The sequence below is a fragment of the Robertmurraya korlensis NBRC 107688 genome (genome assembly GCF_001591645.1).
Lineage (GTDB): Bacteria > Bacillota > Bacilli > Bacillales > Cytobacillaceae > Robertmurraya_A.
Map to the genome: position 1 here is coordinate 1 of NZ_BCVH01000030.1, position 46,433 is coordinate 46,433.

Sequence of the window (46,433 nt, forward strand, 5' to 3'; positions counted from 1 at the left end):
AGGCACCTAAAAAAAGAGTAGTCGTTTGACTACTCTTTTTTATGAAGAAAAATTAGTTAGTTCTCCTGTTAGAAAAAACCACCTAGAGTGGTTTTTTAACCCTGCATGGAGCCTGCCTCTCGGGAAGTCATTGCACCTTTTCCCTGATTTACATCTTTTTGTATTTCATCTTTGACTTTTTGTGGGTTGGTACCAGCATACTCTGGTTTCATAATCGAATCAAAATTCTTTTTCGATTGTGGATTCTGTTGCATCTAACTCCTCCTTAATGTGTTTCTTTCCCACTTATAGTGTATACAAATAGAGGTTTAGTAAGTCATTACAAAAGAAGAGCCCTTTTAAAACAGGGCTCCTCTATCTTTGTTTTCTATTTCTGCTGACATCCTTGCTACCTAAACTTCACTAATTCCTCATTATAATATAGGTCATATATACGATATAAGAAACAGCAAGAAAGATACCCTCAAATTTCCCGATACGGGAATTAGTCCTAGAAAAAATAAGGAGTACAATTGTTAGGATCATCATGAGTACGACATCAATAAAGATTTTTGGATCAACAGCTAATGGGGAAATCACTGATGCAGCTCCAAGAACAAATAGGATATTAAAAATGTTACTACCGACTATGTTTCCAAGCGCAATTTCACTTTGTTTCTTGATGGCCGCTGTAATGGATGTAATAAGCTCCGGTAATGATGTTCCAATGGCCACAATGGTTAATCCGACTAATGTCTCACTCATGCCAAAGGAATAGGCAATATCAATTGCATTGTTTACCGTTAAATCACCACCAAAAATTATGGCTGCCAGTCCTCCAATCGTAAATAGAATGTTCTTTCCCCAAGAAGGTTTCTCAGCTGTGACAGATTCTTTCATTAGTTGATCGCGACTATGTCTAGCCACTTCAAATATATAATACAAGAAGACTGCAAAGAAGAGTAAGAATATTAATCCATCACTTCTAGTGATAAAATTCGCACTTAACGATTGAAGATGTATATCACTTATTAAAATTAACAAGGCAGTACTTGCTAATAAGGTAAATGGAATTTCTTTTCGAATGGTTTCATTTGCAACTTTTAGTGGATTCAGTATTGCGGTTAAGCCGACTACGAAAGTGATATTGAAAATATTACTTCCTACTACATTCCCAATTGCGACTCCAGCGTTTTCCTCAAGGGCAGCAACAATACTTACCGTAGCTTCTGGAGAACTTGTTCCGAAAGCGACTATAGTTAAACCAATTAATAAGGGAGAAACATGGAGTGCCTGTGCGATTTTAGATGCACCTTCGACAAAGAAGTCTGCCCCTTTAATCAATAATGCAAAGCCTACAATTAATAATAAGTAAGCGATCTTGTTCACCCCTTTATATAAAATCTGATAAGAATAGTCTATAACATAAATTAGGAAATACTCAATAAAAGTGCATAAACCTGTATCTGTAAGACATGAGAAACGTGTCGAATATTTCCAAGGAAATTACGACTTATTTCCTCAAATACCTACAAGATGCCGGGAAAAGGAACAAAATAAATGGGAGAGGTAAGTTAAATTACCTCTCCCATTGTATAAATAAAGGATATTTTAGGGTTACTATATTAGCGGAAGTTACCGCCCATTGATTGTTCAGCCATTTGCACCAGGCGCTTTGTGATCTCTCCACCTACAGACCCGTTTGCACGAGAAGTAGTTTCAGCTCCAAGGTTTACACCAAATTCACTAGCGATTTCATACTTCATTTGTTCAAGAGCTTGCTCTGCCCCAGGTACTAATAATTGATTAGAGTTATTTCCACGGTTGTTTCTGTCCATTTCAATCTCTCCTTTTCGTTAGTGTAGCTTTATATTTTGCACCTTTTTAAAAAATATGCATTCATTGATCATTTTTTTTTCGAAAAGGAAAAACACCCACAAAGGGTGTTTTACGATACTGATACTGAACTTTTACTACTGTTCTGCTTAGTTGCGGCTGAAACCGCCTTAGCAACAAGCTTTGAGACTCTCTCATCAAGTGCTCTTGGTATTACATAATTAGGTTTTAATTCTTTCTCTGAAACAGCCTCTGCAATCGCGTAAGCGGCAGCAAGTTTCATCTCTGTTGTAATATCCGTTGCTTTCGCATCCATGGCGCCTCGGAAAATTCCAGGGAATGCGAGTAAATTGTTTACTTGGTTTGGATAATCTGATCGTCCCGTACCTACTACAGCTGCACCAGCAGCAAGGGCTTCTTCAGGGTAAATTTCTGGGATTGGATTTGCCATCGCAAACACAATGGGATCCTTCGCCATTGATTGGATATGTGTTGACTTCATCGCACCGGGGCCGGATACTCCAATAAACACATCGGCTCCATGAATCGCGTCTGCTAATGTTCCGCAAACTCTTTTCAGATTGGTTACTTCCGCCATCTCTTTTTGGGCGGAATTCATCCATTTTTCGCCTTTGCAAACGACACCTTCAAGGCTCACAAGTGTGATGTCTTTAAAGCCGGCTTGCATTAGCAGCTTTGCAATGGCAATTCCAGCTGCGCCTGCCCCGTTAATAACAATTTTAATACTTCGATGCTGCTTATTAACTACTTTAACAGCATTAATTAAGGCAGCTAGAACGACAATGGCGGTGCCATGCTGATCATCGTGAAAAATTGGAATATCCATTTCCTGTTTTAATCGTTCTTCAATTTCAAAGCAACGGGGAGCAGAAATATCCTCAAGATTCACTCCTCCAAAGCTTGGAGCGAGTGCCTTAATGATTCCGACGATCTCATCTACATTTTTCGTATCTAGGCAAAGTGGAAAGGCATCCACATTGGCAAACTTTTTAAAAAGAAGAGCTTTTCCTTCCATGACAGGGAGGGCAGCCTTTGGTCCGATATCACCCAAACCTAAAACAGCTGTTCCATCTGACACGATGGCAACCATATTTCCTCTGGATGTTAACACGTCAACCTGTTCTGGGTTCTCTACAATCGCTTTACATACGTCTGCTACTCCAGGTGTATATACGAGACTAAGTTGTTCCTCTGTTGTTACATCTATCTTGCTGACAATCTCAATTTTCCCCACATGTTCTTTATGAAGTTTAATTGCTTCCTCTTTTAGATTGCTTTTTATCAATTCAATCTACCCCTTTGGAAATCGCTTTCAATCACTATTACATCGTAAAGAAAATAGTTGGGGTTTAATAGATTTTGTAATTATACAACTTTATTAAATTAAAAAAAGTGGATATGTACTTTTTAAAGGTACATGTCCACTTGGTTTAGTTTTTCTAATCGAAGAGTATATAAATATACCGGTCTACCAATTCCATAAGTCAATGATTCTTTGAGAACACCAAGTTGGGTTAAAAACTTTAAATACTTCCGTACGGATACTCGTGATATATACGTACTTTCCGAAATGTCATCGGTAGAGAATGGGTTATTTCCTTTTGCTTTTATTACATCTATTACGACTTGAAGAGTACTGCTTGTTAACCCTTTAGGTAAATCAATAATCGGATCTTCTATTTGATTTTGTTCGGTACTCAGAACTCTATCATCAAGATCTTGTTGCTTAAGTACGGGGTTATCCGCAAAGAACATGTACTTATTTTGAAACGTTAGCAATGCGTGTTTAAATCGTTCAAACTCAAACGGTTTAATTAAATAGTCAACTGCACCAAGCCTGAGAGCCGTTTGGACTTTATCCTTTTCTCCGGCAGCTGTAATGAGGATCACATCAATTTCTAGGTGATGGTCTCTTATATATTTTAACAGTACAAGTCCGCTTTCTCCTGGCATATAGACATCCAGTAAAATAAGCTCAATCGCTTCCTTTTCAAGGAATGTAATGGCGTCTTTTACATTATGAACAAGACCAGAGAGGTGAAATCCTTTCATATCTTGGAGATAACGTTTATTAATTTCAGCCACCATCGGGTCATCTTCGACAATTAAAACCTTAATCACAATTCCACCTCTTTGCTTTTATAAGGGATGTTTATATAAAAATTGGTTCCTAACATCCATTTTGAGTCCATTTGGAGTTCGCCGCCTAGTGTCTGAATGCTTTTTTCTACTAAGGCAAGTCCATAGCCACGGTTGTCTCCTTTTGTGGAGTAGCCTTTTTCGAAAACTCTATTCTGTATTTCTTCAGGCATTCCTGGTCCGGAATCGAACACTTCCATGTCTAGCCATTCCCCGTCATAACTGAAGCTTACTTCAAGTGTTTTCTCTTCACTATGAGCCATTGCCTCAATGGCATTATCGATGACATTACCAAGAATGGTAATCAGCTCATGTGTCGTTTTTTGATCGGCTGGTTCAGGAATAACGGTCTTGGTATCAATGGTTAGATCCACGTTTTGCTCCCTAGCATAACTCAATTTCCCCATAATAAATCCTCCGAGGGCGGGGTCTTTGAAATGTTCGGTGATGTTTCCGAATTCTTGATTACGATATTTGACTAAGGTGCGAATATAGTCTGTGAGTTGCCGGTAAGACTTTAACTCTATCATTCCTCTAATGACATGAAGTCTGTTCATAAATTCATGTGACTGGGCACGAAGAGCATCCGTATACGCTCTGACACCTGTTAATTGTTCTGCGAGCTGATTGACTTCGGTTTTATCACGGAAGGTGGAAATGGCTCCGACTACTTCTCCATTAACCACAAGTGGGACTCGATTGACGAGAATTGAGACACCGTTAATGTTCTGCTCTTCATCTAGCTCAGGCACACCTGTCTGTAGCACGCGATCCAATCCAGTGGAGGGCATATACTCATGAATGTTCATACCGACTGGATGGGAGTCTAGGCCGGCTTTTTGAAAAATCAGAAGGGCTGATTTATTAACGAGAGTGATGATTGAGTGATGATCAACCGCTATAATTCCTTCATGTACCGATTGAAGCATCGTGCTTCTTTCCTCTAATATCTTTGCAATGGCAAAGGGCTCAAGCCCAAGCAGTGTTCTTTTAATATATCTTGCTAGTAAAATAGCTCCCATTATGCCGACTAGTAAGCCGAAAAACGTTACAAGCAGGATGTTCCGATGGCTTCGTCCGAGTGCGGTTTCTACACTTTTTAGTGAAATTCCTACTGCTACTACTCCGATTTGTTCCTTATTTTTATTGTAAATAGGCGTAAATGCTCGTACTGATTCACCTAATGTCCCCTTTGAAATGGAAACATACTCTTTTCCTTTTAGAGCCTGCTTTTCATCTCCACCGACAAAAGGCTTCCCAATCTCCTCAGGGTTTGGATGTGTTCTCCGTACCCCATTCATATCCATCACGACAACGAACAGCATCTCTGTGGCGGTTTGTATATCATTTGTATAGTCTTGAATCGAATTGGAGTATGTTCTGTTTTCTAATGCGTCTATCACTATATGAGACTTTGAAACGGTTCTCGCGACGATCCTTGCTTTTTCCTCTGAATTGGCTTGTATGCTTTTACTAACTGAATGGCTTATTAAAAGGTCAGTGATCATCAATGAAATAAGAACCACAAGACAGACAAGGAATATGATCACTGTACTAAGCTTAAAACGAAAATTCTGTATACGCACCTGACTACCTCCAGACCCAAGGACAAGTTGTTTATGTTTCACTATAGAATGAAATCGCTTTAAAATAAAGCATTAGTTTTTAGGTGAGTGGATTTCATTATCTCATTTTCATGTTACTTACATTAATTACAAAAAGGTTTTATAAGTTTTATTAACTATTCTTAGTTTTCACAAAATTGTAACATGTGATTATTCAAGTCGATGAAATCGTTTACAATAACTTTTTACAGGGGGAGACCACATGAGAATTAATTTTAAGAGTCTTACTACTCAAGTAATATTAGGTATTATCTTGGGGATAACTGTCGGTTTTGTGTTTCCGGAAATTGGGTCACAGTTAAAGGTCATTGCTGATATATTTATTAAACTAGTTAAAATGGTCATTGCACCAATTATTTTCTTAACAATTGTCATCGGTATTGCGGGAATGGGAGATTTAAAGAAGGTTGGTAAAATTGGTGGGAAAGCTCTCTTATATTTTGAAATTGTTTCGACGATTGCCTTAGCGATTGGAATTATTGTGGCAAATGTCATTAAAGCTGGTAAAGGAATTGATGCGGAGGCAGGGAAGGGAGACATCTCCCAGTATACCAAGGCAGCGGAGGAAACGAGTCACGGATTCATGGACTTTGTTGTTTCCATTATTCCTGATAGCTTTATCGGTGCGTTTGCGAATGGGGAGCTGCTGCCGGTTCTTTTATTAGCTTGTATGTTTGGGATTTCGCTAGCTCACCTAGGGAAGAAAGGGAAGCCAGTTATTGAGTTTTTTGAAAAGATTACAGAGGTGTTCTTCGGCATTGTTAATATCATTATGCGTGTTTCACCATTCGCCGCTTTTGGCGCGATGGCGTATACGATTGGTGAATTCGGTATCGGCTCACTTGTTTACCTTGGAAAGCTGATGGGATCGGTTTATATCACAATGGCTCTGTTTATTGTTCTTGTTCTTGGCGGAATTGCCAAAATGTACGGTTTCAGTATCTTTAAGTTTATAGCTTACATTAAAGAAGAAATTCTTCTCGTTATTGGAACGTCATCTTCTGAAGCAGCTCTTCCTAAAATGATGGAAAAGCTTGAGAAGTATGGTTGTTCAAAGCCAGTAGTAGGACTCGTACTTCCAACTGGGTATTCCTTTAACTTAGATGGAACATCGATATATCTATCAATGGCAGCGTTATTTATCGCTCAGGCCTATGGGATAGACTTAAGCATTTGGCAGCAGTTGACCCTTTTAGGAGTATTGATGCTCACGTCCAAAGGAGCAGCAGGTGTTACCGGTTCAGGATTTGTGACGTTAGCAGCGACACTTGCTGTTTTCCCTTCCATCCCGGTAGAAGGTATGGCGCTCATTCTTGGTGTTGACCGGTTTATGTCAGAAGCACGTGCTATCACGAATCTTATTGGTAACGGTGTGGCAACGGTTGTGATTTCCAAGACTGAAGGGGAATTCAAACCAGTACAAGAGGTGGGAGCCAAGGTAGACAAAAAAGAAATAACTGCTTGATAATAGGAAGCTGACTCCATTCGAGTCAGCTTTTCTGTTGTAGGGGAACAAAATCTTCGTGGTAAAGGCGTTCACCCATACCGAGTAGGCTAGCGTCGCATATCCTTTTATTGTATTAAATACAATAGAGGAGGAATTACCTTGAATAATGAGTATCAAATGGTAACACCTGTCCAGGCATACGGAAATGATCTAAGAATTTTCCCTGGCTATGGTTATGGAAGAAGACCATGGGGTAGACCAGGTTTCGGTCGACCTGGCTTTGGCGGCTTTGGCCTTGGTTTATTAGGTGGTCTGGCTGCAGGTGCATTACTGGCTCCAGGCTTTGGCTATGGGTATGCTTACCCTGCTCCTTATTATCCGCCTTATCCACCGTATCCGTATCCATATCCTTATTATTAATAAAGTAAATCGTCAACGTAGGAACGGCTGTTTTTAAACAGCCGTTTTTAGTTAATAAATTCCCTCTGAGCGGAACCTTCCTTTATTTACTCTTTCTTTCTACCTAAAATCCCCTCATTCTAAATAGATACATATTCTGGTATGATATGGATATCTGAAACTATAAATAGAGGAGGAATAGGGAATGGGAAGCAATCCTTCTTTAAAAAGTGGTTCGCAATCCTGGTTGCAGCCATACATCGACTCAAAAGAAAAACAACAAGCATTATATAAACGAACACTTCTAATCGTTGTGTTATCTCAAATTTTTGGAGGCGCAGGGCTTGCTTCGGGAATAACGGTTGGGGCACTTTTGGCTAAGGATATGCTTGGGACGGATAGTTTTTCAGGACTTCCGGTAGCTTTGCTGACGTTAGGATCAGCAGGTTCTGCTTTACTAGTTGGTCATTTTTCTGATCGGTATGGCCGGCGATTTGGTCTAGCCGGCGGGTTTTTAGCGGGAGGGCTTGGAGCAGTAGGTGTGGTCCTGTCTGCAATTACTAGCAATATCCTCCTCCTTTTTGCTTCTCTATTAATCTATGGGGCTGGAACGGCAACGAATTTACAGGCACGCTATGCAGGTACTGATTTGGCCAGTAAGAAACAACGAGCGACGGCCATTAGTATTGCGCTAGTGTCGACGACCTTCGGGGCAGTTGCAGGACCAAACTTGGTTGGACCAATGGGAGAGTTTGCTGAGTCTATCGGGGTGCCAACACTAGCTGGTCCCTTCCTGTTAGGTGCCGCTGCATTCATCCTTGCAGGGTTCATGATTCTTATTTTTCTACGACCGGATCCTCTACTTGTAGCAAAGGCGATTGCTAACATAGAGAATCATAACCAAAGTCTTAATCTTGAAAACTCAGCAACAGCGATTAATAAAAAAGGGGTCATCGCTGCGGCGACGATCATGGTGTTAACTCAGCTAGTTATGGTAGCAATTATGACCATGACTCCAATCCATATGGGACATCATGGTCATGGATTACAGGAAGTGGGATTGATTATCGGCTTTCATATTGGTGCAATGTATCTGCCATCGCTTCTAACGGGTATTCTCGTTGATAAGGTTGGACGAACGACGATGGCGATTGCAGCCGGTAGCATTTTACTTGCAGCTGGGATTTTGGCCGCTTTCGCTCCGACTGACAGCATGCTTTTACTAACAATGGCTCTCATTCTCCTGGGGCTCGGTTGGAATATAGGATTAATTAGTGGGACCACGATTTTAGTTGATGCAACCAATCTATCCAACCGTGCAAAGACGCAAGGAAGAATCGATGTTCTTGTCGCGTTGTCCGGTGCAACAGGTGGAGCGCTTTCAGGGGTAGTGGTTGCCTATTCTAGCTACGCCGTTCTTTCTATTGCAGGAGGGATGCTTTCGTTACTACTAATTCCAGTGGTAATGTGGTCACTTAAGAAGCCAGTAGCGCAGGAACAGCTTAACCAAAAGGTAGGAATTTAGTAAACTATGAAAAATATACCGGTTGAGCTTAGAGGAGACTACCAGATTTATAGTTGGCATTTGAGAGAAATTTATTATTCTTAGAAAAATATTTCGAAGGTCAAAGTAAAGCAGTGGATTCAGGATGAATCTACTGTTTTTTCTATGTTTTCTCCTGCAGTTCGCTGTCAAAAGTATGAATGATGAACAAAATTTAAAATTATCTAAAATATAGTATTGACGATGAGAATCATTCTCTATTATAATCACAATTGTGAATGAAAATCATTATCAATTAATAATATAAGAATCCACAGGAGGTTAATTTATGAAAAAGAGAGAATTAAAGAAGATTTTTGCAGGTTTTTTACTAGCTAGTTCGGTATTAACAGCATGTAGTTCAACCACTTCTTCGGATAAGACGGAAGAAAAGAAGCAAGAAGAAGTAAAAGAGGAAGATGTACAAACTAAAGAGGTTAGCTTTGGACAGGCGTTCCAAGAAGCGGTGGCTGAATTGGAAAAAGCGAAAGAAGGAAAAGATGTAGACTTTGATAAGGTAAATGAACTTTATACTACTCATCTTCAAGGCTTAGTTAAAGAAAGAGATACAGAATTTGAAGATACAATTGACCAGCATATTACAACAGCATTAGCTGCTGGAAAAGATGGCTCTATGGACAAAGTAGTTGTAAAGCAGCTTTTTGATAAGTTAATGCAAAAGGTATTTTATACAACGATTAAGCATGAGTTCACTGAAGTAACGGAAAACTGGACTAATAAAGATGTAGTGAAAGAAGAAGTTGAGGAAGCTAAGGAATATTACGCGATTATTCAAACGACAGTTGAAAAGCGTGACGCTGCATACGGTACAAACATGGTAGATGCCATCGCGGGCGGTTTTGATGAAATCGAAAAGGCTGTGGAAGCTGATGATCAATTGGGCTTCAACCTAGGAAAGCAAGTAGTTGACAAAACATTAATGAAAACTTTCTATTTTGCAACCGGTGCAATTCCAAACGGATATGCAACAAAAGCAGCTGCAGCAGCAAAAGAAAATGCGGAAGAGGCAAAAATTGGACAAGCAGAAGGCTGGGCATTCTACCAATCTATCTTCGCTTATTTAAATAAGCATGCAGAAGAGGATGCGACGTATATCCTTGGCCAGTTTGATCTGCAAACAGACGTAACAACCCTTGATCCAGCAGCAGTGAACAAAGCATTTGTACGTGGTTTTTCTAAAATTGCCTTACATGAGTATGAAGAAAGTGTAGAAGCTTGGGGTGAAGACAAGTCTGTCATTACTGCTCTAGAGGGTGCATTATTCATCGATGTGATTGGTGAAGATATTAAGGCAATCATCGGTGAAGCAGAGTATACTGCACTAACTGAAAAGGCACAAAAATATTTAGAAGCAGCTAAAGCAAAGGATAAAGCAACTGCAGATTCTACTTTAGTAGAAATTCAAGAGACTCTAAATACGGTAATTAGTAGTGCAAAATAATTGAGCAGATAGTGGAGAAAACCTTGGAATAATCAAGGTTTTCTTCTTTTCATAATGTCCTATCCTAGTAAAACTTTTTTTAATTCTTCCTTAATATATAATGGGTGAAAAACTAGAGGTGTTGTTTGTTGAAGATTATTGTAACGGGTGGAGCAGGATTTATCGGAAGTCATCTTGCTAGGAGATTATTAGAGAACCATGAAGTATATATCATCGATTGTCTTCACCCCTATTATTCTCCCCATAGAAAAAGAATCCACTTGGATTGGATAAAAACAATAGGGGACTTTCACTTTTACAATCAGGACCTGCGGGATAGAGAGGGAACCATTCAACTCATAAAGGAAATTTCTCCTGAGGTGGTTATACACTTAGCAGCCCTTCCTGGTGTGGCTTACTCCATTAATCAACCACTGGAATACGTGGACTATGATATTAAAGCTACGATCAATGTATTAGAGGGGGCAGGACAATCGGGGGCGAGACAAGTGATTTTTGCATCTTCCTCCTCCGTATATGGAAATCAAAAAGGACCATTTCATGAAGATATGGCCTGCGGAAAAGTCATTTCCCCGTATGCCGCTGCAAAGTATGCAGCTGAATCTTATTGCCACGTATATGAACAGTTATATGGATTTCAAATGAATATAGTAAGGTTTTTTACGGTATATGGCCCTTGGGGCAGACCGGATATGGCGATTGGCCTTTTTATTAAAAGTCTTTTAAACGGTGAAGAAATTCACATTTTTGGGTCTGGGAGTACGCGTGATTATACCTATATAGATGATATCGTTGAAGGGATATACTTGACGATGATCAAAAGTACAGGGAGTGACACATTCAATATTGGATCTGGCAGACCTATCAAAATGGAGCAACTGCTGTCCGAGTTGAAGATTCATTTTCCGGCCATGGTCGTGAAGAGGGAAGGACCTAGGCTAGGGGATGTTGACCAAACGTGGGCAGATATCTCAAAAGCTGTTCATCAATTGGGTTTTAAGCCCAAGATTGCCTTTTCATTGGGATTAAAGGAAACAGTGAAATGGGCGAGAGAGTATGAAAAGTTTCTCTAAATCAATGGTTAAAAATAGTATTTCAATTATGATTCTTATTATTTTTGTTGGGTTGACGATCAGTTTCTTTGAGGCAAGCCATGTATGGAACGCAGCTAAGCTAATTATTCAAAATCCCTTTTGGCTTTTCCTTATGCTTAGTCTATATTTTCTTTCCTTTTGCCTAAAAGCTGTAGCTTGGAATCGGTACTTATTGGGTAAAACGGGCTTTTTTTCCTGTTTATTAGGTGTCCTTTATAGCTTATTTATTAACCACATCGTCCCTATTAAGCTGGGCGATTTAGTTAGAGCGGAGGTTTTGCGAAAAAGAGAAAAGCTTGTGACAAGAGAAGAAGCCTACCATTCCGTTATTGTTCTAAGAGCAATGGATATGTTCTGTCTAATCACCATCACTTTTGTTGGATTGCTAGCATTAGATATCACTTATCGAATCCCAATGTGGCTTGTTCTAGGGGGAATAGTGGTCATTTTAATAGCCTTTTTGATTTCTAAAAATCTATTTAGCAAGTTTTTACAAAGACAAGTTGATTTGATGAAACATGCATTACAAGGATGGAACGGATTCGTAATATTAATAGCCACTTTGCTCAGTTGGGTACTAGAGGCGGGTGTACTATACGGGACGGTCCATATCTTAAAGGAGGACGGGAGCTTACTAGAGCTGGCTTTTGTAAACAGCTTAACGATTGCGGGTCAAGTCTTTCAGGTCACGCCTGGTGGAATTGCTAACTATGAAAGTGTGATGACCTTTGGACTAAGTATGATTGGAATATTGCTGAAGGAAGGATACACGATTGCGGTCTTAAATCATGCAGTTAAGTTTCTTTTTTCATATATAGTTGGAGCTTTTTGTTTTTTTACCCACCCGATCAATCAAGACACCATTAAGAAAATTGGCAGAATGGAGAGGAGTTAACAGAAAGTGAAAAGTGCTTCGAAATTTGAAAAAGTAGCTGCCCGATGTTGGAATTTACTCAACGAGGGTAAGCCTTTTACACCTATATTTGTATTCGGAACGTTTCTATTATTTTACCTTGGGGATTTGGCTTCTGCCGAAAATCTTTCCTCGCTAGTTCTATCATTACTAGGGGTTATTCCTATTCTAGCGATTTATTTTATCTTTGATTTTCCATTGTTTTTGAGAAATTATTTATGGATTCCTTTTATCGTTTTTCTTATTGTTTGGAATGATGTAAATCTATCTTTACTGCTGTTTGCAACAGGTCTTTATTTCTTTTTTACTGTCTTTTTCTGGGGTACTCTTTATTATCATTTAAGAATTGGGACTTCTTGGTTAAACTTCACTCGCTTTTGGAAACTCGTCTTGAAAAATAGTGATTCCACTAGTGGGAATGCGCAAGAACAAATGCCAAAGTTCTTACTCGTTTTGTCTATTTGGGATATGGTCTACCAAAATTATCTATCAGGTGAGGGCACTGACTTTTTTCCAATCCTGCTATTTTATGGTTTTATTTTCGTTTTTGCATGGATTTTACACAGGTACTTGTTTGATTGGAAGCCATCAATGTACACCAACTTCACAAAGGATTCTACTAAAAAACCAACTAAGGCCCTCTCCGATAAGGTTATTGTCATTGTCATTGATGGTATGAGAAAGGAAAGATTTTACGAAGCAAATACTCCGTTTCTTGATACCCTAAAAGATAATGGGACGGAATATATGAATATGGAGACGGTGTATCCTGCGAGAACGGTTGTTTGCTTTACGTCCATGTTTACAGGAACCTATCCGTATGAGCATGGTATTACATCCAATATGGTATGGAAGTTAGGTATAAAAGTAGAAAGTATTTTTGATTCCTTACGTAAGGTAGGCAAAAAAGGGAGGTTACTAGGAATTGCCCACTTGGTCGATTCAATGGGAGACGATGTTGAAACGGTTACAGCCGTTATGCATAATGATCAAGCCGATCCTAACATTATGAAAAGGGCTAAAAAAATTATGAAGGAACAGGATCCAGATCTGTTTATTGTCCAAATGATTGCAACAGATCAAACGGGTCATTCACGGGGCGTTCTTTATGATGAGTATATTCAAAAGATTGAAGAGGCAGATGCTTTGGTAAAGGATTTTGTGGAGTGGCTAGATGCAGAAGGGAAAATGGAGAATACCACATTATGCATTTGTGCAGACCATGGACAGGCAGATGGAATTGGAGGACATGGTCATCTAGATGAGGGAGAACGATATGTACCATTTTTTATGCACGGACCACATATTGAAAGAGGAAAGAAGGTAGAGCAAAAGCATAGTCTTGTTTCCATGGCCCCGACTCTTGCCTATCTGTTAGGGGCACCATTCCCGAGCCATAGCCGAGGAGAAGTGTTAGTTGATTCAATAAAGGAAAGTAGAGATTCGGAATGAAAAAACAGAAGGTAATTGTATTTTTACCAGCCTATAACGAGGAAGAATCGATTGGGGATGTTATAAAAGGAATTCCACGTGATTTTCATTATAAGGTTGAGGTTCATGTATTAGTAATTGACGATGGTTCCAGTGATCAGACGGTTCGGATTGCTAAAGAATCAGGTGCTGATTATGTCGTAAGTTTTGAAGAGAATCAGGGCCTAGGAGCTGCCGTTCGTGCCGGGATAAAAGAGTGTTATAAGCGCGGTGCAGACATAGCAGTTATGATTGATGCAGATGGGGAATATCCTGCAAAGCAAATTCCTGAATTATTAGAGCCTATTTTTTTAGGTGAAGCGGATTATACGATGGGTTCACGCTTTTTAGGAACAATTAACGGGATGAAAATTCATCGGAGACTTGGTAACTATTGTTTCACCCTCCTTCAAAGTCTGTTATTGAAAAAATGGATTTATGATGGGCAATCTGGAATGAGGGCTTTTTCACGACAAGCACTTGAACACGCTGAGATTATTCACGACTATAATTATGCCCAAGTGATTACATTGAATTTAGTTAGGAAGGGATTTCGAGTTCAGGAAATTCCCATTAAATATCAGGTACGATCAACTGGGGAATCATTTATCACCTTTCGTGGATATCTTTCTACTGTTCTCCCGGCAATTTTAAAGGAAATGAAAAGACCTGTTCAAAAAGTGAAGATCAATTATTCAGCCCATGTAATCAATCAACGATCAGTAGCAAAACATGACGTTATGACAGGGAAGTATGAGTCAAAATTAAGTGCAAAATAGTCAAAAAATAAATCGTATAAAATGATAATCATTATCATCGGAAGGTAGAGGAAGGTATATGATTAAAAAAGTGGTGTTTTTTTGTTTGTTAGTATTTTTTGCTTTTAGCAGTCTATCCTCGGGTTCAGCTAGTGCCTATACTTACGGAGATCCTAACAAAGAAGAGGTGGCAGAAGCCTACAAGGAAATCCTAATAAAGTTGGATCAAAATCCACCTGACTTTGCTGAGGCGAAAAAAATATATGACACTGTAAAAAAAGAAGTTGATATGCATATGGGGGCTAAGCCTTCAGAAATTATTCTAGCTAGCATTGAGTCAGAGGATAAAGAAGCTGTCATTGAAAATATAGAAAAACTGTTAGTTCTTAACATTGCACGTAGAATGGAAAGTATTGAGAGTAAGTTTACGGAATATGACACAAGTAAAAAATTACTGGCCAAGGCATTTGCTACCTACGAAGCATTGTCACCAAGAGTTGAAGCGAAACATTCCGATTTGGATAAAGAAATAAAGGGAAACTTTGAAGAGGCGTTAAATGCACTTGGTAATCCAGGTCTCTTCGGGGTTGGAAAGATAGAATCTAACCTAGAAGCATTCAAGAATAATAAAAAGGAAATCCTTTCTAACCTGCAAAAGGAATTTCAGTTAAAAAGTCTTGAAGTGGGACATTTTTCTGAAAGTGCAACAGAAATGGAGTCCTCAGGGAAGAAGGAATGGACGGATATTTCCAATATTCGAAATTGGATTCCGTTGATCCTAATAACGGTTGTAATAACTGGTGTTATCGTCTTTTCAATTCGAAAAAGAAACCGTAATTAGTTAGTCCTTATAGGAAGGGTGAAATTTCGTGGAAGTTCAAGCATTATTGATTACCTTTCGTGAAGTACTTGAAGCACTTCTCATCATTGGAATCATTACGACGTATCTGAAAAGAACGGGCAATTCTCAATTCAATAAATACGTTTGGCTAGGAGCGGGTCTAGCGGTCATAGCTAGCGTGGGAGTTGCTATGCTGTTTCAAGTGGTATTTACTGGGTTTGCTGCAATGGGAAATGAAATTTATTTAAAAATAGGGATTATGATTGTATCTACCATCCTTCTGACCCAGATGGTGTTTTGGATGGCAGAACATAGTAAAGATATAAAAGGAAACATGGAAGGGAAAATGAACAAGTTTATTTCAACGGGGAATGTTGTTGGGATGGTCATACATTCTTTCTTAGTTGTTCTTCGTGAAGGGGTTGAAACGGTCTTCTTTTTTGCCGCTATAACAGGTGGAAATATCGGTGCAGCCCTTCAAGGCTGGGGTGCACTTACTGGAGTCGTTATCGCAGCAGTGGTATCGTACTTCTTCTTTAGAGGAACGATGCGTATTTCCTTGAAAACCTTCTTTAAGGTGACGGGTGCATTCATTATTCTAATTGCGGCGGGATTACTTGTTCAAGCGATCTCTATGATGCAAGATGTTGGGATTATCGGTAGTGTCGTTCCGCATCTATACGATATTACTTGGTTCCTACCAGAGCACTCCATTGACCATGCACATTATGTCAGGGATTATGGGGTAGAGCCACTTCTGTCGGGAGATATTGGAATCTTCCTAAAAGCATTATTCGGCTATTCCTCGATGCCTTCGATAGAAGAAGTGATTGCCTATATTGGATATTTTGTGGCGATCTATTTATTAACAGGACATCAACTGAAAGAGAAAAGCAGAGATTCGGAAAATACTACTAAAGTAACTACTTTTGACACACAGGTAAAATGATGTTTTTAGAAGGGTACAAGGCATTTGTCTTGTACTTTTTCTATAGTCTTATATACATAAAGGTGTGATACGAATTGGAAAAGGTAAAGACAAGTTTTATTATCTCTCTTAGCATTTTGTTTATCATATGCTTGGTTTCTTCGCAGGTAGTATATTTGAATTCGTTTGCTTCTACCTATGATCAGGTCGATTTTGCTTTAGCACTTGATCGGTATGATCTTTTAGCCATGCAGCCTCATTTTCCTGGATATCCCTATTTTATTTTAGGGGGTTATCTTGTTAACCAATGGGTTTTAGACAAGGCGGCATCATTAACCTTATTTAATATCATTTTATATACGAGTGCCATTATCCCCATGTATAAGATTTCGCGAGGTCACTTGTCCCACTCGGTGAGCCTATTGGTTGCAACATTAACGTATTCCTCAGGGTTTGTGGTTGTTATGGTCAACCAGCCAATGTCTGAAGGAGCAGCAATCGCTGTATTATGGTGGTATCTTTGGAGTATTTACGGTGCATGGAAAAAACAAAGCATGTGGACAAGGATGTTGTCGTTATTTCTATTAAGTATTTTAATGGGGATTCGCTTATCGTATCTTCCTTTATCCATAGGAATCGTATTTCTTTTTTATAAGCAATGGAAAAATAAACAATTACGAATGAAAGAAATAATGCTATTAGGGCTTATCGCTTTCCTATTTCAGTTGCTTTGGGTCGGAGGTGTCGCTTTAACGGAGGGGGGGGTCTTTGGTTTTATGAAACTCGCTCTTTCTTTTACGAGTGGACATTTTAATGACTGGGGTGGAACAGCGGCCTCTGCCGATTCATCCTTTTTAAATAGGTTATATCAACTGATCATTCAAAATATAGGCTGGACGGGAATTGGGATAAGGTCCATTATTTTAACAAGTATGTTTGCTGTAATGTTTCTATTTTCTTTTCAGAATTTCCAGTGGGGAAAAATCAAGTTTAGCTTTTTATTTCAACTAATCATTATTCTGATGGGGATTTATTTTTTTTGGGCGATATTTGCACAGAACGTAGAAAAGCCAAGGCATATCATTCCTTTAATTACCTTAGGATTATTTAGTATGTATACACTACTTTTTTTAAAGAGGAAAACAGGCTTCATGATTGTGTCAATTTTGTTATTGTCCCTACAAGTGTACCAAACCACGCAATTATTGAAAGAGCAGGCAAGAAATCTTCCAGCGACGTATCAGTTGGCCTCTTTCTTAGAGAATCGTAAGGAGTCTTTTGTAATATACGCTTGGGAGGAGTCAAGGGTCTTTACGTATCTTGATGCACCTTTTCCTCACAAGGAAATCAATACATATGCAAAATTCTTACATGACCAATCCTATTACAAAAATAGGGATATCTTGTTAACTAGTAGCGTAATCAAAGGATTTGAATCCCAAGGAGTTGATCTTAACGGTAAGGTGGAAATAATCAAGGAGTTCTCTTCAAACTCTTTATTTGATCCAGTGTATCATCACATTATTTTATATAAGTGGAAGAGCGATGAAAAGTCGTAATTTATTTCGTCGGGAACAGGGGCTCGGCACCGCCCGCCGGAAAGCGTCCATCTTGATAGAAATCCATTATTATAGGAACTAATTGGGCCTATTTCCATCAAAAGTAATGACAAGTAGTCAATTATTTGAGTAAATAGTAGAGGGTGAATGAAATTTCTGATAACAATTACATAGGATGAGCAAGGAGATGAATTAGAAGTTGAAGCTACGAACGTTACTTTACTCAGGATTTGGGATAGTGATAGGTGTGATGCTGCTCATTTTAATGATTGCTATGGGTATGTCAAGAGAGCAAAACGAGAGGATGAATGAGCTAGTACAAGACCGATATGAAAAAATAAAGATGGCCAATGTCATCCGAACGGAGATAGGGAAAATTGGGAGAGAACTCAATGAATTGGCCTATTCCCAAGATGGAGTTATTGATATAGAAAATATAAAGGATATTGAAAAATCTTATCCTAAAATAAATAATTCCATTGATTCATTAAAGCAGGTTATTAAAGTAAAAGAGGCGAAGGAAACATTACTGGTAACATCGGAGAAATTTCAGGAATATAAAGCTGTGGTTAATAGCATCATTACTCTTGATTCTGAAGTAAGGGAAAAAGGTCTTCAGCAAAGTTTACAACTTGCTGAGCAAAAAAGAGAACAACTAGTCACCAGTATTGAGAACCTTATTTCTATTCAAGAAACAATCATGGACGAAACGATTAAAGAAACAGAAGACATGTATGTTCGAACACTTCAGATTATTATTATCACTACCATCCTTGGAGTAGTGATGGGATTAGGATTGGCGTTATTTGTTATTCGGACTATCTCGACTAGACTTAATCGAGTGAAAAATGTAATGAAGCAAATTGAATATGGAACAGAAACCTATCCCAAGATCGATATTATTCATAAAGATGAAGTAGGGGAAATATCCCTAGCCTTTAATGAAATGAGTAGTGCGCTTGAACAACATGAAAAGATAGAGCGAGAGTTAATGGAAAGTATGGAGAGGGAAAATTGGCTAAAAACAAGACTTTCCGAACTGGCTACGATGTCACAGGGAAGTTTGGACTCAGAAGAGCTTGGAACCAAATTTATTTATTCGATTAGTAGGATGGTTGAAGCAAACTATGCCATGTTATATACAAAGGGTAAAAAGGAAAACCAGCTATCGAAATTAGCATCCTATGCTTTTGTAGATAAAGGAATAGGACGAGATAGAATTACTATAGGAGAGGGTTTGGTTGGACAGTGTGCGCTAGATGGTCAGCCAATCCTAATAGAACAAGTACCAGACAATTATATAAAAATAGCATCTGGACTGGGAGAAACTAACCCCTCTGCTATATTTATTTTACCGATCTTAATTGAGGGAGAACTAGTAGGAGTGATGGAACTAGCCAAGCTTACTTCCTTTACTCCAGAGCAGTTATCTCTAATTGAACAAGCGGCTGTCCAATTAGGGATCACACTCAATCGAATTGAAAAACATATGCAGATTCAAGAATTATTAGAAGAATCTCAGACGCTTAATGAAGAACTTCAAACTCAATCTGAGGAGCTTCAAACTCAACAGGAAGAGCTTCGTACGATGAATGATGAATTAGAAGCTCAATACCATAGTTCAGAGCAAAAGACGAAGGAATTAGAAAAAATACAAAGTGAATTAGTGACGAAGAATGAAGAAGTCATCCAATCTTCCAAATATAAATCTGAGTTTTTAGCAAATATGTCCCATGAGCTTCGTACTCCGCTGAACAGCTTAATCATATTGGCTCAAATGCTAACAGAAAATAAAGAAGGCAACTTAGATGAAAAGCAAATCGAATATGCGAAGACGATTCATTCATCAGGGAATGATCTGTTAAACCTGATCAATGATATTTTAGACTTATCAAAGATTGAGTCTGGAAAAATGGAATTACACCAGGGAGAGGTCGTAGTAAATGATATTCTGTCTTATACAGAAAGGCAGTTTACACATGTTGCGAAGAAGAAGAATCTTGAGTTTTCCGTTTCTGTTAGTGATGATGTCCCTTCCATTCTTTATACGGACGAGCAGAGACTTTATCAGATTATAAAAAATTTACTCTCCAACGCTTTTAAATTTACTGAAAAGGGAAGCGTTCAGCTAGTCGTTGGGAAAGCTAGTCACGGTAAGAAGAAAGGAACAGCCTTTACTGATCACATCATGTTCTCTGTTATAGATACAGGGATTGGAATAGATCAAACAAAACATACCATTGTTTTCGATGCTTTTAGACAGGCAGATGGAACGACAAGCCGCAAATATGGAGGCACGGGATTAGGATTATCCATTTCAAGAGAACTCGCACGAATGTTACATGGTGTTATTGAGGTAGACAGTGTAGAAGGAGAAGGAAGTACATTTACACTTTACCTACCGATGACTGAAATCGCTACAGAAGAAAACCTTTACTTCACTCAGGAGGTAGCCGGTAGCATAGAAAAAACAGAAGAGAAACCAGGGCAAGATCTACAGCTGTATTCGAAACAGGAAGAAGTAAATAGTTTAGCAGGGAAAAAAATTATGGTGGTAGATGATGATATGCGAAATATCTTTGCCCTTACGAGTGCATTGGAAGGGGCAGAGGTGAATGTTGTATTTTCTGAAAATGGAAAAGAAGCAATAGACATGCTAGTAAGCCAGCCAGATATTGATTTAGTTTTAATGGATATCATGATGCCGGAAATGGATGGCTACGAAGCGATGCAAAATATAAGAAGCATGCAACCATATGAATCCCTGCCTATTATTGCACTAACAGCAAAAGCGATGATGCACGATCGACAGAAGTGTATAGATGCAGGTGCATCAGACTATATTAGCAAGCCTGTAAACTTAGAGCAATTATTCTCATTACTTAAAGTTTGGCTTCATAAGTAGGTGAAAATATGGAACAACTCTATCAACCAGTGGAGACTAATGAGTGTAGCAAACTGGAAAAACTAGAAATTGAGCTTCTGTTAGAAGGGATTTATCGTCATTATGGACTGGATTTTAGAAACTATAATTTTTCGAGTGTACGAAGGAGAATATGGCATCGTATTCAATTAGAAAAGCTAACATCAGTTACCTCCTTACTTGACAGGGTGCTTCGTGAACCTCAGATGATGGATAAGTTATTTTCAGACCTCTCTATTAATGTCACGGAAATGTTCCGCGATCCTGACTTTTTCAAGGCATTTCGAATGAGAGTGGCCCCTGTTCTTAAGGAAGTACCGATTATTCGCATTTGGCATGCTGGCTGTTCAACGGGAGAAGAGGCTTATTCTATGGCGATTCTATTGCATGAAGAGGGTCTATTAAAGAAAGCAAAAATTTATGCTACGGATATGAATGAGCGCGTCATTATGAAGGCAAAGTTAGGGCGTTTTCCACTGAATAAAATGCAGGGATATACCAGTAATTATGTTGCCTCTGGTGGAAAGCAGGCTTTTTCAGAGTATTATAAGGTTGTATCTGAGGAGGTTGAGTTTCACCCCTTTTTACGGGAAAATATCATCTTTGCTCAACACAATCTGGTAACAGATAGCTCCTTTAATGAGTTTCATGTCATTATTTGCCGCAATGTCATGATCTATTTTGACCGAGATCTTCAGGATCGGGTACATCATTTGATGTTTGAAAGCCTAGCTCCGTCTGGCTTTCTCGGGTTAGGTAATAGAGAGTCGATATCCTATACAAAGTTTAATCAATTTTATCAAGAGATTGATTCGAATGAAAAAATCTATCAAAAAATGAAACTATAAGGGCGTTAGTGATATGGAAAAGGAAAAAGTAAATATTTTATTAGTAGATGATCGTCCGGAAAACCTGTTAGCTCTTGAGGCTGTTTTAGCTTCTTCAGACTATTCTTTACTAAGTGTTACATCAGGAGAGGAAGCGTTGAAATGTATCTTGCAAAAGGATTTTGCGGTGATTCTAATGGATGTACAAATGCCAGGTTTAGATGGATTTGAAACAGCTAAGTTAATAAGAGCAAGAGAAAAGTCAAAGGATATTCCGATTATATTTATTACAGCATTAAGTCAAACACAGCAGCACGTGAGTCAGGGGTATGCTGTAGGAGCCATTGATTATATTTTTAAGCCATTTTCACCTATTGTTTTAAAAAGTAAGGTAGAAGGTTTTGTAAAGATCTATAACATTCAAAAACAAGTACAGAACCAAAACCAATTAATAAAGAAGCAAGCAGAAGAGTTAAAAGCTGCTTACGATCAGTTAGAGGGATTGGTACAAGAAAGAACAACTGAATTATTAAAAAGTCGAGAGTTCATTAAAGAGTCTGAAAAACTAACGGTAGTAGGCGAATTGGCCGCAGGAATTGCACATGAAATCAGAAATCCTCTTACCAGTTTGAGAGGCTTCACTCAGTTGCTGGAATTCCAAACCGATCTAAAATCAGAATATCTCCCAATTATGATTACGGAAATTGATCGAATCAATACGATTGTTGGGGAGTTATTGTTATTAGCAAAACCAAATAAAGTAGACTTCCGTGAAGTGGAGTTACTTGAGTTGCTTGAGACCATTGTTACCTTTATGAGTGCCCAAGCGAATCTGCATGGTGTGACGATTAGTTTGGAAACAACAATAAATAAACCGATTCTCACTTTTGGATTAGAGAATAAGTTGAAGCAGGTATTTGTAAATATTTTTAAAAATTCTATTGAAGCGATGCCGGATGGTGGAATGATTACTGTCCATTTAACGAAGAGAAATGAGAAAGTACATATTGAGTTTATTGATCAAGGCAAAGGAATTCCTAGCGAGGTTTTGGAGAAAATTGGACAGCCTTTCTTTACAACAAAGGAGGAGGGAACCGGTTTAGGAATCATGGTCTGCCGAAGTATTATTGAGAGTCATAAAGGGGTTATGAACATAGAAAGTGAAGTGGGAAAAGGAACGAAGGTTGAGATTATATTAGATGCTTACGTTCCGACACCACTCTACGCAAAGTAAGAACCTAGAGATATCCCTATTATAATAGTAAAATCTTAGTCTCTTAAAAAAGGATTTTTCCAGCCTTCAAGCGAAACCTAAATAAGAAAGTCTTTTGATAGACAGTCTTATTTAGGTTTTTGTATTTTTTATGCATTGAGGGGGACTTAGATGGAATACGCGTATGAATGGATTGAAACCGAAGAACTCTTACCAGTAAAAATCATTTACCACTCCTACGATGAAGCAGTTTATATTCCAAACCATTGGCATGAGAGCATTGAAATCTCATATGTGCTATCAGGGACGATTGACGATATTTATGTAGACGGAAGAACGTATTCCTCCCGTGAAGGTGACATAGTTGTTATTAACTCAAATTCCATCCATTCTTTTACGGTCGAAAGAGGTACAGGGAGGAGAGCTTTGACGGTCTTTATTCCTCCAGAATTGTTAAAGGAAAAGGGCCTAAAAATAGATGATATCGCTTTTGACTGTGTCTCAATCGGAGAACAGGATGAAGAACGACTCAAGCAGTTTCAAGAGTTACGTATGATTTTAGATAAAATGACTGACACCTACGTGAACAAAGAAAGTGATCATTTTTCTTATGTAAAGCTAACAGCGTTATCGTATGAATTACTATACGTGTTACTGAAGCATTTTCAAGTACCTAAAGATAGCCAACTTGTTATCCATTCGAAAAGGCATCTGGACCGATTGGCACAGATCTTTGATTTTATTAAGGAAAACTATCAACAGAAACTATCTCTATCAATGATTGCCGATGAATTTGGAATCACTTCAGAATATTTATCCCGGTTTTTTACGAAGCATATCGGTGTAACGATTCTGCATTATATCAATGCGGTTCGCCTTGAACATGCACACCGGGACCTAGTGAATACCGACCTATCTATACTAGAAATTGCTTTGAAAAATGGCTTTCCGAATGAGAAGTCATTTAATAGAGTTTTTAAGTCGGTTTATAAGCTTACACCTAGTCAATATCGCAGGGAGTCAAAAGTACCTAATCAAGAATTGACGTTTTTTTAGCTAGAATATGACAAGACGAAATTTCCGATTCCTACTAAAATCAAATTTGTAAGCGTTTTAATTAAACGATTTGTAGGAGGAATTGTCATTGTTAAAAAGAATGAAGAAACACGCAAGGAAGACGTTTTTGTTATCTCTAGTAGCATGTACAGCTTTTTCTTTTAGTAATGGGGTGATGGCGAAGGAAATGAAAACACAACCAACCTCTTATCAAACAGTTACTGAAATTGAAGATTGGGGTCCGGCCATTACGAAGGTGATTGTCGATTTAGGGAGACCTGTTCCAGTTAACTCCGTATCACCAGACACGTTTGATGTACATGTAAAAATTAGCGATCCTCGTTTAGCTAAGCCATTGTTATACCAAGGTGAACGTGAAATTACTCATGCATATGTAGCTGATAAAGACGGGAATCCAGCCGTTGCTACAGGGAAATACGTGGTGTTAGAAATGAAAATCGGTCCGAATGTCCCGTTAAGCATTGCAATGAATTACGATTGGCAGACAACAGGGTTTAATAATTGGACGGATAATGAATACACAATCAAACAGCAAGAAGCTATTAGCACACCAGCGGGGAAAATTTCCGATTTAACGATTGATACATTCTCGGGTGGAGTAAAAGAGCTGGTTGATGAATTCTCTACCGGTGAAGCTACCTATGACGATGTGACACTAACGTATGCGGATTTTGAGCCGAAGAAGGATAACAAGAAAAATCCTCTAGTCATCTGGCTACATGGTGCAGGTGAAGGTGGCACAGATCCAACGATTCCAATTTCAGGAAACAAGGCTGTGAACTGGGCTTCTGATGACATTCAATCCTACTTTGGTGGAGCGTATGTGTTAGCACCTCAAACACCAACGTTCTGGATGGCTGGCGAGACGGGCTTTGGCGATGGAACGTCAAAATATGAAGGTGCATTAATGAGCTTGATTGAAGACTATGTTTCTAACAATAAAGACATCGACACCGACCGTATTTACATCGGTGGTGATTCAAACGGTGGATACATGACGATGCTCATGATTCGTGATTATCCAGAATACTTCGCAGCGGCCCTTCCAACTTGCGAAGCACTAGATGATAACCTTATTACGGATGAGCAAATTGAAAAAATGAAAAACGTACCCACTTGGTTTGTTACAGCTGCAAACGATCCGATTGTACCAGTAAATAAATATACAGTTCCTACATATGAGCGCTTAGTTGAAGCGGGAGCTCCTAATGTACATTTATCTTTATTCGATAACGTGGTAGATACATCTGGGTTGTACAAAAATGAAGACGGAACACCTTACGAGTACAACGGACATTGGTCATGGATTTACGTGTACAATAACGACGTATCGAAAGTAATCGATGGAAAAGAAGTAACAGTCATGGAATGGCTTGCAAGTCAATCAAAATAAATTTGATGAGAGCAGTGTGCTTCTGACAGGAATCACACTGCTTTTATTTGGTATATTAGAACATAGAAAAAGAGTGAGGTGCTTATATGAAAAGCGAGCAACAGTATTTTGAAGAAGGTAAGTCCATCCAATTGTATATGGATGAAATGAGTACTTTGAAAGAAGAAAGCTTTACTGTCTATGAGCAGTTTCAATTGCCTGAAGATGGTTTTGTGGAACAATTACAACAACAATCTCTTCATTTCTTGACGATAACGGAGGATTGGTGTGGAGATGCCATGATGATCAATCCGGTCATTCGTAAGCTAGCCGAAGCGGCAAACATTGATATGCGTGTCACCTTACGTGACGCTGACACCGATTTGATTGACCGACACCTAACAAACGGCGGACGTGCGATCCCTATGATTTTGATTCTAAATGAGCAAGGTGAGCTAGTGGGTAAATGGGGACCACGAGCACCTGAAGTTCAACAAATGGTTGATGAGCTACGTGCCACCCTGCCAGCCAAAGAAGATCCAACTTTTGCGGAAAAACAAAAAGAAGTCTTTGACGCATTGAGAAAAAGCTATGTGGAAAATCACAGCCTTTGGTCATACGTGTATGAAAGCTTTAAAGGAAAAGTATTAGAAATTATATAAGTTTACTCTGTTAATCAACCGGGTACTAGTCTACTACCATCACAAAGGAGGACACATATGGGATTACTTCTTTACTTGATTGTAGGCGGCATCATCGGATGGTTAGCTAGTTTGATTTCTGGAAACAATCTCCCCTATGGTGTAATTGGGAATATTATCTGCGGAATCGTAGGTGCTTGGATTGGTGGAATGCTTCTTGGGGCATGGGGACCATCTTTAGCTGGTATTGCCATAGTACCAGCTTTAATCGGTAGTATTTTGTTTATCTTACTATGGCGGGCTATAGCGAAAATGATTTCGAAATAAAGTAATGAAGACAGTCTTAAGGGCTGTCTTTTTTATTTGCTAAAAGATGGATTTAATTGTGGAATTTGGACAACTTAATATAAATACGTAAAAATAGCTGAGGTGAAAGGGTTACATGATTAAGAGGAGGCATTTTCTATTTAATCTATCAATCATAGCCATTCCATGGTTGTCGTTATTATTTATAGGGAAGAAGAGCTTCAAGCGTTATTCTTTCGCGGGGTTATTTATTGTCGGCTTTGAAATCATTAATCATATTTACGGGCACAGGAGGAACTGGTGGAAGTTTTATGATGGGTATAAATCCTTTTTTAAGGATGAACTTCCTTTTAGTATTGGTCCTTACATGCCTCTTTCTATGTGGTTACTCAAGCATTCGTATGGGAATTTCAAAAAATTTCTGTTACTCAATGTAATTGCTGATGGACTATTTGCTTTTGTGGTAATGGATGTACTAAAGAAATGTAAAATCATCAGTTTGAATGGACTTAATCGTACTCAATTTTTCTTCTATATTCATTTTAAAGCGTATTTATTGTATGCCGTACAGTACTTAACTGAAAAATACAGACGAAGACGCTAATCTCTAAGAAAGAAGGGGAGTGATTCCATCCCCTTCCTATGTCATGCCATATAGTAATCGATGATTTGCTTTAATTCCTCTAAATACAATTTAGCTATTCGGCTAAGTTGTGTTTTTTTATTGACCACCCAGCCGACTGTAATGAGTTCACCTTCTTCAAGGGGGACAGATACAATGTTGGATCCGTTTAAATCCTCACTTAAAATTCCAGTAGATATCGTATATCCATTCAACCCGATTAACAGATTAAAGAGGGTGGCTCGATCACTAACCTGAATGCTTTTTTTACAAGGAAGGGTGCTAAAAATCTCTTCCGAATAATAAAACGAGTTATACTCTCCCTGTTCAAATGTAAGGCGTGGGAACTCCTCTAACTCTTCTAACGTGACCGATGCTTTTTTAGCAAGCGGGTTTTGAGAACTGACAAATATATGGGGCTTGGCTTCAAAAAGAACATGGAAATCTAATCCTTGCTCCTTAAGCAATTGCAACATCACTTTTTCATTAAATGAGCTCACATACAAGATTCCTATCTCGCTTCTTAGATTTTTGACGTCTTCAATGATTTCATAGGTCCTGGTTTCCCTTAATGTAAATTGGTATTTATCTTCGCCATGTTTCTTAATCATACCTACGAATGCGTTCACGGCAAAAGCATAATGCTGGGTAGAAACGGAAAAGAGTTGTTCGGATGGGGCCGTATTAAAGTAACGGCGCTCTAGGAGTTCCGCTTGCTCCACCACTTGCCTAGCGTATCCAAGAAACTCAGCTCCATCTGTGGAGAGAGTAATTCCTGTAGAAGTACGAGTGAAAATGATAATCCCTAATTCCTGTTCAAGCTCTTTAATAGCTTTTGATAAACTAGGTTGCGAGACATATAGTCTACGTGCAGCCTCGTTAATCGAACCACAGGCTACCACTTCTATCACATATTTTAGCTGCTGTAACTTCATCTTTATTCTCCATTTTCTTCTATGTATTCCTGGTGTTATAACTTTTAGTTATAACAACCGATTCCTTTTATCAGTTACACTATAGCACGAAAATCGTGTTAGCATACAAATATTAGAAAAACAGAAAAGAGGGAATAGAATGACAGTAGAAACCAAGGGAAAGAATCAAACGATTTTCCGTGCCGATCAAGTGGGAAGTTTATTACGTTCAGATGCCATTAAAACAGCACGATTACAGAGAGCTGCTGGGGAGATACCATTTGAACAATTAAGAAAGGTCGAGGATAAAGAAATTGCTAGAATCGTAGATAAACAAAAGAAAATCGGCCTTCAGGCTGTGACAGATGGAGAGTTTCGAAGAGCTTGGTGGCATTTTGATTTCTTGGAAAATTTAGTCGGTGTGGAAGGTTTTTGGGCAGGAAGCGGAATTCAATTTCATCAAACACAAACCAAGTCTCGTGCTATTAAAGTAACTAGTAAATTAGATTTCGGACAGCATCCGATGCTTGAAGACTATCAGTATCTTCACCAGGTAGCGGGAGACGCTACGGCCAAGTTTACAATTCCAAGTCCAAGCATGCTTCATTTCCGTGGAGAAGTGGACTCTTCTGTTTATCCAGATGAGGAAGAGTTTTTTGCTGATTTAGCAGCTACATATAAAAAAGGGATTCAAGCCTTCTACGACGCTGGATGCCGTTACTTACAGTTAGATGATACATCCTGGGCTTATTTATGTTCAGAGGAACAAAAGGAGCAGCTCCGCGCAAAAGGATTTAATCCTGAGTACTTAGTTAAGATGTATTTACAGACATTAAACACAGCCGTAGCAGATCGACCGGATGATCTTAAAATAACGATGCATATTTGTCGTGGAAATTTCCGCTCGACTTGGATTTCTTCTGGTGGATACGAACCGGTTGCTGAACAACTATTCGGACACTTGAATATTGATGGGTTCTTTTTAGAATACGACAACGATCGTTCAGGTGGATTTGAACCACTTCGTTTTGTAAACAGGCCGAATCTACAAATCGTTTTAGGTTTGGTAACCTCCAAGTTTGGAGAACTAGAAAACAAGGACGTTATTAAAAAACGCATTGAAGAGGCATCACAATACGTTAATTTAAACCAACTATGCTTGAGTCCTCAATGTGGGTTCGCGTCAACAGAGGAAGGGAATCTATTAACTGAGGAGCAACAATGGTCAAAGCTTCAGCATGTTGTTGAAATCTCTAAAGAAGTTTGGAGATAGGAGGGGAATAAATGCGTATCGTTCACACATCCCAAGTCGTTGCCGAAAGTAAGTTCAATAGATTTCATTTACTTGTATTTCTATGGTGTTTTTATGCCATCGCCTTTGATGGGTTTGATATTGCTTTATACGGGATCGGATTACCGTTAATGATGGAGGACTATGATTTATCCCTTGTCGAGGCTGGAGCGATTGGCAGCTACACGTTAGTAGGGATGATGCTTGGATCCTTCATCCTTGGCTCATTGTCTGACATTATTGGGCGGAAAAGAATATTAGCCATATGTATGCTTTTATTCAGTGTATTTTCCTTATTGGCTGGCCTAGCTCCCGATTCACTTACCTTTACAATTATGCGATTTATCGCTGCCCTTGGGATGGGGGGGCTAATGCCAGCAGTGATTGCGGTTATGACTGAATATTCACCTAAGAAAAGACGAGCAATGATTGTTGCTGCTATGTACTGCGGATATTCCATTGGGGCTATAATAGCATCACTTATCGGTATGTATGTGATGGAAAGTTTAGGCTGGAGATTTTTATATTGGCTAGGAATTATTCCCTTACTGACGCTGCCATTGTTTCTTAAGCAATTTCCGGAATCACTTTCCTATCTTATACTCCGTAATCAAGGGGAAAAGATAGCGAGCATCCTAAACAAAGTGAATCCGACAGGGAATTATCAAGCGACAGACGATTTTGAGTATGTGGCTGTGAAAGAGCGGGCTAAAGGCTTACCTGCAAAAAAACTATTCACTGACAATCGTGTGGTTAGTACATTGGCTTTTTGGACAATGGTGTTTAGCTGTCTTCTTATGATTTATGGCTTAAACACATGGCTACCAAAAATCATGCAAGGGTCTGGTTATGGAATTACGTCAAGCTTATCCTTTAGCCTCGTGTTAGGTGTCGGGCAAATAGGAGGATCCTTATTAGGTGGGTATTTAGTGGATCGGGTCGGTCATCGTAAGGTCTTGCTATTTATGTTTTTACTAGGGGCGATTTGCTTTACTTCTTTAAGTATCACGTCAAATATGTATCTATTATATCTATTAATTGCCCTTGGTGGTGCATGTACGGGTGGTACGCAAAATTTAGTGAACCCATATATTTCAGAATTTTACCCACAGGAAATTCGAACAACAGGGCTTAGTGTAACGGTGGGGATTGGAAGAATTGGAGCGATTTTAGCCCCTCTTATCATTGGTCTCTTGCTAACGACCAATTTGGAACCACAACAGGCATTTATGGCCTTTGCCGTTCCAAGTATTATTGGAGGATTTGCCCTTTTAGCGGTTCAAGAGAAATACGGTAGTTTTGACATGGTACTAAAAACAACAAAGAAGAGTGCATAAAGTTAAAAAACAGAGCTAATGGAAAAAATTAGCTCTGTTTCTTTTTTTTATGAAGCTTGATTCTCTACATGAACTCTTTTAATAAAGATACTAACGATAATCCCAATGACAGCAATGACAATCGCAAAAACAAAGGCATCCTGTACTCCTGAGGTAAAGGCTAGTAATGAATTAAGTGGATTCGCTGCATCCGTTACGTTCATTAGGTAATCTTCCATACCAGACGAGAGAATCGAAATGGCCACGGCCGTTCCAATGGCACCGGCCACCTGCTGTAAGGTGTTCATAATCGCTGTTCCATCAGGATACAGTTCACGCGGTAATTGATTTAACCCATTTGTTTGAGCAGGCATCATAATCATCGAAACCCCAACCATCATCAAAATATGCATGGCAATCAGAAAGGCAGAAGACGTTTCTAAATCAATCGTTGAGAAACCGACTAATGAGCCAGTAACAATCACTAGACCTGGGATAACTAACCATTTTGGACCAAATTTATCAAACAAGCTACCCATAACAGGAGACAATAATCCGTTGATAATTCCACCTGGTAAAAGTAGAAGACCTGCTGCGAATGTACTTAGTGCTAAAGAAGTTTGTAAGTATAGTGGCAACAAAATCATTGACGATAAAATAACCATCATACAAATCAGAACTAATAATAAACCAACAACAAACATTGGGTATTTAAATGCACGAAGATTTAACATCGGTTGGCTCATTTTCGCTTGACGAATACAGAATAGAATCAATCCGATTAACCCAGCTGAGATAGCGGTAATGACCGTAGGATCTCCCCATCCACCGCCTTCTCCAGCGCTACTAAATCCGTAAACAACTCCACCGAATCCAATAGTTGATAAAACAATAGAAAGGATATCGATTTTAGGTTTTGTTGGGGTGGAGACATTTTGCATAAAGGCAATCCCGAAAACAAGGGCGAACACTAAAAATGGAAGGGAAACCCAGAAGATCCAATGCCATGAAAGTGTTTTTAGAATAAGTCCTGACAGGGTTGGTCCCACAGCCGGTGCAAACATAATCACTAGACCCATCAGTCCCATGATTTTCCCACGCTTATACGGCGGAACAATTAATAGAATCGTATTAAACATTAATGGTAGCATTAATGCAGTACCCATGGCCTGAACCACACGAGCCACCATTAATAAATCAAAGGTAGGAGCGATGGCTGCGATAAAAGTTCCGATAATCGATAAGGCTATAGATACAATAAATAATTGTCTTGTAGAAAACCATTGTAAGATTAGACCAGACACAGGAACAAGAATTCCTAATGTTAGTAAGTAGCCGGTTGTGAGCCATTGAACCGTTGTTTCCTTGATAGCAAAGTCTTCTATTAAACTACCTAATGCCATATTCAAGGCTGTTTCACTGAACAACCCGATAAAACCAGCAATTAAGAAAGAGACAAGAATCGGGAGGACTTTATATTCACCCGTTTCTTCCCCTTGAGTTTTACTCATTTGAGTGTCGATATTCATTCTTTTTTCCTCCTAATGGTGCTTTTGATTAAGTAAAGCAGGTATCTGATTAGCAATTATCCGCAAAGTATCCCCGCTTTTATTAGTTAATGATATCGTGATTGCGCCTTCAAGCAGGGCATTGATGGTAACGGCAAGCTCTTGGGCTTTGGTTGTTTTGTAGCCACTTTGTTCAAGCTTTTCAGCGTAAAGATTCTGCCATTCTTTGAAGGTTGATTCACAAGCAAGTCGAAGTGTTTCATGAGTATTAGCCGTTTCTGCAGCTAGTAGGCCGATTTTTAATCCTTCCATCCGATCTTGTGTATCAAAGAACAACGCTATGTTTTTCACATGCTGTTGAAAGGCTTTGACCACATCATCAGCAGAATCTAAATCTTTTCCAGCTGCCTCAAGTACAAGCTTCTTCATCAAGTGAATCGCTTCTAAAGCAATCTCTTCCTTTCCTTTTGGAAAATGGTAATACAGGGATCCCTTTGGTGTGCCACTCTCCTCAATAATTTGATTGATTCCCGTTCCGTTATAACCTTGAGTCTGAAACAGACGAGTGGCTGTTTTTAATATAATCTCTTTTGTATGTTCCTTTTTAATTTTCATGTATGAATACATCCTTTTAGAAATTATAGAGATTGGTCTATATAAATATAGTGATGATTTAGAGTAATGTCAATTACTAAGTTGTATATGTTGTTAACTTATTGGTTTGTAGTGTGGACGGCGAATGTTTGTACAGGTGGGGTAAGATATTACCGATGCATGATTCGGACAGGAGTCAAGGGAAAAAGGAGAAGAGAATCCGAATGGAGTATTGATTCAGACAGGTGAATAAGGAACATGAGAGCAATGTCCGAATGCAGGAAACGTAAAAAGGGATGACACGAACAATCCATTCGTATCATCCCTTCATACATATATTCAGCCATTAGCAACACTTCGTCTGATCGGATCCACTACAGCAAGCGCTATTCTTTTCATCTTTTTCAGTAACTTCTTTGATTTCCACACCACAGCAATCTGAGTTCTTATTGTTTCTTACAAGATTTTTTAAAAAGCTCATTTTGGATTCACCTCCTTTCAAAATTAGGCGTTAGTCGGTGTGACGCAGCAATTTGGATCTTTACGAGGAGCAGGGATAGAGATTTTCTTCGATTCTTCTTTTTCGAAAAACTTCCAGGCGTGTCTAGCACTTCTTTCTACTTCCTGTTGCTTTAGCTTTGCGATTGCGTGATAGTCATGATAAAACATATGATCGTCTCCTTTAATCAAAATATATTGATGTATTAATCAAAAAAAATTGATTTAACCTTTTGAAAGAAAACCTAACAGCAGCTAGGTCTAAACAGGCAGCAAAGCTCAGGGGACAGTAGATGATTGATTTCTTCGGTGTTTACTTGATAATAGCTCCACGTACCTTTTGTTTCTTTTGTGATTAAACCAGCATCAAGCAAAATTTTTAAGTGATACGAAAGCTTGGATTGCGGCATGTCGATCAACTCACTCAAATCACAAACACAGCTCGAATTTTGTTGAACCAAAAGGTGTAAGATGTATAGACGTTTTTGATCTGCAAGGGCTTTAAACTTTGCTTCGTATGTTTCAAGCGTGCTTTGCAGTGGAATTTCTTGACTAGATGGATGGTCTGTACGAGTAAGGTCCGTTATCGGAATGAACTTTTTCACTTTCCGTTCTCCTTTAATCAAAAATACTTGATATACTGTATTATAATTCCAGTAGAGGGAAATTGCAACTGATTTAATCAAAAAAAATTGATTTTATTTTGCCTTTACAAAGGCTTTACAAAAAACCTATTGAGCTATACATATAAGTGTATTATTATATAAGTAATCGATTATATGCTTATTAGTAACAAATATTTGGGAAAGATAAACGTATTCTAATGGCCAATTAGGAGGTGTTTTCATGCAACAGGAATCTGTCATTGAGATTGAAGAAATCGCTACTGTTTTAAAGCTACTAGGAGATAAAACACGATTAACAATGGTAAAATTATTAGATTCTCATGATTGCTGTGTATGTGAGTTTGTTGAAATGTTTAAAACAAGTCAGCCTGCAATTAGCCAGCATGTAAGAAAGCTGAAAGATAAGGGAATTGTTAAGGAATCAAGAAGAGGTCAGTGGATAATTTATTCCTTAAATAAGGAAAGTGAATATTACCCGTTCTTGAAAAATGTGCTGAAATCTTTACCAGATCAAGGCTACAGATTGGATGAATTAGAAAAACAAGGTTTACGTATTTCTTGTTGTGATTAAGGAGGTTCATTGTGACATCTATTGTTTTAGCATCAGTAATTTTTTTACTGACATTAGTTTTAGTTATTTGGCAGCCAAAGGGGTTGTCGATTGGTTGGTCCGCTTGTGGTGGGGCAATCCTGGCATTGCTTGTTGGAGTGGTGGATTTTAAAGATGTTCTTGATGTAACAAGCATCGTCTGGAATGCGACACTAGCATTTATTGCTATTATTATCATTTCTTTAATTTTAGATGAAATTGGTTTCTTTGAGTGGTCGGCACTTCATATGGCTCGTGCCGCAAAAGGAAACGGTGTTCTCATGTTTGTGTATGTTTCCATTTTAGGGGCAATCGTCGCCGCATTCTTTGCAAATGACGGAGCGGCATTAATTCTCACACCAATCGTCCTGGCGATGGTTCGAAACTTACAATTTAACGAGGGTATGGTGTTTCCATTTATTATCGCGAGTGGATTTATTGCTGACACCACTTCGTTACCACTTGTCGTTAGTAACCTGGTGAATATTGTTTCTGCTGACTTTTTTGGCATCGGTTTTGCTGAATTCGCGTCAAGGATGATTGTTCCAAACTTCTTTTCGTTAGCAGCGAGTATTCTTGTTCTTTATCTATATTTCCGAAAAAGTATTCCTAAATCCTATGACTTCACGCAACTGAAAAAACCGGTCGATGCGATACGTGATCAGAAGATGTTCCGTCTCTCTTGGGTTGTGTTAGCGGTTTTACTCATTGGGTATTTTGCGAGTGAGTTTACAGGAATACCTGTTTCGATTGTCGCTGGAATTGTTGCGATTTTCTTCCTCTTTATGGGCAGAAGAAGTCCAGCTGTCAACACTCGAACCGTTGTAAAAGGCGCACCATGGGCCATTGTCTTTTTCTCCATTGGGATGTATGTGGTCGTTTACGGTTTACGTAATGTAGGGTTAACCAATTTATTAGCAGACCTGATACAGGTGACCGCTGATCAAGGTTTGTTTGTAGCCACTGTTGGAATGGGCTTTATTGCTGCCATTTTATCGTCTGTGATGAACAATATGCCTACCGTTATGATTGATGCATTAGCCATTGCTGACACAAATACAACGGGGGTCATTCGAGAAGCACTTATCTATGCGAATGTAATTGGTTCAGACCTTGGGCCTAAAATTACACCGATAGGGTCCCTTGCTACCCTTTTATGGCTACATGTTCTATCACAAAAGGGAGTCAAAATTTCATGGGGCACCTATTTTAAAACAGGTATCATTCTAACCATCCCAACATTATTCATTACACTAGTTGGACTCTATATTTGGTTACTAATCATTCACTAAAAGGAGAATCTAATCATGACGAAAAAAACAATCTACTTTTTATGTACTGGAAATTCTTGCAGAAGCCAAATGGCAGAAGGATGGGCAAAAAAGCACTTAGGTGAAGAGTGGGATGTGAAAAGTGCTGGACTTGAAGCACACGGTTTGAACCCAAATGCAGTAAAGGCGATGCAAGAGGCAGGAATCGATATATCCAATCAAACTTCAGACACGATTGACCCTGAAATCTTAAATAACGCCGATCTTGTGGTGACACTATGTGGGCACGCAGCAGACCATTGCCCAGTAACTCCTCCACATGTAAAGCGTGAGCATTGGGGCTTTGATGACCCGGCTAAAGCAGAGGGAACAGACGAAGAAAAATGGGCATTTTTCCAACGTGTTCGTGATGAAATTGGCGATCGAATCAAAACCTTTGCTGATACAGGTAAATAAGGTTGAAAACCCGGGGGTGATACCATCTCTGGGATGTTTTCTACCTTGTATATAAGTATATGCTTATAACGTTAAAAGGAGTGTTTCTAATGACCAAAGTAGAAATCTTTGACCCCGCACTATGCTGTCCCACTGGAGTATGTGGACCAAGTGTTGATCCGGAATTAACAAGAATGGCCACTTCTATATTTATTTTAGAGAAAAAGGGCTTTGACATTAAAAGGTATAACTTAGCGAGTGAACCTGGAAAGTTTGCTGAAAATACGAAAGTAAATCAGTTTTTGCATGAGAAGGGTCCAGACTCTCTACCGATTACGCTAGTAAATGGACAGGTCACTCAATCAGGCAGCTATCCATCAAACGAACTTCTTGCACAGTGGTTTGGTATTGAAATGAAAGAATTAGAGAAGAAGAAGGTAACCAATAAAATCAACCTAATTTAACCGATGGAAGGTGTAAGGTGATGTTCCAACCATTTGATCCAAAAAGTGCTGTTCATACGCCCTATCTGTTTTTTACAGGAAAAGGTGGGGTAGGGAAAACGTCAACTGCCTGTGCAACGGCTGTCTCGCTTGCAGATGAAGGGAAGAAGGTTCTACTTGTAAGCACGGATCCTGCTTCAAATCTTCAAGATGTATTAGAACTTGAACTTACAAATACTCCAGTAGAAATTCCACAAGTGAAGAATTTATTTGCCTGTAATTTAGACCCTGAACAAGCGGCGAGAGCCTACCGCGAAAAGGTGGTTGGACCGTATCGTGGGGTATTGCCTGATTCGGTCGTAGCAACGATGGAAGAGCAACTATCCGGGGCATGTACGGTGGAAATTGCGGCATTTGATGAATTTACTAGTCTTTTAGCTGATCCAGCGATTGTAAATGCCTTTGACCATATCATCTTTGATACGGCTCCTACGGGCCACACGCTTCGGTTGCTTCAATTGCCGACCGCTTGGAGTGGCTTTTTAGAGGAAAGTACTCATGGTGCCTCCTGTTTAGGTCCACTGTCAGGGCTAGGTGAGAAAAAGGATTTATACGTAAAAACGGTTCAATCGTTATCTGATTCAGCTAAGACGATGCTCATTCTTGTTGCTAGACCAGATGAATCCTCTCTATATGAGGCAAATCGGGCAGCAAAGGAATTAAAGGACATTGGCATACAAAATCAAGCGTTAATCATCAACGGGATTATGCAAACGTATTTTCCTGATGATAAAATTTCAACGGCTTTTTATAAAAAGCAAAGAAATGCGGTAAGTCAGTTACCAGACGAGTTAAAGCAAGCGGTCGTTTACTCCTTGCCGTATGTCTCGTATTCTTTAACAGGATTAGATAATTTACGTTACCTATTGAAGCATTATTCCATTCCACCTGTCCAACCAGTGGGAGAGCGCGAAAAAGGACACAAACTACCAGACTTAGAAAAGCTAGTAAGTGACCTATCTGCTCAACAAACCCGCGTCATCTTAACGATGGGAAAAGGGGGAGTAGGGAAAACAACAATCGCCTCTGCCATTGCAGTTGGGTTAGTGGAAAAAGGGCATAAAGTACATGTAACAACAACAGACCCAGCTGCCCATTTGGAGTTCGTATTTGATAACCAGGAGTACCCCGATCTAACCATTAGTCGAATTGATCCAAAACATGAGGTCGAGAAGTATAAGCAAGAAGTGTTATCGACTGCTGGCAAGGACTTGGATGAAGAAGGTCTTGCTTATTTAGAGGAAGATTTAAATTCTCCTTGTACAGAGGAGATTGCTGTTTTTCGTGCCTTTGCCAAAGTGGTGGACAGATCGAAGGAAGAAATCGTTGTCATTGATACGGCTCCAACAGGACATACCTTGCTTTTATTAGATGCGGCACAGTCGTATCATAAAGAGCTTTCTCGATCAACCGGAGAAGTTCCGGAGAGCGTTCAAAAACTTTTACCAAGACTACGAAATCATCAAGAAACAGCGGTTGTCATTGTGACGTTAGCGGAAGCAACACCCGTACTAGAAGCACAACGTTTACAAGAGGATTTAAAAAGAGCAGAGATTCTCCCACAGTGGTGGGTGATTAACCAAAGTTTATATGCAACAGACACAAAGGACCCGGTGTTAAGGGGACGCGCTATAGCAGAAGAACAGTGGATTCAAAAGGTAGAGGATATATCCTCAAAATGTGCGATCGTTCCACTTATGAATGAAGAGCGCTCAGGTTACGAACACTTAAAAACATTAGTTAAGTAAAAGATATAGGAGAGAGGATGAATACGATGCAAATCACTAATGATGCACGTGATCAATTAAAGCAAGTATTTGCAGATCAAGCGGCCAACGGCATTCGTGTATATTTTGCGGGCTTTGGCTGAGGACGCCCACAAGTAGGACTGGCTCTGGATGAGCCGGAAGAAAATGATAAAGTAGTAACGATTAATGACATTCAAGTAGCCATTGATCCACATATTGAGGATCATATTGGAGATCTTATTTTAGGACTGAACGAAGAGCGAACCGCTTTTGTCCTCGTTGGAAACGAAAGCGATTGTTGCTAACAGGAGGAAAAACCCACATGAGTGAAAAAAACTATCAAGCTTTAATCAAGGATCGAATTTTTATCGGTGGAGCCGACCAAGTCGACGAAGTCATGGAGAATGAAAAGGTTGATGTAATCTATGATTTGCGTGCGGAGGCTCCAACAGAAGAGTCAAAGTATAACCGAATTCATCAGCCCATTGTTGATGATACTGAACATCAAGAAGAGTCTGTAAAAAAAGCAATTGATGAAGTGATCTCTTCCTACAATGAGGGAAAGAAAGTGTATTTCCATTGCGGTGGTGGCAGCAATCGTACAGGTACCATAGCAATAGGGACATTACTAGCATTGGGGCAAGCAGAACAGCTTGAAAAAGCAGAAGAAATAGCTCAAGGTATTCGCCCGAAAATTAAGGTGAAGCCCGAGATGAAGGCAGCTTTGAAAATGATATTTCCAAACGCATAATTGCAAAGAGTGCAGCCTGACTAGTAGTCGGCTGCATTTTTTATGTTTATTAATTTGTGAAGTTATTCACAAAAAATCCATAACTTTGTTGCAATAATTTGAACAGTACCTCGAAGTTATGATATTTGAAATTGAGAATGTTAATCTTAGGATATAGAAATTATATATTTTATTTTGAAAGGAAGATCAATAATATGATTAACAAATGGTGGAGAACTAATAAGTTTGCAGCAGGGATTGTGACAGTGATTCGGTTGTATCTAGGATACGGCTTTTTAACAGCAGGTTGGGGAAAAATAAGCGGAGGGGCATTTGATGCAAGTGGTTTTATTGGAAATGCCATTAAAAATCCAGTGTCAGGGCCAGATGGAAGTGCCGTGTATGGTGCGTATACTTCATTCCTAGAAAGTGTCGCTTTACCGAATGTAGAGCTATTTAACTTTATGGTTCCGTGGGGCGAAGTTTTAGTAGGTTTAGGTTTAATTTTAGGTTGCTTAACGACAGCTGCTTCTTTCTTTGGAATGGTTATGAATTTTTCATTTTTATTAGCGGGTACTGTTTCCCATAACCCTACAGATATCTTAATGGGAGTTTTAATCATTACGGCCGGTGCAAATGCTGGTGTATTCGGACTAGACCGTTACGCATTGCCATATTTACGTAAGTTAACAAACAAAGGAAAAGAAACTAAAGCAGTAACGAATTAATGAAAAAGGGTTGCAATCTTAGGATTGCAGCCCTTTATCTCAGTCGAAGCGGTCCAGTCCATACGTCGCCAAACGGTCAGTTCCGCATTTCTTATATCCAATTCTGTGACCAATTTTCTATATCTCTCATAAGAGGCTCCAAGGCTACTCCCTTATCAGTTAGTGAATATTCAATTCGAACAGGAGTTTCGGGGAACACTTCACGCTTTACAATACCTTCATTCTCCAGATCCTTTAATCGCTCCGAAAGCACACGACCACTTACACCAATGGATGATTCTAGGCTACAAAAGCGCTGTGGGCCACCTAGTAATTGATAAATAATCAAACCCGTCCATCTTTGGCTTAATATACTCATCGCCTTTTCAAATCTAGGGCAAATGGATTTATCCATGACAATCACTCCTTCCTTCTATTATACCCCCCTTTTTTTTATAATTAAATTATTTTTTATAAAATACTTACTTGACGTTTGTTTGTTATAAAAATATAATAACTTACATAAAGTAAGTAACTATAAATTTAATTTAGATAAACAGTAAATGATAAGGTAAATGCCATAGAACATAAGGTGGGGTCAACAAGATATATAAAGGAGAGACTGTAAAATGGGATTTCATCGTGAACCAAATACATTTATTAGCCAAGTCAGTTTAAAAGTAGAAAGCTTGGAACGGTCGCTTACCTTCTACAAGGAGGTTATCGGTCTACAGGTATTACATCAAACAAAAAGTACCGCAGATTTCACAGCAGACGGAAAAACAGTGCTTGTTACTATTCAACAGCCTGATGATGTTGTTCCAAAGCAAGGAAGAACAACAGGCCTGTATCACTTTGCGTTACTTTTACCAACACGTGCGGATTTAGGAAGATTATTAAAGCATTTTCTCCAGGTACGCTATCCATTACAGGGTGCATCCGATCATTTGGTGAGTGAAGCCATTTATTTAGCTGATCCAGATGGGAATGGAATTGAAGTGTATGCTGACAGACCTGCTTCTGGTTGGAGTTGGAATAATGGAGAAGTAGAAATGGCCACGGTCGCGTTAGATGCGGACAGCCTTCTTACTGAGGGAGAAGGCGAAGCGTGGAACGGAATGCCAGCTGGAACGATTATGGGTCATATCCATCTTCATGTGTCGGAGTTACAGAAAACAGAAGAGTTTTATACAAGGGGACTTGGTTTCGAAGTTGTCACTCGTTATGGAGGTCAGGCATTATTTATTTCTACAGGTAAATACCATCACCATATTGGCTTAAACACTTGGAATGGTGTAGGTGCCCCGCCTGCTGCAGAAAACAGTGTTGACATGGAATCTTATACAATGGTGTTTCCGAGCGAAGAAAAGAGAGAGCAGATCATTTCTCAGTTACAAGAATTGGGCGTAACGGTTACGGAGGAAAATGGCGTGTTTGTTACGGCAGACCCTTCGGGAAATCGAATTCGATTAATAATATAAAGACTAAATGCAGTGTACTCCTATAAAGGATGCGCTGCTTTTTTACTTGACAGAAACCTATGAAATTATTATATTAGTAACATACTTTAATGCTAAAAAGCGTTTAAGTAAAATAGTAGAATGTGAATTAGGGTAGTAACGCAGAGCACCCTCGTCCCTATTGACGTAAGGGCTATTTATATTGTTCAAAACCTTATTGGAGGAAAATATCATGAATCTAGAACAAAGCGAACAAAAATTAAAACCGTTAGAAGCGTTTATTATCACCTTGATCGTTATTGGGGGAATTAGCTATTCTCTTATATTCGCTGGTGCAGTTCCTCATATTCCCATTGTTTTAGCGATCATGGGACTGTTTCTTTACGGTATCTATAAGAAGGTCTCCGTTAAAGAACTAGAAGAAGCGATCATTGATGGAGCTAAATCTGGAGCTGGGGCCGTATTTATTTTTCTGTTTATCGGAATGCTCATTAGTAGTTGGATGGAAAGTGGAACGATTCCTACTTTTATCTACTTAGCGCTTGAAGTAGTCAGTGACAAATGGTTCTATGCCATTGTATTTGCGGTGACCGCAATTATTGGCATGAGTATCGGCAGTTCGTTAACAACTGCAGCAACCATTGGAGTTGCTTTTATGAGTGTTTCCACCGCGCTGGGATTATCTGATGCCATAACAGCAGGAGCCGTGATTTCTGGTGCCTTTTTTGGAGATAAAATGTCACCTCTATCAGATACCACCATTTTGGCATCTTCTACTGTTCACGTAGACTTGTTTGATCATATTAGAAATATGGCTTGGACAACGGTCCCGGCGTTTATTTTATCCTTTCTATTATTTGTTATCTTGTCACCATCGGAATCTGCTGCAAGCTTTGCTAATTTAGATCTTTTAAAAGCAAGTTTGAAAGACAATGATCTTGTTCATTGGTACTCCTTGTTACCATTTGTCGTGTTAGCACTGTTAGCTATAAAAAAGGTCCCGGCAATTATCACTTTAGCATCTGGGATTGGCACTTCCCTTATCGTTACGTTATTTTCTCAGAAGGAGATCAGCCTTCAGGGACTAATGAATACGCTTTTTGCTGGATATTCTTCCAATACAGGAGTGGAGGAAATCGATTCGATGCTTTCTAGAGGTGGGATGGAAAGTATGATGTTTTCTGTTTCCCTTATCCTTTTAGCGTTAGCCATGGGTGGTTTATTTTTTAAACTTGGTATCTTACCAGCGTTGCTTGCAGGGATAAGCGGAATGTTAAATAAGGTATGGAGTCTAGTAGTTTGGACAGCGGGAACAGCCATCACCATTAATTTCTTAGTTGGGGAACAATACCTTTCTATCCTTCTAACGGGAAGTTCGTTTAAGGAAAGGTACAAAAAGATGGGGTTACATGGAAAAAATCTTTCTAGAATTCTAGAGGATGCGGGGACCGTTGTAAATCCACTAGTTCCCTGGAGTGTGTGTGGAGTCTTTTTGACGGGAGTATTAGGGGTAGAGACATTATCTTATCTTCCTTTTACGTTCTTCTGTTTGTTGAGTCCGATCATTACCATGGTATTTGGAATGACTGGTTTTAAGCTTTCAAAGGTAGAAGAATAACCTTACAATGAGGATACGACTAATTCCTGAGGAGTGTAAACGATGACGAAGAGAGCTTTGATTAGTATCGATTATACGAATGATTTTGTTGTGGGTGCTTTACCTTGTGGAGAGCCTGGAATAGCTATCGAAGGCGAAATCACCAAGATAACGGAGGAATTTATCAGCAAAGGCGAGTATGTGGTGTTCGCGATTGATCTGCATAAAGAGGGAGATCATTATCATCCAGAAACCGAACTGTATCCTCCTCACAATATCGAAGGTACAGAAGGTAGGCATTTATATGGTTCATTAAACGCGTTGTATCTCCAGTACAAGGAGAAGGAACATGTGTATTGGATGGATAAAACACGCTACAGTGCTTTTGCTGGGACGGATCTAGAAATCAAGCTAAGAGAGCGCGGCATCACAGAGGTCCATTTAGTGGGTGTTTGCACAGATATTTGCGTGTTACATACAGCTGTGGATGCTTATAACAAGGGCTTTAAAATCGTCATTCATGAAAAAGCTGTTGCAAGCTTTAATCAAGCCGGACATGATTGGGCGTTAGGACATTTTAAAGGAAGCATGAATGCAAAGATCTTATAGCTTGCTCCTTAGTGCTGAAAATATAGCAATAACTCGAAGGTTACTGTTACAATCATAAGTATTTTGCCCCCGAAGATAGGGGGTTTTTCTATGTGACTTTATTCCATATAAAACGTATAAGTTGTTATAGAGAGAGATTCATTGTATAATTCATTTCATAACTATCACGTGACGGTTTGGAGGGACTCCATTGGGACTGAGAAATTGAGAATTGGCGAATTAGCTGAAATAGCAAAGGTTACAAAAAGAACCATTGACCATTATACCAATCTAGGACTGTTAAAAGTAGAACGTTCCACTTCAAATTATCGATACTATGATAAGTCTGCTATTGAGCGACTTCATTTTATTGAAAAATGCAAAAAAGACGGAATGTCACTTGAAAAAATAAAAGAAACAGTTGTAGAAAAGGATGCAGAAGAGATCGATGTTCTTGAACTCAGATTGAAGATTCAAGGATTAGAGAAAGAGGTCACAGATGTATTGGCTCATCTTGATCAAAAGGATTTAAAAAATATAAAAAAGAATGTGTCGAATGAGAGTCTTTCATTAATACAGACACTTTTGTTATTAATACATTAAACTTTTGTTTTACTATACTGGGAGGTGTAGGTCTTACTTAGTAAGACCGATCGTTGACGACTGTAAATTTACTTTTGATTGCTTTATTAATTGCTTTAACTGCTTTTTTCGTAGCTACAGAGTTTGCTATTGTTAAGATTCGTGTATCAAGAATTGATCAATTGATTGCTGAAGGGAAAAAGGGAGCACTATCTGCTAAAAAAGTGGTGACGCATTTAGATGAGTATTTATCTGCATGCCAATTAGGGATTACGATTACTGCTTTGGGATTAGGGTGGCTAGGTGAACCAACGGTTGAAAAAATACTCCATCCATTATTTGAGCATTTCCATATAAATGTTTCTTTGACAGAAATTTTATCATTTGGAATTGCTTTTGCCTTAGTTACATTTTTACATGTGGTTGTAGGTGAACTTGCACCCAAAACTTTTGCGATCCAAAAAGCAGAGACCGTTACTTTATTATTTGCTGGAGCGATCATTTGGTTCTACCGAATCATGTACCCGATTATCTGGTTCTTAAATGGTTCAGCACGTAAGCTGGTGGGGCTTTTCGGATTAAAGCCTGCTTCTGAACATGAATTAGCTCACTCCGAGGAAGAATTAAGAATCCTTTTATCCGAGAGTTATAAAAGTGGAGAAATTAATAAAAACGAACTAAAGTACATGAATAATATTTTTGAATTTGATGAGAGAATTGCGAAAGAGATCATGGTCCCTCGAACAGAGATGGTTTCTATTTCAATCGATGAAACATATGCCAATATATTAGCAACCATTAAGTCAGAGAACTATACTCGTTATCCGGTTGAAAACGGTGATAAAGATAATATCGTTGGCTTTATTAATGTAAAAGAATTATTAACTGCTGATATTTCAGAGGAAGAGAAACGGGAGGGCTTTGAAGTTCAGCATTATATTAACCCGATCATTCGTGTGATTGAGACGGTTCCTATTCACGATTTATTGGTAAAAATGCAAAAAGAAAGAACACATATTGCGATATTAATAGATGAATATGGTGGGACATCTGGTATTGTAACGGTTGAGGATATCTTAGAAGAAATAGTCGGGGAAATCCGCGATGAGTTTGATGAAGATGAACTACCTGACATTCGAAAATTGAAAGAAGACCACTATATCGTCGATACTAAACTATTAGTTGAAGACGTGAATAATCTGTTAAACACATCCTTATCCAATGAGGATGTGGATACGATTGGTGGGTGGTTCATGACACAGAACATGGAATCACAGATTGGCTCAGAAATAGAAGCGGAAGGATATGTGTTTAAAGTCCAGAAGAAGGATGGACACCATATTCAATATTTAGAAATTATAAGAGCATAATAGTATAATAGTGTAGGACTTGGATTACTTTCCAAGTCTATTTTCAATTTTTATTAAGGAGTGAGTTGGTGGAAGAAATATTAATCATAGTAAAATATGCATTTTTAGGAGCGCTACAAGGTTTTACAGAACCTATTCCAGTTTCCTCTAGTGGACACTTGGTGCTCGTTCAAGAGTTTTTAGGAATCCAAGTGGCTGAAGGGGATTTTAGCTTTGAAGTATTAATGAATTTTGCATCACTTTTGGCTGTATTACTTATTTACCGAGAGGATCTTATAAGACTAGCGAAAAACGGAAGCAAATATATGGTTAAAAGGGATCCAAGTGATAAGAATGATTTTCTTTTTATCGTTTATTTAATCATTGGTACGATTCCTGCTGGTGTGATCGGGATCCTGTTGGAAGATACAATCTCTAGTTATTTCAGAGGAATTGCTCCGATTGGTGGAGCTTTAGTAGTAACAGGAGTAGCCCTATGGTTGATTAGAAATCTTAAGGGAACAAAAGGCGACCGAGGCTTAACGGTTAGAGATGCGCTTATTGTTGGGTTCGCTCAAGCGGTTGCGTTAATTCCCGGAATAAGTCGCTCGGGTGCAACGATTGTTGCTGCGATGGGAATAGGGATGAAAAGAGAAACAGCCTTACGATTCTCCTTCCTTCTATATATTCCCGTTAGCTTAGGAGCGATCGTGTTAAAAGTTGGCGACATGCAATTGGGAGAAATGTTCATACCTTATTTCGTGGCGTTTGTGATGTCACTCCTGTTATCCTATTTCTCATTAAAATGGTTTATGGGGATTATGGAGCGAGGGAATCTGAAGTATTTCGCTTACTACTGTTTTATTGTGGGACCGTTGGTGTTGGTATTAGCCCAGTTTTCATAATAGGATCTGAAAGACAGAAGGATATTGGATCAATGAGGTTCATCAGGCTGATGAGGATCAAAAGGAGCGGTGAATCTGTTGGAAAAGAAGTTCATTGGGCTTATGAAGATCAAAAGGAGCGGTGAATCTGTTGGAAAAGAAGTTCATCGAGCTGATGAAGATCAAAAGGAGCGGTGAATCTGTTGGAAAAGAAGTTCATCGAGCTGATGAAGATCAAAAGGAACGGT

47 protein-coding genes are annotated in these 46,433 nt (G+C 39.0%); 34 read left to right on the forward strand and 13 right to left on the reverse strand.

What is annotated here, in order from left to right; all coding sequences use genetic code 11:
* Positions 1-95: 95 nt before the first annotated feature.
* The 6 genes from BKO01S_RS24715 to dcuS form a co-directional block, all read right to left on the reverse strand.
* Positions 96-254, reverse strand: a complete 159-nt coding sequence (locus BKO01S_RS24715) for a hypothetical protein (protein WP_198158868.1) — start codon at positions 252-254, stop codon at positions 96-98.
* A gap of 148 nt (positions 255-402) precedes the next feature.
* The gene (locus BKO01S_RS21920; protein WP_066059744.1) at positions 403-1,359 is read right to left on the reverse strand and encodes a calcium/sodium antiporter; all 957 of its coding nucleotides are present in this window, start codon (positions 1,357-1,359) and stop codon (positions 403-405) included.
* A 245-nt stretch (positions 1,360-1,604) separates the two neighbouring features.
* A complete protein-coding gene (locus tag BKO01S_RS21925) occupies positions 1,605-1,817 on the reverse strand; it encodes an alpha/beta-type small acid-soluble spore protein (protein WP_066059678.1) in 213 nt (70 codons plus the stop codon).
* 110 nt (positions 1,818-1,927) lie between these two features.
* Positions 1,928-3,121: an NAD(P)-dependent malic enzyme gene (locus BKO01S_RS21930; RefSeq protein WP_066059680.1), complete on the reverse strand. Its 1,194-nt coding sequence runs from the start codon at positions 3,119-3,121 to the stop codon at positions 1,928-1,930.
* Between the two features lie 122 nt (positions 3,122-3,243).
* Positions 3,244-3,957: a response regulator gene (locus BKO01S_RS21935; RefSeq protein WP_066059682.1), complete on the reverse strand. Its 714-nt coding sequence runs from the start codon at positions 3,955-3,957 to the stop codon at positions 3,244-3,246.
* Positions 3,954-5,561 (reverse strand): DcuS/MalK family sensor histidine kinase, encoded by a 1,608-nt coding sequence (dcuS, locus tag BKO01S_RS21940; protein ID WP_369691013.1) that lies wholly within the window; start codon positions 5,559-5,561, stop codon positions 3,954-3,956. Before dcuS ends, BKO01S_RS21935 begins: the two co-directional genes overlap by 4 nt.
* A 241-nt stretch (positions 5,562-5,802) precedes the next feature.
* Between dcuS and BKO01S_RS21945 the strand changes: the two genes are divergently transcribed.
* The 19 genes from BKO01S_RS21945 (at position 5,803) to BKO01S_RS22035 (ending at position 26,977) form a co-directional block, all read left to right on the forward strand.
* Positions 5,803-7,065, forward strand: a complete 1,263-nt coding sequence (locus BKO01S_RS21945) for a dicarboxylate/amino acid:cation symporter (protein WP_066059684.1) — start codon at positions 5,803-5,805, stop codon at positions 7,063-7,065.
* 141 nt (positions 7,066-7,206) lie between these two features.
* Positions 7,207-7,467, forward strand: a complete 261-nt coding sequence (locus BKO01S_RS21950) for a hypothetical protein (protein WP_198158869.1) — start codon at positions 7,207-7,209, stop codon at positions 7,465-7,467.
* Between the two features lie 184 nt (positions 7,468-7,651).
* On the forward strand, positions 7,652-8,971 hold the full coding sequence (locus BKO01S_RS21955) for an MFS transporter (protein ID WP_066059686.1): 1,320 nt from the start codon (positions 7,652-7,654) through the stop codon (positions 8,969-8,971).
* Between the two features lie 307 nt (positions 8,972-9,278).
* Positions 9,279-10,451 (forward strand): hypothetical protein, encoded by a 1,173-nt coding sequence (locus BKO01S_RS21960; RefSeq protein WP_066059688.1) that lies wholly within the window; start codon positions 9,279-9,281, stop codon positions 10,449-10,451.
* A 128-nt stretch (positions 10,452-10,579) separates the two neighbouring features.
* Positions 10,580-11,524 carry an NAD-dependent epimerase/dehydratase family protein gene (locus BKO01S_RS21965; RefSeq protein ID WP_066059689.1) on the forward strand — a complete coding sequence of 315 codons (945 nt, stop codon included), beginning with the start codon at positions 10,580-10,582 and terminating at the stop codon, positions 11,522-11,524.
* A complete protein-coding gene (locus BKO01S_RS21970) occupies positions 11,508-12,440 on the forward strand; it encodes a lysylphosphatidylglycerol synthase transmembrane domain-containing protein (protein WP_066059691.1) in 933 nt (310 codons plus the stop codon). The genes BKO01S_RS21965 and BKO01S_RS21970 overlap by 17 nt, the downstream gene beginning before the upstream one ends.
* A 6-nt stretch (positions 12,441-12,446) precedes the next feature.
* On the forward strand, positions 12,447-13,910 hold the full coding sequence (locus tag BKO01S_RS21975) for an alkaline phosphatase family protein (protein ID WP_157077434.1): 1,464 nt from the start codon (positions 12,447-12,449) through the stop codon (positions 13,908-13,910).
* Positions 13,907-14,707, forward strand: coding sequence for a glycosyltransferase family 2 protein (locus BKO01S_RS21980; protein WP_084362185.1), 801 nt, complete (start codon positions 13,907-13,909; stop codon positions 14,705-14,707). The genes BKO01S_RS21975 and BKO01S_RS21980 overlap by 4 nt, the downstream gene beginning before the upstream one ends.
* 61 nt (positions 14,708-14,768) lie before the next feature.
* Complete coding sequence (locus BKO01S_RS21985; RefSeq protein WP_439951059.1) at positions 14,769-15,527, forward strand: hypothetical protein; 759 nt, start codon at positions 14,769-14,771, stop codon at positions 15,525-15,527.
* A gap of 28 nt (positions 15,528-15,555) precedes the next feature.
* Positions 15,556-16,476, forward strand: coding sequence for an FTR1 family iron permease (locus tag BKO01S_RS21990; RefSeq protein ID WP_066059695.1), 921 nt, complete (start codon positions 15,556-15,558; stop codon positions 16,474-16,476).
* 74 nt (positions 16,477-16,550) lie between these two features.
* Positions 16,551-18,014 carry a hypothetical protein gene (locus BKO01S_RS21995; RefSeq protein WP_084362186.1) on the forward strand — a complete coding sequence of 488 codons (1,464 nt, stop codon included), beginning with the start codon at positions 16,551-16,553 and terminating at the stop codon, positions 18,012-18,014.
* A 199-nt stretch (positions 18,015-18,213) separates the two neighbouring features.
* Positions 18,214-20,919, forward strand: a complete 2,706-nt coding sequence (locus tag BKO01S_RS22000) for a response regulator (protein WP_066059697.1) — start codon at positions 18,214-18,216, stop codon at positions 20,917-20,919.
* Positions 20,920-20,927: 8 nt separating this feature from the next.
* Entirely contained in the window at positions 20,928-21,785 is an 858-nt protein-coding gene (locus BKO01S_RS22005) for a CheR family methyltransferase (RefSeq protein ID WP_066059699.1), read from the forward strand.
* 13 nt (positions 21,786-21,798) lie between these two features.
* Positions 21,799-22,998, forward strand: coding sequence for a response regulator (locus tag BKO01S_RS22010; RefSeq protein ID WP_066059700.1), 1,200 nt, complete (start codon positions 21,799-21,801; stop codon positions 22,996-22,998).
* 150 nt (positions 22,999-23,148) lie between these two features.
* Positions 23,149-24,033, forward strand: a complete 885-nt coding sequence (locus tag BKO01S_RS22015) for an AraC family transcriptional regulator (protein ID WP_066059702.1) — start codon at positions 23,149-23,151, stop codon at positions 24,031-24,033.
* Positions 24,034-24,121: 88 nt separating this feature from the next.
* Positions 24,122-25,447, forward strand: coding sequence for a prolyl oligopeptidase family serine peptidase (locus tag BKO01S_RS22020; protein WP_066059704.1), 1,326 nt, complete (start codon positions 24,122-24,124; stop codon positions 25,445-25,447).
* 86 nt (positions 25,448-25,533) lie between these two features.
* Positions 25,534-26,088 (forward strand): thioredoxin family protein, encoded by a 555-nt coding sequence (locus BKO01S_RS22025; RefSeq protein ID WP_066059705.1) that lies wholly within the window; start codon positions 25,534-25,536, stop codon positions 26,086-26,088.
* 57 nt (positions 26,089-26,145) lie between these two features.
* Positions 26,146-26,394 (forward strand): GlsB/YeaQ/YmgE family stress response membrane protein, encoded by a 249-nt coding sequence (locus tag BKO01S_RS22030; protein ID WP_066059707.1) that lies wholly within the window; start codon positions 26,146-26,148, stop codon positions 26,392-26,394.
* 115 nt (positions 26,395-26,509) lie between these two features.
* Complete coding sequence (locus tag BKO01S_RS22035; RefSeq protein ID WP_066059709.1) at positions 26,510-26,977, forward strand: hypothetical protein; 468 nt, start codon at positions 26,510-26,512, stop codon at positions 26,975-26,977.
* Positions 26,978-27,018: 41 nt separating this feature from the next.
* Here BKO01S_RS22035 and BKO01S_RS22040 read toward each other — a convergent pair whose 3' ends face one another.
* Positions 27,019-27,930, reverse strand: coding sequence for a LysR family transcriptional regulator (locus BKO01S_RS22040; RefSeq protein ID WP_066059710.1), 912 nt, complete (start codon positions 27,928-27,930; stop codon positions 27,019-27,021).
* Between the two features lie 139 nt (positions 27,931-28,069).
* Between BKO01S_RS22040 and BKO01S_RS22045 the strand changes: the two genes are divergently transcribed.
* Both BKO01S_RS22045 and BKO01S_RS22050 read left to right on the forward strand, forming a co-directional pair.
* The gene (locus BKO01S_RS22045) at positions 28,070-29,182 is read left to right on the forward strand and encodes a 5-methyltetrahydropteroyltriglutamate--homocysteine S-methyltransferase (protein WP_066059712.1); all 1,113 of its coding nucleotides are present in this window, start codon (positions 28,070-28,072) and stop codon (positions 29,180-29,182) included.
* Between the two features lie 11 nt (positions 29,183-29,193).
* Positions 29,194-30,537, forward strand: coding sequence for an MFS transporter (locus BKO01S_RS22050; protein WP_066059714.1), 1,344 nt, complete (start codon positions 29,194-29,196; stop codon positions 30,535-30,537).
* Between the two features lie 47 nt (positions 30,538-30,584).
* On the opposite strand, the gene BKO01S_RS22055 is transcribed toward BKO01S_RS22050, so the two are convergent.
* The 5 genes from BKO01S_RS22055 to BKO01S_RS22065 all read right to left on the reverse strand — a co-directional run bounded on the left by BKO01S_RS22055 (position 30,585) and on the right by BKO01S_RS22065 (position 33,661).
* A complete protein-coding gene (locus tag BKO01S_RS22055; protein WP_066059752.1) occupies positions 30,585-32,027 on the reverse strand; it encodes a DHA2 family efflux MFS transporter permease subunit in 1,443 nt (480 codons plus the stop codon).
* A 30-nt stretch (positions 32,028-32,057) separates the two neighbouring features.
* Positions 32,058-32,639, reverse strand: a complete 582-nt coding sequence (locus BKO01S_RS22060; RefSeq protein ID WP_066059716.1) for a TetR/AcrR family transcriptional regulator — start codon at positions 32,637-32,639, stop codon at positions 32,058-32,060.
* 325 nt (positions 32,640-32,964) lie between these two features.
* Positions 32,965-33,099: a hypothetical protein gene (locus BKO01S_RS25095; protein ID WP_269748567.1), complete on the reverse strand. Its 135-nt coding sequence runs from the start codon at positions 33,097-33,099 to the stop codon at positions 32,965-32,967.
* A 23-nt stretch (positions 33,100-33,122) separates the two neighbouring features.
* Entirely contained in the window at positions 33,123-33,287 is a 165-nt protein-coding gene (locus tag BKO01S_RS24500) for a hypothetical protein (protein WP_157077435.1), read from the reverse strand.
* Between the two features lie 74 nt (positions 33,288-33,361).
* Positions 33,362-33,661: an ArsR/SmtB family transcription factor gene (locus tag BKO01S_RS22065; RefSeq protein WP_066059753.1), complete on the reverse strand. Its 300-nt coding sequence runs from the start codon at positions 33,659-33,661 to the stop codon at positions 33,362-33,364.
* Between the two features lie 301 nt (positions 33,662-33,962).
* On the opposite strand from BKO01S_RS22065, the gene BKO01S_RS22070 reads away from it, so the two are divergent.
* From BKO01S_RS22070 to BKO01S_RS22100, 7 genes are all read left to right on the forward strand, one after another.
* A complete protein-coding gene (locus tag BKO01S_RS22070; protein ID WP_066059719.1) occupies positions 33,963-34,313 on the forward strand; it encodes an ArsR/SmtB family transcription factor in 351 nt (116 codons plus the stop codon).
* An 11-nt stretch (positions 34,314-34,324) separates the two neighbouring features.
* Entirely contained in the window at positions 34,325-35,623 is a 1,299-nt protein-coding gene (locus BKO01S_RS22075) for an arsenic transporter (RefSeq protein WP_066059721.1), read from the forward strand.
* A gap of 15 nt (positions 35,624-35,638) precedes the next feature.
* Positions 35,639-36,058, forward strand: coding sequence for an arsenate reductase (thioredoxin) (arsC, locus tag BKO01S_RS22080; RefSeq protein WP_066059723.1), 420 nt, complete (start codon positions 35,639-35,641; stop codon positions 36,056-36,058).
* Between the two features lie 89 nt (positions 36,059-36,147).
* Positions 36,148-36,501, forward strand: coding sequence for an arsenite efflux transporter metallochaperone ArsD (gene arsD / locus BKO01S_RS22085; protein ID WP_066059725.1), 354 nt, complete (start codon positions 36,148-36,150; stop codon positions 36,499-36,501).
* A 20-nt stretch (positions 36,502-36,521) separates the two neighbouring features.
* Complete coding sequence (gene arsA / locus BKO01S_RS22090; protein WP_066059726.1) at positions 36,522-38,288, forward strand: arsenical pump-driving ATPase; 1,767 nt, start codon at positions 36,522-36,524, stop codon at positions 38,286-38,288.
* Positions 38,289-38,610: 322 nt separating this feature from the next.
* Positions 38,611-39,039 carry a protein-tyrosine phosphatase family protein gene (locus tag BKO01S_RS22095; protein ID WP_066059729.1) on the forward strand — a complete coding sequence of 143 codons (429 nt, stop codon included), beginning with the start codon at positions 38,611-38,613 and terminating at the stop codon, positions 39,037-39,039.
* 194 nt (positions 39,040-39,233) lie between these two features.
* Positions 39,234-39,746 carry a DoxX family membrane protein gene (locus BKO01S_RS22100; protein WP_066059731.1) on the forward strand — a complete coding sequence of 171 codons (513 nt, stop codon included), beginning with the start codon at positions 39,234-39,236 and terminating at the stop codon, positions 39,744-39,746.
* Between the two features lie 91 nt (positions 39,747-39,837).
* Here BKO01S_RS22100 and BKO01S_RS22105 read toward each other — a convergent pair whose 3' ends face one another.
* Positions 39,838-40,140, reverse strand: a complete 303-nt coding sequence (locus BKO01S_RS22105) for a winged helix-turn-helix transcriptional regulator (RefSeq protein WP_066059733.1) — start codon at positions 40,138-40,140, stop codon at positions 39,838-39,840.
* Between the two features lie 214 nt (positions 40,141-40,354).
* On the opposite strand from BKO01S_RS22105, the gene BKO01S_RS22110 reads away from it, so the two are divergent.
* The 6 genes from BKO01S_RS22110 (at position 40,355) to BKO01S_RS22135 (ending at position 46,206) form a co-directional block, all read left to right on the forward strand.
* Positions 40,355-41,206, forward strand: coding sequence for a VOC family protein (locus tag BKO01S_RS22110; RefSeq protein ID WP_066059736.1), 852 nt, complete (start codon positions 40,355-40,357; stop codon positions 41,204-41,206).
* A 211-nt stretch (positions 41,207-41,417) separates the two neighbouring features.
* Positions 41,418-42,803, forward strand: coding sequence for a Na+/H+ antiporter NhaC (gene nhaC, locus BKO01S_RS22115; RefSeq protein WP_066059738.1), 1,386 nt, complete (start codon positions 41,418-41,420; stop codon positions 42,801-42,803).
* Between the two features lie 42 nt (positions 42,804-42,845).
* The gene (locus BKO01S_RS22120; protein WP_066059739.1) at positions 42,846-43,391 is read left to right on the forward strand and encodes a cysteine hydrolase family protein; all 546 of its coding nucleotides are present in this window, start codon (positions 42,846-42,848) and stop codon (positions 43,389-43,391) included.
* Positions 43,392-43,532: 141 nt separating this feature from the next.
* Entirely contained in the window at positions 43,533-43,973 is a 441-nt protein-coding gene (locus BKO01S_RS22125) for a MerR family transcriptional regulator (protein WP_232311297.1), read from the forward strand.
* A gap of 53 nt (positions 43,974-44,026) precedes the next feature.
* Positions 44,027-45,322: a hemolysin family protein gene (locus tag BKO01S_RS22130; RefSeq protein WP_066059741.1), complete on the forward strand. Its 1,296-nt coding sequence runs from the start codon at positions 44,027-44,029 to the stop codon at positions 45,320-45,322.
* Positions 45,323-45,390: 68 nt separating this feature from the next.
* Positions 45,391-46,206, forward strand: coding sequence for an undecaprenyl-diphosphate phosphatase (locus tag BKO01S_RS22135; protein WP_066059743.1), 816 nt, complete (start codon positions 45,391-45,393; stop codon positions 46,204-46,206).
* Positions 46,207-46,433 lie beyond the last annotated feature (227 nt).

Excerpts from the sequence above, each read along its gene's own strand:
- BKO01S_RS21955 (WP_066059686.1), top strand. The coding sequence starts at position 7,652 with ATGGGAAGCAATCCTTCTTTAAAAAGTGGTTCGCAATCCTGGTTGCAG.
- BKO01S_RS22060 (WP_066059716.1), bottom strand. The coding sequence starts at position 32,639 with ATGAAAATTAAAAAGGAACATACAAAAGAGATTATATTAAAAACAGCC.
- BKO01S_RS22105 (WP_066059733.1), bottom strand. The coding sequence starts at position 40,140 with ATGGATAAATCCATTTGCCCTAGATTTGAAAAGGCGATGAGTATATTA.
- BKO01S_RS22030 (WP_066059707.1), top strand. The coding sequence starts at position 26,146 with ATGGGATTACTTCTTTACTTGATTGTAGGCGGCATCATCGGATGGTTA.
- BKO01S_RS22070 (WP_066059719.1), top strand. The coding sequence starts at position 33,963 with ATGCAACAGGAATCTGTCATTGAGATTGAAGAAATCGCTACTGTTTTA.
- BKO01S_RS24500 (WP_157077435.1), bottom strand. The coding sequence starts at position 33,287 with ATGTTTTATCATGACTATCACGCAATCGCAAAGCTAAAGCAACAGGAA.
- BKO01S_RS22110 (WP_066059736.1), top strand. The coding sequence starts at position 40,355 with ATGGGATTTCATCGTGAACCAAATACATTTATTAGCCAAGTCAGTTTA.
- BKO01S_RS21925 (WP_066059678.1), bottom strand. The coding sequence starts at position 1,817 with ATGGACAGAAACAACCGTGGAAATAACTCTAATCAATTATTAGTACCT.
- BKO01S_RS22050 (WP_066059714.1), top strand. The coding sequence starts at position 29,194 with ATGCGTATCGTTCACACATCCCAAGTCGTTGCCGAAAGTAAGTTCAAT.
- arsD (WP_066059725.1), top strand. The coding sequence starts at position 36,148 with ATGACCAAAGTAGAAATCTTTGACCCCGCACTATGCTGTCCCACTGGA.
- BKO01S_RS22010 (WP_066059700.1), top strand. The coding sequence starts at position 21,799 with ATGGAAAAGGAAAAAGTAAATATTTTATTAGTAGATGATCGTCCGGAA.
- BKO01S_RS22005 (WP_066059699.1), top strand. The coding sequence starts at position 20,928 with ATGGAACAACTCTATCAACCAGTGGAGACTAATGAGTGTAGCAAACTG.
- BKO01S_RS25095 (WP_269748567.1), bottom strand. The coding sequence starts at position 33,099 with ATGAGCTTTTTAAAAAATCTTGTAAGAAACAATAAGAACTCAGATTGC.
- BKO01S_RS22055 (WP_066059752.1), bottom strand. The coding sequence starts at position 32,027 with ATGAGTAAAACTCAAGGGGAAGAAACGGGTGAATATAAAGTCCTCCCG.
- BKO01S_RS21960 (WP_066059688.1), top strand. The coding sequence starts at position 9,279 with ATGAAAAAGAGAGAATTAAAGAAGATTTTTGCAGGTTTTTTACTAGCT.
- nhaC (WP_066059738.1), top strand. The coding sequence starts at position 41,418 with ATGAATCTAGAACAAAGCGAACAAAAATTAAAACCGTTAGAAGCGTTT.
- BKO01S_RS22100 (WP_066059731.1), top strand. The coding sequence starts at position 39,234 with ATGATTAACAAATGGTGGAGAACTAATAAGTTTGCAGCAGGGATTGTG.
- BKO01S_RS22035 (WP_066059709.1), top strand. The coding sequence starts at position 26,510 with ATGATTAAGAGGAGGCATTTTCTATTTAATCTATCAATCATAGCCATT.
- BKO01S_RS22025 (WP_066059705.1), top strand. The coding sequence starts at position 25,534 with ATGAAAAGCGAGCAACAGTATTTTGAAGAAGGTAAGTCCATCCAATTG.
- arsC (WP_066059723.1), top strand. The coding sequence starts at position 35,639 with ATGACGAAAAAAACAATCTACTTTTTATGTACTGGAAATTCTTGCAGA.
- BKO01S_RS22045 (WP_066059712.1), top strand. The coding sequence starts at position 28,070 with ATGACAGTAGAAACCAAGGGAAAGAATCAAACGATTTTCCGTGCCGAT.
- BKO01S_RS24715 (WP_198158868.1), bottom strand. The coding sequence starts at position 254 with ATGCAACAGAATCCACAATCGAAAAAGAATTTTGATTCGATTATGAAA.
- arsA (WP_066059726.1), top strand. The coding sequence starts at position 36,522 with ATGTTCCAACCATTTGATCCAAAAAGTGCTGTTCATACGCCCTATCTG.
- BKO01S_RS21945 (WP_066059684.1), top strand. The coding sequence starts at position 5,803 with ATGAGAATTAATTTTAAGAGTCTTACTACTCAAGTAATATTAGGTATT.
- BKO01S_RS22120 (WP_066059739.1), top strand. The coding sequence starts at position 42,846 with ATGACGAAGAGAGCTTTGATTAGTATCGATTATACGAATGATTTTGTT.
- BKO01S_RS22040 (WP_066059710.1), bottom strand. The coding sequence starts at position 27,930 with ATGAAGTTACAGCAGCTAAAATATGTGATAGAAGTGGTAGCCTGTGGT.
- BKO01S_RS22095 (WP_066059729.1), top strand. The coding sequence starts at position 38,611 with ATGAGTGAAAAAAACTATCAAGCTTTAATCAAGGATCGAATTTTTATC.
- BKO01S_RS22015 (WP_066059702.1), top strand. The coding sequence starts at position 23,149 with ATGGAATACGCGTATGAATGGATTGAAACCGAAGAACTCTTACCAGTA.
- BKO01S_RS21980 (WP_084362185.1), top strand. The coding sequence starts at position 13,907 with ATGAAAAAACAGAAGGTAATTGTATTTTTACCAGCCTATAACGAGGAA.
- BKO01S_RS21970 (WP_066059691.1), top strand. The coding sequence starts at position 11,508 with ATGAAAAGTTTCTCTAAATCAATGGTTAAAAATAGTATTTCAATTATG.